This window comes from Acidiferrimicrobium sp. IK (assembly GCF_025499425.1).
In the GTDB taxonomy this organism is placed as follows: domain Bacteria; phylum Actinomycetota; class Acidimicrobiia; order Acidimicrobiales; family Palsa-688; genus Acidiferrimicrobium.
The window spans coordinates 283,575-339,531 of record NZ_JAIMCB010000005.1 but is presented as its reverse complement, the minus strand read 5'-3'; the positions used below and the strand labels follow the sequence as shown (position 1 = coordinate 339,531).

The following is a 55,957-nucleotide window of genomic DNA, read 5'->3' as shown; positions in this document are numbered from 1 at the left end:
GATCGACCACGAAGTCAGCGACGGGCGGCGAGTAGTTGTAGGTGTCGCCCTCGTCCCCGTCGTCGACCAAGCGACCGAGACCAGCCAGGCCGTTGACCGAGAACGTCCCGTCCGACGGGCTGACCGCTACCCGGATCAGGCCGTTGTCGAGCCAGTTGTCTCGGCCCTCCACGGGGTCGACCGCGAGCGGTGCGGGCTCCCACGCGGCCCACCCGAAGCCCGGCACCGGACCGACCCGGACCGCGACGCGTTGCGACGCCCGGCGGGTGACCCGCACCCGCAGGGGACGGTCCCGGTTGGCGCCGGCCTGGGCGTAGGCCTCCGCCATGACCGAGGCGTTGTCGGCAATGCCCGGAGGGCGGGGGCCGATCGGGGTGCCGGGACCGTCGATGTTCCCCCGGCTGCGGCTCCTGGCGGTCGACGCGTCCGACACCAGATCCAGATCGACGCCGTCGCCGGTCCAGGTGACTGTCGCCGCGGACGCCCGGCCGTCGTGGAGCCATCCCTCGGTGGTCAGCTCGGCCAGCAGACGCCCGAGGTCCCGGCCGGTCCCGGTCTTCTCGGTGGTGCCGGCCTCGATGGCCTCCAGGACCTGGGCGCCGGCGGGCAGCTCGGAGCCGGGCACCACCAGCTCTACGACACCGGAGCGGGGACGGGCCGACGGGTTGAGCGCCACCGCGCCGGGGCCGACCTGGGCCGCCGCCGCCGCTTGGGCCTCCGCCGCCAGCGCGTCGCCCACGGCGCGGGCCTCGGCGTAGCGATGCAAGACGGCGACGCCGACCTCGTCGGCCGAGCAGGCGCACACCGAGTCGTGCGCGGCGTTGTGGACCATCTCCCGCCACGCGGCGGCGAGCAGCTGTCCCGGCCACTCGTCGGCGGGACGCCACAGCGCGCTGAGCGGCTCGGCTCGCCGCTCGAGGGTCAGCTCGGCGCGGGCGGCCGCCACCCGCACGTCGACCCGGTTGGAGACCACCCCCATGAGCAGGTTGGCGCGGGCCCCGGAGCGCAGCTCGCCGGTCCACGCCGGCAGCGCGTCGGTCGGCGCCGAGGCCAGGTACTCGGGTAGCGACACCAGCTCGAACTCGAAGTCCTTCTGCTCGTCGTTGGCCGCGGCCAACAGCGCGGCCAGCCCAGGTTGGGGGGTCTGGTGGTCGGTCCCGTTCATGAGCAGGATCGGATCGCCGGGCGAGCGGAGGAACCCGCCCAACTCGACCTCCTCTGCCCGCATGCGCCGAACGAGCGCGGCGGGCTCCGAGGGCAGGTGAGCCCCGATGCCGTAGCCGACGGGCAGGTACTCGGCGCGAACCGTCGACCCGTCAGGGGAACGCCACCAAAACGCGGTGCGGTCCACCGCGGAGGGGACGCCCCGCCAGACCACGGCGTGTTCGATGCCGGCCTGGCGGAGGATCTGCGGCATCTGGGCGACGTGGCCGAACATGTCGGGCAGGTAGCCGACGGGGGAGCCGCCCCCGAAGCGGGCCGCGGCGGCCAGGCCCATCTGCAGGTCCCGGACGATGGTCTCCGCCGACACCAAGAACTCGTCCATCAACACGTACCACGGCCCGATCGTCAGCCGCCCGGCCGAGGTCAAGCGGGCGATGGCGTCGGCGGCCTGGGGGCGAACCTCGAGGTAGTCGTCGATCACCGCCAGCTGACCGTCGAGGAGGAACGGTCCGGCCCCCGGGTCGGACTCCAGGCGGGGGAGCAGCTCGTCGAGCACCTCCACCAACGTCGCGCGGAAGGACTGGAACGGGACGTACCACTCGCGGTCCCAGTGGGTGTGGGCGACGACCGCGACCTTTCGGACCATGCCCCAAGGGTAGGCGGACGCCGACTGGCTGCGCTCCGGGCAGCCGCCAAGGACGAACCCCGGTGCCGGCAGCGGCTCGGAGCGGCCCTGGCAGCGGCCCGGCACCGGCCTCTACCAGGTCGAACGCGTTCTACTTGCGGCCGTCGCACCACGTGCTCGCAGCCGTCGCGCAAGGTGGTACCTTCTCGATCTGGAGGGCGCAGGTGCATACCGGCAGTTCCCTCCCGGCATTGCGCCGGAGGCCACCGGACACGAGTGAGTGAGGTCCGGCCTGGCCAGGAAAGGAGGGATTGCTCATGGCGACGGGAACCGTGAAGTGGTTCAACTCGGAGAAGGGCTACGGCTTCATCTCCCAGGAGGGCGGCCCTGATGTGTTCGTGCACTTCAGCGCCATCCAGGGGAACGGCTATCGCAACCTGGAGGAGAACGAGAAGGTCGAGTTCGAGGTCAACCAGGGGCCCAAGGGCCTGCAGGCCGCGAACGTGAAGCGCCTCGCTTGAGGCCAGCGCGGAGCTAGCCAGCACCGGGCCAGCCACCGCCGAGACGGGCAGCACCTCGGGCGTCGGGCGATCCGCCGCGCCGGGCGGCCGGAGCCTCGCCGGGCGGCCGGCGGCCCGCGCCCCCGGCCCACCTCCGGCCCACGCCCGGGGGCGCCGGCCGCTCCGACAGCAACGTCGGCGGCGCCCGCCCACCGTCGGGTGACTGGTGGCGACGCCGGCTGATGGACGGACTGCGCCCTGCGCCTACCATGCGCCCATGGACCTGACCTATCCGCCCGAGGCCGAGACGTTCCGAGCTGAGATCCGGACCTGGCTGGAGGAGCACCTGCCGCCCGGGTGGGGCACGCCGGGCTTCGAGATGACCCCCGACGAGCGGGCCTCGTGGAGCGACGAGTGGAACAAGACCCTCTACGAAGGCGGCTGGATCTGCGCCTCCTGGCCCAAGGAGTACGGCGGCAAGGGCCTGTCGACGATGGAGTCGGTGGTGCTCAACGAGGAGTTCGCTCGGGTCGGCGCGCCGCTGCGGGCCGACTTCTTCGGCGACACGCTGGTCGGGCCGACGATCTTGCAGTGGGGCACCGAGGAGCAAAAGAAGGAGTTCCTGCCCCAGATCATGCGCGGCCAGATCGCCTGGTGCCAAGGGTTCTCCGAGCCCGACGCCGGCTCGGACCTCGCGTCGCTCAAGACCAGCGCGGTGCTCGACGGCGACGAGTGGCGGATCAACGGGCAGAAGATCTGGACCACCCAGGCCCAGTACGCCGACTACATCTTCTTGCTGGCCCGCACAGACCCTGAGGCCCCCAAGCACGCCGGGATCTCCTACTTGCTGGTGCCGATGCGCCAGCCCGGCATCGAGGTCCGCCCGATCACCCAGATCAGCGGTTCGGCGGAGTTCAACGAGGTGTTCTTCACCGACGCGCGCGCCCCGAAGGCCAACGTGGTCGGCGGGGTCAACAACGGTTGGAAGGTGGCGATGACCACCCTCGGCTTCGAGCGGGGGACCAGCGCCACCACCGGGTACCGCCGGTTCCAGAAGGAGCTGGAGATGATCATCGACCTGGCCCGGCGCAACGGGAAGATCAAGGACGCGGTCGTCCGTCAGGAGCTGGCCAAGGCCTGGTCGACAGTGAAGATCATGCAGGTCAACGGGTACCGGACGCTGACCGGGGTGCTCACCAACAGCAAGGACACCGGGCTGGCCGCGCTCGGGGCGACCAACAAGATGTTCTGGTCGGAGTACCACCAGCGCGTCACCGACCTGGCCATCGACATCCTCGGCCCGGCCGGCCAGGTGCTGACCGGTTCGGGCGAGGAGGACTTCGTGCCCGGTGTGGGCCGTAGCACCGCCCGGGAGGGCTACGCGCCGAGCGTTTTGCAGTCGACGTTCTTCTTCGCCCGCTCCGAGAGCATCTGGGGCGGCGCGGCGCAGATCCAGCGCAACATCGTCGGCGAGCGGGTCCTCGGGCTGCCGAAAGAGCCCAAAGCCAAGTAGGTGGACAAAGCGGGCGTCGGTGGCGGTGCGGGGTGCCGCCGCCGGCGCTCAGTGGCTGAAGGCGATCCGCTCGGGGTGGCTGTAGATGTTGAACTTGCCGCCCCGGACGAACCCGGCGACGGTCACTCCTAGCCGGGTGGCGGCGTGCACCGCGAGGCTCGAGGGCGCCGACACCGCGACCAGCAGCCCCAGCCCGGCCATGGCCGCCTTCTGGACGATCTCGAAGCTGACCCGCCCGGAGACCACCAGCGCCTGCTCGCCCCGGACGTCGCGGGGATGCAGGACCAGGTCCCCCACGACCTTGTCGACCGCGTTGTGGCGGCCGACGTCCTCGTGGGCCACCACCACCTCGCCGGACGGGTCGAACAGCCCGGCCGCGTGCAGGCCGCCGGTGCGGTCGAACACCCGTTGGTGGTCCCGCAGCCGGTCGGGCAGGGACGCCACGATCGCCGAGTCGAACACGCCGGTGGGCTCAAGCGCGGCGCACGACAGCTCGACCTGCTCGATGCTGGACTTGCCGCACACGCCGCACGACGACGTCGTCAAGAAGCTGCGGGCCGGCGGCGGGGTCCACGGCTTGCGCAGTGACACCGTGACGGTGTTCCACCGTTGCTCGGGGTCGGCGGTAGTGCAGTAGCCGACCGCAGCGATGCCCCCCGCTTCGGCGAGGGCCTCGGTGACGAGGAACCCGGCCGCCAGCTCGAAGTCGTGGCCCGGGGTGCGCATGGTCACCGCCACCGCCGCCGGCTCCTGCCCGGGCCCCGCGGCGCGGATCTCCAGGGGCTCCTCGGTGGCCAGCTGCTCGGGAAGCTCGAGGTGCCGGTCGGGGCGCACCGCGATGGCCCGCACCGGCGTGACCGCCGGCTGCGGCCGGCTCATCGAGCCCGCGCCGCGGGCGGCGCTCCCGGCCCTGCAGCGCTGAGCGCAGCAAGCTCCTCGGGGGTGTCGGCGTCGCGCAGCGCCCAGGCGTCACCCGCGGCGCCGACCCACTCGTCGGGCCCGGCGTCGTGCACGTCGAGCCCCGCCAGCCACTCCTTGAGCGAGGTGGCGCCGCTCGCGACGACCGCCGGCGTGGCCCGCAGAGCCGCGACCGGGTAGCGGGCGCACAGCGGCTGGCGCCGGCCCTCGTCGACGGGCACCACCGCCCCGGCCGCGGGGTGGGCGACCAGCCACGCGACCAGCGACGGGGTGAGGCGGGGCAGGTCGGTGGCAACGACCAGCACGTCGCTGTCGTCGGGCAGGGTCTCCCACACGGACGCGGCGCCGGCCAAGGCGACCAGCGGCCCGCGGCCCGGGTCGGGGTGGTGGGGGAGCCCCGACGTGCCGGGCCCGAGCTCCACGCACGGAGCCGTGTGCGCGAGGAGCATCCGAGCCGTGCGCTGCGACAAAGTGCCGCCCGGGCCGTCTACCGGCAGCGCCGACTTGTCCCTGCCCATACGACGGCTCGCGCCTCCGGTGAGGACCACGCCGGCGCATGACATGCCAGCATTGTGGCCCGTGACGGCCGGGTATGGGTGCAGCAGGCCGTTCGGGACGGATCCGCCCCATCTGGGTAGGAACACCGGGTGACGGCTCTCACCGGCGACGACCGCACCCTCGCTGGCCGGTACCGGCTCGGCGGTCGGCTCGGCCAGGGCGCCATGGCGGAGGTGTACGACGGGCTCGACACCCGCCTCGAGCGGTCGGTCGCCGTCAAGGTCCTGCGGGCCGATTCGGTCCTCGGCCCGGAGGGCCGGGCCCGCTTCGCCAGGGAGGCCAAGGCGGCGGCCCGGCTCTCGCATCCGCACTCGGTGGCCATCTACGACACCGGGACCGACGGCGACGTGGCCTACATCGTCATGGAGCGCCTCCCTGGCACGACGATGGCCGACTACATGCGCGCCGGCCCCCTGCCCCTCGACTGGGTGGCGACGATCGCCGCCGACGTGCTCGACGCGCTGGGCGCGGCGCACGCCGCCGGCCTCACGCATCGCGACATCAAGCCCGGCAACATCTTGATCACCCCCGACGACCGGGCGAAGGTCGCCGACTTCGGCATCGCGAAGCTGGCGGACGGTGAAGGGGACCTAACTGCCACCGGTTTGGTCATCGGGACCGCCGCCTACCTCCCCCCCGAGCGCATCGACGGGCACGAAGCGTCCCCCCAAGGGGACCTCTACGCCCTCGGAGTCGTCCTCTACGAGGCGCTCGCCGGGCGCAAGCCGTTCACTGGGGAGTCGCCGCTCGCGGTCGCCTACGCGGCGCGCCACGGGCAGCCGCCGGACCTGGGGCGTCTCCGGCCGGACCTGCCGCCGGCGATGATCGACGCGGTCGCCACCGCGATGGCGCCCGACCCCGCCGACCGCTTCGCGACCGCCGGCGACATGGCCGCGGCGATACGGTCCGCGGCGTCGACGCCCCCCGCCGAGCAGTACCAGCCCACCGCGATCCTCGGTGGTGTGGCGGCTGGTGGCTTCGCCCGCCCGGGACCGGAGGCCACCGCGGTGCTCCCCGACACGCCGCGACGGGTCCAGCCCCCTCCCGACCTGCGGCGGCGCCGGGTGACGGCAGCCGCAGTGGCCGCCGCGGTGGTGCTGGCCGCGCTGGTAGCGGTGCTGGCGACCCGGCACTCGCCCCAGTCCGCTCGAGCCTCGACGACCACCCGCCCCAAAGCGGCGGTGGCAGCGGCGGCACCGACCACGGCTCCCGCCACGACGGTGCCCTCGACGACGGCAACCGCGCCGCAGCAGACCACCGCGGTCACCGCCCCCGCCGCCTCGGACCCGCAGGCCGCGGCCCTCCAGGCGGCCGCCAGCGCGCTGGCCAACAGCGGCGGTGATGGAGCCCAGGCGGCGCAGATCCTCGACCAGGTGGCGTCCCTGCCAGCCGACCAGCGAGCCGCGGCGGCGGCGGTCGCGGAAACCCTCCTGCGGGGGCTCTACGCCAGCGGCGGGCTCACCCAGCAGCAGTATCAGCAGGCCCTGGCCCCGCTGGTGGCGATCACCGGTACGCCCACCGGTACGGCCACCGCCCCGACCCACCACGGTAAAGGGGACCACGGTGGGGGGTGAGGGCGCTGGAGGCTGACAACAGCACGGTCGCGGCGGCCTTTGAGCGCATCGCCTACCTGCTCGAACGCAGCCGGGAGCCGACGTACCGGGTCAGGGCGTTTCGCACCGCGGCGGCCGCGGTGCGCACGGCGGGCCCGGAGAGGGTCGCCGACCTCGTCGCCCGAGGCCGCCTGACCGACCTGGCCGGTATCGGTCCGAGCACGGCCAAGGTCGCTGCAGAGGTGTTGGGCGGGGCGGTTCCGGCCTACCTCCAGCGGCTGGAGGACAGCGCCGAGCCGGAAGGGCCGCAAGACCGGGCCACCGCCGAGCTGGTCGGAGCGCTGCGAGGCGATCTGCACGCCCACTCCGACTGGTCCGACGGCGGCAGCCCGATCGAGGAGATGGCCCGCGCCGCGGCCGACCTCGGGCACGCCTATCTGGCCATGACCGACCACTCCCCGCGCCTCACGGTGGCCCACGGACTCGACGCCGGGCGTCTCGAGCGCCAGCTCGACGTGATAGCGCAGCTCAACGCCGCCGGCGCGGGGGTGTGCGTCCTCACCGGCATCGAGGTGGACATCCTCGAGGACGGGTCCCTCGACCAGACCGACGAGCTTCTCGATCGTCTCGACGTGGTCGTGGCGTCGGTGCACTCGAAGCTGCGGATGGACCACGACGCCATGACCGAGCGGATGGTCGTCGCCGCGACCAATCCGAGGGTGGACGTCCTCGGGCACTGCACCGGCCGGATCGTGGTCGGCAAGGGTCGCCCGCCGTCGAGCTTCGACCCCGACGCCGTCTTCGAGGCCTGCGCCCGCAACCGCACCGCGGTGGAGATCAACTCCCGGCCGGAGCGCCTCGACCCGCCCGACGAGCTGCTGCGAGTCGCGAACGGCGCCGGGTGCGTGTTCAGCATCGACACCGACGCCCACGCGCCGGGCCAGCTCGAATGGCAGCGCTACGGGGCGGCCAAGGCCGTCGCCGCCGGTATCCCCGCGGCCCGGATCCTCAACACCGGGCCCCTTGAAGACATCCGCGAATGGGGCGAGATGTGACCGCTGAAATCGCTCAAGGCATCCCATCTGGGTGCCGATACGGACATTGTGCGTCCTGCACCGTGGGTAGCCCGTCGACCGGCCCCCGGCGGAGCAGGCAGAGCTACTTCCGGTTTGAGGCGAAGGTCCCTTCAGGGGTTTTTCGGGCTCGCTGCGGCGTTTGTGCTGCTCATCGTGGCCCATCCGGTGGTGGCCGTCCCGACCGCCGACGCTGCTTTCGTGTTCCCCGACGCATGCCCGTCGGGGATGGTGAAGATGGACGCCACGAGGCCGACCGGGCACGCCGACCACGCCAGACGGTACCGGGATCCCGCGATCGCCGGCGCCCAGCACGAAGCCGCGGTCCCCGCAGCGAGGTGGGGCCACGCCAGTACGACGGCGTGCCAGATGAACGTCTACCGGGGGCGCCCGACGACCACCAGGCCCGAGCGCGCCACGACCACCGCGCCGCGGCCGACCGCCACCGCCACGCGGCCGCCGGCTACCACCGTCCCCCGGCCGAGCACCACCGCCCCCCGATCGGCCGCTCCCACCGCGCCGCGATCGACCGTCACCACCGTCGCGCACCCCACCCCGACGACCGACGCTCCCGCACCGATCACGGTCTCCGGTCCCCAGCCGCCCGCCCCGGCGTCTCCTCAGCCGCCGGCGCAGGTCGCGCCGCTGATCGTCCCCGCGGCCGCCAGGGTGCCTGCAGCGACCGCCACCACGACCGCGACAGCGGCGACGGTCGGGTCTGTGCCGCGAGGAGCCCTGTCGCCGGCGGCCCCCGCCGGGGACCACACGGCGTCGGGCCCGGCCCCGCACCAGGCGGTCCCGGACTACCGCCGGACGATCATCCTGGCGTCGGGCGCCGGGCCCGGGCCTTCCCTCTCCGCGGCCACCGACCTCGGAGTGCCGATCGTGTTCGGGGCCCTGGTCTCGCTTTTCCTTCTGGTGCAGTACGTCCTCGGCCGGCGCGACCCGCGGCTGGCCGAGGCGCCGGCTAGAGGCGACGAGGACAGCGTCCCGTTCGAGTGAAGGACCTGGCTCGCAACCTCCGCCGGCCGTCGGGCCGAGCCGACCTACCCAGCCTGGAAGAGCGACTCGGGCTGCTACTCCTCGTGCGGCTGGGGCTGGTGCTCGCCGTGCTCCTGGCCACCGGGCTGGCGTCGAAGCAGACCGGCCTGACCTTCCTGCAAGCGGCGGTGCCGAGCGGGGTGTTCATGGCGGTGACCGTCGCAGCGGAGCTCATCGGCCGGGTGGGGCGGCGCGCCGCGCTCGCCGCGCACCGCACCATGCTCCCGCTCGACGCCATCTACCTGGTGATAATGACCGTCCCCGCCGGCGGCCCGCGCAGCCAGCTGATGGTGCTGTTCTACCTGCACCTGGTGGCCGTCACGCTCCTCGGCAGCGCCCGCAGCGCGCTGCGGATCGCCTTGTGGGACTCGTTCCTCTTCACGTTGGTGCCGATCCTCGGTCTGGCGTCGCGCGTCGGCCAGCTCCTCGGAGTAGCCGACGTCCAATCCCCGCTCGCGGCCGACACCGCGCTGGCGATCATGGGCTTTTGGGCGATCGCCTTTTGCACCGCTGGGTTCTCGATGGTGAGCGAGCGGGAGCTGCGCCGCAACCGCAACGAGCTCGAGGCGCTCGCGGTGATGACCGCCGCGCTGGAGGCGGCGTCGGACGCGGACACCGCCAGGCGCCTCCTGCTCGCCCACACCGTCGGGGCTCTCGGCTTCAAACGGGGTGTGCTCATCGTGCCGGGCGGATCGTCGCTGGTCGCCGCCCAGGCCGCGCCGGGTGAACCGGCCGCCATCTCCGAGGCGCCCGACGTGCGCTTCCCGCCGAGCGCCGACTCGACGGTCCAGCGGGCGCAGGGCGAGCACGGGGTGCTGGCGTTGAGCCACCTGGACCGTCAGGGCGACCCGTTCACCTCGGCGCTGCTCCCCGATGCCCGCAACGTGGTGGTCACCGCTGTCGGCGCCGGGCCGGAGGCGCCGGTCCTCATCGTCGAGCACGGCGGGCGGCTCGTCGGGGAGCGCCTGGCCCGGCGCACCATGCTCATGGTCGGACAGTTCGCGTCGCATGGCATGCTGACCCTGGCCGGCATCCAGGCGCTGGCCGACCAGGAGCGCCTAGCGGCGGTGGACGGGCTGACCGCGCTGGCCAACCGGCGTCAGTTCGACGCCACCCTCACCCGGGAGGTGGCTGTCGCCAGGCGGCGCAACGAGCCCCTCACGCTGGTCCTGATCGACATCGACCACTTCAAGGCGGTCAACGACACCGCCGGCCACCTCGCCGGCGACGAGGTCTTGAGGAACCTGGCCCGGGCGCTGCGAGGCGTCTGCCGGGAGATGGACCTCGTCGCGAGGTACGGAGGCGAGGAGTTCGCGCTGGTCCTGCCGTCGTGCGACGCCGAGGCCGCGCTCAGCGTCCTGGCCCGAGCCGACCGGGCCATCCGGGCCGAGCCGGCGCTGCAGGGGATCACGATCAGCTCCGGCGTGGCGACCCTCGTCGAGCACGCGGAGGACGACGCCGGGCTCATCGCCGCCGCCGACCGGGCGCTCTACGCGTCCAAACGGGCCGGCCGCGACCGGGCGACGGTCGCCGCGCCGGTCATCTCCACCCGGGGCCGCAGCAGCCGCTGACGCTAACCCGCGGCGTGCGGAGGGAAGCCGGAGAGGATCTTGGCCAGCGCGACCGGGGCGTCGCCCTGCACGCTGTGGCCGGCCTCTTCGACCCGCACGACGCTGGCATGCCGGGCCCGCCGAAGCAGCTCCGCCTCGTCGTCGTCGTCGACCACCGACTGGGGTCGCATGCCCCGCACCAGCAGGACCGGCACATCCAGCTGGCCCACCTGCTCCCACAACCGGCCGTAGTCGGCCGGCGCCGCGGTCGCGCCGAGAGGCGACGCGAACCGGCGGTAGCGCCACACCCAGGTGCCGTCTGGCTGTTGCTGCGCGTTGTGCAGGATCCCCCGACGCAGCGACGACACGGTGCGGGTCGGGTTGAACTCGACGGTTCGAGCCAGCAGCTCGTCGAAGCTGTCGAAGGACTCGGGCCCCTGCACGAACGCGCTGATGGCCGCGGCCTTCTCCCGGTTGACGCCCGGAGTGATGTCCACCAGCACCATTGCTCTCACCAGGTCCGGGTGAGCGGCCGCCAAGGCGATGGTGGTCAAGCCGCCGAGGGACATGCCGACCACCGCCCGGGCGCGAGGCGCCAGCCGGCGGATGACCGCCGCTACGTCCGATGCGTTTCCTTCCACCGCCAGCGCGCCTTCGGGGCGGGCGCCGGGGCCGTCGGAGTGGCCGTGGCCGGGAAGGTCGACGGCGAGCAGCGGCTGGCGCAGCGCCAGCGCGACGGTGTCCCAGGTGTGCGCGTTCTGGGCGCCGCCGTGCAGCAAGACCAGCTCCGGCTCGCCGTCGCCCCACTTGAGGGCGCTTAGGGAACGGCCGGGAGCGACCTCCACCGCGACGCGCTCCACTACCGGCGGGCCGTCCCAGGCGAGCCCGGCCTCGGTGGCGTTGTCGCGGAAGTAGGCGAACTCGTCGTAGGCGACCAGGTCGGGCATGGCCCGATCTTGCCAGCCCGGTCCCGGGTCGCGCCTCAACCCGACTCGATGGCCTGGACTGCCAGGCGGGGACCGAACCGGGGGGCGGTGACCCCCGCCGATTCGATCAGCCGGGTCACCCGTCCCCGCTGACCGCGGTAGGGCTCCAACAGTTCGAGCATCACGTCGTCGTCGCCGCGGGGGATCCCGGCCAGCGCCCACGCCACGTGGTCGGGGAGGTGATAGTCGCCGACGCTCACCGCGTCGGGGTCGCCGAGAGCGACCCGGCTGACCTCGGCGACGGTCCAGGGGCCGACCCCGCGCAACGCGGCCAGCCGGCGCTGCACCCCGCCGCGGTCGCCTCCGGCCAGCTCGTCGATCCACCCGGCGCGGGCGCACGCGCCCCTGATCGTCTCCTCCCGCCGTCGCTCCACCCCGGCGCGGTGAAACGTCCACGTCGGCGTGGCGGCCAGCACGTCAGGTGCTGGTGGGAGACGCAGGCCGGGCGGCCCGGGGGCCGGGGCGCCCAACTGGTCGGCCAGGCGCTGGTAGCTGCGCCTGGCCTGCACGCCGGTGACCTTCTGCTCGAGGACGGCCGGGACCAGCGCCTCGGTCACCGCCAGCGTCGCCGGCAGCCGCAACCCGGCCAGCCTGCGCTGCAAGTCCCGCAAGCGGGCCCGGCCCGGGCCGCCTCCGGGCCGGGCCAGCATCGCGGCGAGCGGCGACGGGTCGTCGTCCGCGCCGGTGAGGTCGCGTACGTGCTCCAACGCCCACCCCGCGCCGGGGCCCCACGCCCGAGCCTCGAGCCGGGACCGTCGGTCGTCGACCCAGAGGCGCACCGACGCCGGGCCCTCAGGGGTGCGCGTCGCCCGCCACGCCACCGGCCCCTCGAAGATCGTGCAGCGGTCCCTCGGCCCCCGCCGCAGCGGGCCGAGCGTCCGGCGCAGATCGAGGGGCCCGGCCAGCGGCTCGCTTCGCGCCGCGGGAGCGAGGGCAGCAGCGGGCATCACCGCCACCGTAGAGCGGTGGGCAGGCTAACTGGGAGACGCCAATGACCCGGTGTGGCAAGGTGTCCGGCCGTGACATCGCTGATCGACGACCTGCGCTGGCGGGGTCTGGTCCACCAGATGACCGACGACCGCCTCCTGCCCGAGCTGCTGGCCGGCGGGCAGGTCACCGGCTACATCGGCTTCGACCCGACCGCCGACTCCCTCCACGTCGGCCACCTCCAGCAGATCCTGCTCCTCCGCCGGCTGCAAGACGCCGGGCACCGGCCGGTCGCCCTGGTCGGTGGCGGCACCGGCATGATCGGCGACCCGGGCGGCCGAAGCGAGGAACGCAACCTGCTCGACGAGGCCACCCTGACCGCCAACCGGGAGGGGATCCGCGCCCAGCTCGAGCGGTTCATGGAGTTCGGTGCCACCGGCGCCATCCTCGAGGACAACGTGGCCTGGCTCGGGACCGTCGGGCTGCTCGAGTTCCTCCGTGACGTCGGCAAGCTCTTCACCGTCAACGAGATGGTCCGCAAGGACTCGGTCCGCACCCGCATCGAGGGCCGCGACCAGGGCCTGTCTTTCACCGAGTTCAGCTACATGCTCCTCCAGGCGTGGGACTACCTGCAGCTGTTCGACCGCCACGGCTGCCGGTTGCAGCTCGGGGGAAGCGACCAGTGGGGCAACATCACCGAGGGCGTGGATCTGGTCCGCAAGCGCCGCTCGGCGCAGGTGTTCGGGTTGACCTCACCGCTGGTGCTCAAGGCTGACGGCACCAAGTTCGGCAAGTCGGAGACCGGCACGGTGTGGTTGGACCCGGCCCGGACGTCGCCCTACGCCTACTTCCAGTTCTGGCTGCGTACCGACGACGCCGAGGTCGGCTCCTACCTCCGACGGATGACCCTCCTGCCCCGGGACGCGATCGCCGCCCTCGACGAGGCCGCGGCCGCGCACCCGGAGCGCAGGGAGGCGCAGCGGGCCTTGGCCCGCGAGGTGACCACCTTGACCCACGGCGCCGCGGAGACCGCCCGCGCCGAGCAGGCCGCCGCGGTGTTGTACTCGGAGGACATCGCCGCCCTCGACGAGGCGACGCTGGCCGCCGCCCTCGAGGACGCCCCCACTGCGTCGATCACCCCCGCCGAGCTCGACGGGGGACTGACGGTCATCGACGCGTTGGTCCGCAGCGCACTGGTCCGCTCCACCAGCGAAGCCCGCGCGATGCTGGCCCAAGGGGCGGTCTACGTCGCCAACCGGCCCGTGGCCGACAACCGCGGGCTGGAGCCGGCCGACGCCCTCCACGGCCGCTTCGTGGTCCTGCGCCGGGGGAAGCGGGCCATGGCGGTCCTGGTGGTCGCCCGCTAGGCCAGGTAGCGCTTGAAGCCGGCGTGGCTGGCTTCGAAGCCGTGGCGCAGGTAGAAGCGGTGGGCGTCGGGCCGGGCGACGTTGCTCGTCAGCTGCACCCGGTAGCAGCCGGCGGCCGCCGCTCGGGCCACCGCCGCCTCGAGGAGCACCGACCCGATCCCTTCGGAGCGGCGCCCGGCTGTCACGTGCATCGACTCGATCTCGGCGCACAAGCCGCCCCGGTGCTGCAAGTGTCGCAGGATCATCAGCTGGCACATCCCGACCACCCGGCCGTCGAGCAGCGCGACGAGGACGGTGGCCGTCGGGTCGGCGGTGATCGCCTCGAGGGCCCGGGCGTAGGGGGCCAGGTCAGACGGGTCTTCCTTGACCGTCAGGGACCCCCCGACGAGCAGGTCGACGAGGGCTGCGACATCGCCGGCGTGAGCGTCGCGGATGGTGACGGTCACGACTGCGGGGCCAGCGACGCGGCGATGGCCGCCGCGATCTTGGCCGCCTCCTCCGGGGTCTCGTAGCGGCCTCGGGGCCAGAAGAACCCCCGCAGGCCGTCCTTCCGGCGCCTGGGCACCACGTGGAGATGCACGTGGGCCACGCTCTGGCTGACCTCGTCGTTGAGGGCCAGGAAGGCGCCGTCGGCCCCGACGGCGGGTCGCAGCGCGGCTGCTACCCGCCGGCCGACGTCCCACACCGCGGACGCGGTCGCCTCGTCGAGCTCGGCCAGCGTCGCGACGTGACGGCGGGGCACCACCAGCGTGTGCCCCGGGAACAGCGGTCTGGCGTCGAGGAAGGCGATCACGTCGGCCTCGTCGACCACGAGGTGTCCGGGTGCGTCGCCGTCGCGGATGCGGTCGAAGATGCATTGGGCCATGTCCGGCCCAGCGTCGCGCGACGATGCTTGGATGGCCAACGAGTCGACACCCGTAGCGCTTCACGGCGGTCTCCCCGAGACGGTCCTCCCGCCGGCACCCCCGGAGGCGGCGGCCGCGCTGGCGGCCGCGTTGAGCGCGCCAGAGGGTGAACGGCGCGCCGCGGTGAGCGCGGTGGTCGCCTCTGACCCCAAATACCTGGAGGCGTGGGCCGCGCTGGCGGAGCTGGCCGCGGCCGCCGGCGAGACCGTCGAGTCCTACGCGTACGCCCGGGTCGGGTACCACCGGGGCCTCGACGCGCTCCGTGCCGCGGGCTGGCGGGGATCGGGGTACGTCCGCTGGGACAAGCGCGACAACCGCGGCTTCCTGCGGGCCCTCGACGCTCTGCGGGCCGCGGCCGGCGCGATCGGCGAGGACGAAGAGGAGGCCCGCTGCGCGTTGTTCTTGGTCCAGCTCGACCCGGACTGGTCGCGCCGCGAAAGAGCGTGACCAGCTCTGAGCGGCGCTGCGGGGAGGGCACCGCAGCCCTCGACGAGCACGTGGACCGCGTCGACGGCGGCCCCGCCGCCCACCGCTGGACGCCCCGGCCTGCCCACACCCGCCGAGGGGACCCTCCCCTCGAGGAGGTCACCGCCCACCGCGTCGGCGACCCCGATCACTGGCACCTGGTCACCTACGGCCTGAGCGAGCTGCACCGGCCGGATCCCGCCGACGTGGTGGCGCAGGCGCCCCCCGGAGACCCCGACGCCGCACTGTCGGGCTGGGGTTTCGAGCTCACTTTGCGCCTGGCCGGCTCCGACGAGGAGCCGCTGTGGGCCGTCGATCTGCTCACCAACCTGGCGGCCTACGTATGGGCGGGGGGTCATCCGTTCGCGGCCGGCCACCACCTCGACCTGCGCGGCCCGATCCGGCTCGACAGCGAGTCGGCGCTCACCGCGGCAGTGGTGGTCACCGACCCCACCCTCGGGGTGATGGACGGCCCGTTGGGGACCGTCGAGCTGCTCCAAGTCGTCGGCTTGACCGCCGACGAGCTGGAACTTTGCCGATCCTGGAGCACCGACGCGGTCGTCGACCTGCTGGCCCGGGACAACCCGCTGCTCGTCACCGACATCGCCCGCCGATCGGTCCTCGCCGACCCCGGCATCGCCGGCGAGGTGGCGGCCCGGGCCAGGGCGGACGGCAGCGAGCTCACCGAGCTGCGGGTCGCGACCTTGGCGTGGCACCGCGCCCGCTTCGGCCGGAGGGCGGTGGTGGAGATGGGCTCGGGCACCGCCGCCGCGTTAGGCCCGGCGCTGCGCCGGGAGCTGGTGGCGCCAGGAGCCGCGTTCTCGGTGGTCGGCGACGAGATGACGGTCCGGTTCGTCGTCGCCGACACCCCCGGATGGCACGGCGAGGGGCCGCTGCTCGTCGTCGACGTGCCCCCCGAGGAGGTCGACGGCGTGGCCGGGCTGTTCGACGGACGGGCGGGCTGGGGCAGCCGGCCCGCCCTCCCTGGGCTGCGGGTGCACGTGAAGGCGTGACATGACTGCTTCGATGGCGGCCGGTGTGGCTACTGTCGTCTGGTGCCCACCGCTGCAGAGGGACCGGTAGGTCCGTTCCCCCCGGGCGTCGACCCCGCCGAATACGACCGGCTGCGGCGCCGGGTCCTCTGGAGGATGCCGACCGGGCTCTACCTTCTCGGCAGCCGCAGCGGCGACGCCCGCAACCTGATGACCCTCAACTGGGCCACCCAGGTCTCCACCGACCCCAAGCTGGTGGCGGTCAGCGTCGAGAAGCCGGCGCTCACCCACCGCCTCGTCGCCGAGGGCGGGGTTTTCGCGCTGTCGATCCTGGCCCGGGCCGAGCGGGCCGTGGTCCGGGCGTTCGTCAAGCCGGCCCAGTGGGACGAGGACTCTTCCGCGCTCAACGGGCACCGGGTCCGCGAGGCGCTGACCGGCGCCCCGATCCTTTCCTCCGCTGCGGCCTGGGTCGACTGCGAAGTCCGCCACACCCTCGACTGCGGCAGCCACAGCCTCTTCGTCGGGGAGGTGGCGGCCGCAGGCGAGGCCGGCGACGCCGACGTCGAGATCCTCCGGATGGAGGACACCCGGATGAGCTACGGCGGATGACCGAGCGGCGACCCACCGCGGCGGCCGGCCGGGCCGGCCATCGCCGGTATGCTCCCGCTGAAGGAGGTCCGATGGTTGCGCCGGCACCCCCGAACGCAGGACGGGAGCACATCCGACGGGCGATCGCCGACTACTCCTCCACCCGCGACCCGAGGGCCCGCGACACCGTCGTCGCCGCGTACCAGGGTCTGGCGTACTCGCTGGCGGCTCGCTTCGCCCAGCGCGGCGAGGAGCTCGACGACCTCAACCAAGTGGCGCTGATCGGGCTGCTCAAGGCCGTGGACCGCTTCGACCCCGACCGCGGCGCGGAGCTGACCACGTTCGCCACCGCGACCATCCTCGGCGAGCTGAAGCGCCACCTGCGGGACCGGGGATGGTCGGTGCGCCTGCCCCGCCGCATCCACGACCTGCACCTGCGAGCCCAGCAGAGCATCGACGAGCTGACCCAGGAGCTGGGCCGGAGCCCGACCCTGGCGGAGATCGCGGCGCGCATCGAGTGCCCCGTCGAGGACGTCGTCGAGGCCCTCGACGCCGGCGGGTTCCGCCACAACGCGTCGCTCGAGGCGCCGTTGTCGCCGGGGGAGGACACGTCCCTCACCAGCCGTCTAGGCACCGGCGACCAGAACCTCGCCGAGGTCGACGGGCGGGTCACGTTGAGCCCGCTCCTGGCCCGCCTCCCAGAACGCCAGCGCCAGATCCTCAACCTGCGTTTCGTGGTCGGCTGCAGCCAGACCGAGATCGCCAGCATGGTCGGAGTCAGCCAGATGCAAGTGTCCAGGCTGCTGTCGCGCAGCCTCACCCAGCTGCGGGCGTGGGCGGTCGAGCCGGCGTGACCACCGCCGCCTCCCTCCTGCTCGCGGTGCCAGCACCGCGGCTTGTGTCACCGCTCGGCGTTCGGGCGTGGTGAGCACCGCGGCGACGCCGGTACCCGAGCCGATCACCGACGCCTCCGCCCTGACCGACTTGATCAGCATGCTGCTCGGCGTCGAGCGCTACGGCCTCGACACCGAGTTCCACCGGGAGCGCACCTACTGGCCGCGGGTCGCGCTGGTGCAGATCGCCTGGCCCGCCCACGGCGGGATCCCGGCGGGCACTGCTTTGGTGGACCCCCTCGCCGTCGACCTGGCCCCTCTCGCCGAGGTCCTCGCCGGTCCGGGCACCATGGTCGCCCACGCCGCCGAGCAGGACCTGGAGGTGTTGGAGCTGGCGTGCGGGCGTGGCCCGTCCCGGCTGTGGGACACGCAGGTGGCGGCCGGCTTCCTCGGGCACGGATCGGCGTCGCTGTCGGCGCTGTCGTCGCGCTACCTCGGCATCGAGGTGGCGAAGGGCGACCGCCTCACCGACTGGAGCCGCCGCCCGCTCAGCGCCTCCCAGCTGTCCTACGCGGCTTCCGACGTCGACCGCCTCCTCGACCTGGCTGACGCCATCGAGGCCGACCTGGCCCGTCGAGGCCGCTCCGAGTGGGCCGCCGAGGAGTGCGAGACGGTTCGGGTCCGTTCGCACGGTCCGGGCGACCCGACCAAGGCCTGGTGGAAGCTGCGCGACGCCCGCCAGCTCCGCGCCGCCAGCCGGGGGGTGGCGCAGGAAGTGGCGGCGTGGCGGGAGATGCGGGCCCGTACCGTAGACATCCCGATCCGCCAGGTCCTTCCCGACCTCGCAGTGCAGGCCATCGCCCACAACCCGCCCCGCAACGCCGAAGCCCTCGGCCGCATCCGCGGCCTGGACCCCCGCCACATCCGGGGCAGCGCGGCCGAGGGGATCCTGGCCGCGGTGGAGCGAGGCCGGCACCTGACCGCGGAGCAGATCGCCGTGCCGCCCACCGACGAGGTGCCCCGCGAGCTGCGCCCGGCGGTGGCCCTGGCCGCGGCGTGGCTGGCTCAGGTGGCACGAAACGAGGAGGTCGACGCGGCCTTGTTGGCGACCCGCAGCGACCTCGCCGCGTACCTGCGGGGAGATCCCACCGTCCGCCTGGCCCGAGGCTGGCGGGCAGCGATGGCCGGCACCCATCTGCGATCTCTCGTCGAGGGCGGCGCCGCCTTGGCCTTCGACGGCCGCGGCGGGCTGCTCCTAGAGGAGCGGTCCGGGCGCCCGCTGCGGGCCGAACCGGCCTCGCTCGAGCCCGACCAGGTCGGCGCCGGCGAAGACTGAGCCGTGTCGGCGCCGCACGCTGACCGTGCCGGCGCCGCAGGCTGACCGTGCCGGCGCCGCAGCGGCCTCAGCGTGCCGCCATCGCTTCGACGTCGGACCAGCTCGACGCCGGGCCTTCGGTTAGAACCATCCCATCGCTCACCATGGCCACCCAGGGAGCCGGGCCCGCCCGGTACGCCTGCCATGCCTCGGTGCTCATCACCACGTCGATCGTCGAGCCGGCCAGCGCCGCGACCTGCCGGCGGGACTCGAGCGCCGGGTCGGGGGTCACCACCAAAACGGCAGGCCGCCCCGGCAGCGATCTCGGCGCACCCGCGTTGAGAGCCGCCCACACCTCCCGGCAGGCCAGGCAGCTGGAGGTCATGAACAGCACCAGCCCGTCGGCCTGCCCCGGCCGGTACAAGTCCCCCGACGGCGACAGCCCGGAGATCGGCGGGGCCGGCGTCCCGGCGAGAGGGACCCGGACGTGTCCGGTCGGCGCCGGGGCGGCCAACCGCCGGCGCAGCCGTCTTCGCAGCCCCGGCAGGCGTGTCACGACTCGACCGTACCCGTCGCCGGGTCGACCGTAGCGCTCGTTGCGTGCCAGTCTGCTCTAGTGCGCATCGGAGTGATTGGAGGGACGGGACCGGCCGGGCAGGCCGTCGCCGTCCAGTTTGCAGGGATCGGGATCGAGGCAGTCGTCGGCAGCCGGTCGGAGGAGCGCGCCGCGGAGATCGTCGGCGAGTTGACCTCCCGCTGGAGCGGCCGGGAGCTTCCCCTTACCCCCGGTGACAACGCCGCCGCGGCTGGCGCGGACCTCGTCGTCGTGGCCACCCCCTGGGAGGGTGTGTTGAGCACCGTCACCGACCTGGCCGAGCCCCTCGCCGGCAAGATCGTCGTGTCGATGGCCAACGCCCTCACCCGGTGGGGCAAGGGCATGGTGCCGCTCCTACCGCCGACCGGGTCGGTGACCGCGGCGGTGGCCCTGGCGCTTCCCGGATCCCGGGTCGTGGGCGCCTTCCACCACCTGCCCGCCGGCCCGTGGGGTGACTTGGACCATCCCCTCGACGCCGACGTGATGGTCTGCTCCGACGTGCGCGCCGCGGCTCGCGAGGTCGTCGGACTGATCGACACGCTCCCCGGGCTTCGCGGCGTCGACGCCGGCGGTCTCGGCAGTGCGCTGGCCATCGAAGCCCTCACACCGGCGTTGCTCGAGGTCAACCGCCGGTACAAGACCCACGCCGCCATCAAGCTCACGGGGCTCCCGTGACCGACGGGATGCGGGCCATGCAGCTCTACGACACCGCCCGCGAGGCGGTGGTGCCCTTCGAGCCGGGCCCGACGGTGAAGATGTACACCTGCGGCATCACGCCCTACGACTCGGCGCACATCGGGCACGCCGCCACCTACCTCACCTACGACGTCTTGCAGCGCCGGCTGCGGGACCGAGGCCACGACACCCAGTGCGTCCGCAACGTGACCGACGTCGACGACGACATCCTGCGCAAGGCCCGCGAGCTCGGCGTCCACTACCTGGACCTGGCCGCGGAGGAGGTCAGCCGGTTCGACGCCGACATGAAGGCGATCGGCCTCCTGCCCGCGTTCTCCGAGCCGAGGGCCACCTCGGCGATCCCCGACATCCTCGGGTTCATCGGCATGGTCCTCGACTCCGGCCACGCCTACCAGGCCGGCGGCGCGGTGTACTTCGACGCGTCGTCGTTCGAGGGCTTCGGCCAGGTCAGTCACCTCGACCGGGCCACGATGCTCGAGCTGGCGGCCGAGCGGGGCGGCAACCCGGACGATCCCAACAAGCGCGATCCGCTCGACTTCGTGCTGTGGCAGCCGTCCGCGCCTGACGAGCCGCGCTGGGAATCGCTGTGGGGGCCCGGCCGGCCCGGGTGGCACATCGAGTGCTCCGCCCTGGCGATGCGGGAGCTGGGCGACACCATCGACATCCACGGCGGCGGGTCGGACCTGATCTTCCCCCACCACGAGTGCGAGGCGGCCCAGTCCGAAGCTGCCACCGGAGCGACCTTCGTACGGCACTGGATGCACGTCGGGATGGTCCGCCTCGGCGGGACCAAGATGTCCAAGTCGCTCGGCAACTTGGTCTTCGTCCACGACCTGCTGAAGGACTGGGAGCCGCCGGCCATCCGCCTGGCGGTCATCGCCCAGCACTACCGCGACAGCTGGGACTGGACCGACGAGCTGATGCCCGCCGCCACCGCCCGACTGGCCCGCTGGCGGGCCGCCGGCCCGGGCGACGCCGCGCTGGCGGAGGTCCGCTCCGCCCTCGACCGGGACCTGGACACCCCCGCCGCGGTGGCCGCAATCGACGCGGCCGTCGACGCCGGCCAGGGCGTGTCGCAGGCCGCTGCCCTCCTGGGCGTCGCGTAGCCGCTGGGTCAGCGGTCGGTGATCGCCCGGCCGGCCGGTGCCCAGGGCAGGTCCACCGAGACCTCGCCGTGGCGTACGAAGTCGGCGCACATCTCACCGGCCTTCGGGCCCTTGTCCCACAACGCGATGCTCACGGTGCCGGCCGTCTCGGTGGCCGTCGCCTGCAAGGCCGGCCCCGCGCACCCGCCGTACTGGTAGCCGAGGGTCACCGTCGTCCCGGCGACCGCGACCACCTGCTGCCAGTGCAGCTGCTGCAGGCCGGCCGCAGGCGCGCCGACCACCGGGACAGCCACAGGAGTGGTCGACGACGGGCCGGTCACCACCGTCGGGCTGGGGCTAGCCGGCGCGGTGGTCGCCGGCTCGGTGGTCGCCGGCACGGTCGACTTCGGCACGGTGGCGCCCGGCACGGTCGTCGTGGTCCCGGCCGACAGCGACGTGGACGAGCCGCAGGCCCCAGCGACCACCGCCATCGCGGCGAGGCCGGCTCGCGCCACGACCCCGCCGGGCGCGCTCGCCAGGCTCAGCCGGGGCCGCACCCGCAACCCCCGCCACAACACCCGCCGCCGCCTCCGCCGCCCAAGGCCGGCGAGGCCGCGCTGGTGCGACCGCCCGCCGCGAAGACCGACAGCAGCCGCCGGCTGTCGGCGTGACCCGAAGGGCAAGGCGCCGGTCGGTCGGCCTCCGCCACCGCGCGACGCAGGTCGAAGCGGGTGTCGCAGGTCTGGCAGCGGTACTCGTACACAGGCATAGTGTGTGTCCTCCCTGCCGCGAGCCTACGCACCCAGGGCTCGGCGATGACCGCGCCGCGCGGATACCAGTGGGCCGAGGCTGTTCCCCGTCCCGTAACCTCCACTCCCATGGCAGCCAGCATCACCGTGTCCCTCCCCGACGGATCCCAGCGCGAGTTGGACACGGGCGCGACCGGCGCCGACCTGGCGGCGTCCATCGGTCCCCGCCTGGCCAAGGCGGCGGTCGCGGTCACCGTCGACGGCGCCGAGACCGACCTCTCCGCGCCGCTGCCGGACGGGGCGACGGTCTCGGTCGTCACCGCGGACACGCCCGCCGGCCGCCACGTCCTGCGCCACTCGACGGCGCACGTGATGGCGCAAGCCGTGACCAGGTTGTGGCCGGGGGCGCGCTACGCCATCGGTCCGGCCATCGACGACGGCTTCTACTACGACTTCGACCTGCCGGGCGGCGCCCATTTCTCCGAGGACGACCTGGGCCGGATCGAGGACACCATGAGGGCGATCGTCGCCGAGGACCAGCCTTTCGTCCGGGAGGAGCACAGCGTCGCCGAAGGGCTGGAGCTCTTCGCCGATCAGCCGTACAAGACCGAGATCATCGAAGGCGTCGATAGCTCGGAGGGGGCCGGCGAAGGGGTGGTCAGCGCCTACCGCAACAGCGCCGAGTTCGTCGACCTGTGCCGGGGCCCCCACGTGCCGACGACCAGCCGCCTCGGGCACTTCAAGCTGCAGAAGGTCGCGGCCGCCTACTGGCGAGGCGACGAGCACCGGCCCCAGCTGCAGCGCATCTACGGCACGGCCTGGGAGTCCAAGGCCGCGCTCGAGGAGCACCTCAAGCGGTTGGAGGAAGCCGAAAAGCGCGACCACCGCAAGCTCGGCGCGGAGCTGGACCTGTTCCACTTCCCGCCGGAGATCGGCGGCGGCCTGCCCGTGTTCCACCCCAAAGGCGGGCTCATCCGCAAGCTGATGGAGGACCACAGCCGGCGGGAGCACGAGCAGGCCGGCTACGAGTTCGTCTACACGCCGCACCTGGCGAAGTCGACGCTGTTCGAGATCTCCGGGCACCTCGCTTGGTACAAGGACGGCATGTACCCGCCCATGGAGATGGAAGGGGCGACCTACTACCCCAAGCCGATGAACTGCCCGATGCACATCTTGATCTTCCGGGACCGGCTGCACTCCTACCGGGAGCTGCCGATACGGCTCTTCGAGTTCGGGACCGTGTACCGCTTCGAGCGGTCCGGCGTCCTCAACGGTCTCATGCGGGCCAGGGGCTTCACCCAGGACGACTCCCACATCTTCTGCACCCGCGAGCAGATGGCCGACGAGCTGGCCAGCCTCCTGGCGTTCGTCCTGCACCTGCTGCGGACCTTCGGGCTGACCGAGTTCGAGGCCGAGCTGGCCACCCGGCCCGACAAGTTCGTCGGCGAGCCCGAGGAGTGGGAGTTCGCCGAGGGCGCCCTCAAATCCGCCCTCGAGAAGGCCGGGCTGCCCTACGTCGTGGCGGAAGGGGAGGGGGCGTTCTACGCCCCGAAGATCGACGTCCACGTCCGCGACGCCATCGGCCGGCGGTGGCAGATGTCCACCCTCCAAGTCGACCTTCAGCTCCCGCAGCGCTTCGACCTGTCTTACGTCGGCGCCGACAACGAGCGGCACCGGCCGGCGATGATCCACCGGGCCCTGTTCGGGTCGATCGAGCGGTTCTTCGGGATCCTGGTCGAGCACTACGCCGGAGCGTTCCCGACCTGGCTGGCCCCGGTGCAGGTTCAGGTGCTGCCCGTCCGCGACGGCCACATGGCCTACGCCGACCGCATCGCCGACCGCCTGCGCGGCGACGGGTTCCGCGTCGAGGTGGTGGCGGCCGACGAGGGCGTCGGCGCCCGGGTCCGCAAGGGCCGGATGGAGCGGGTGCCCTACCTGCTGGTCGTCGGCGACGACGACGTCGAAGCCGGGACCGTCGGCGTCAACTCCCGAGGCGCCGAGCGACCCGAGAAGGGCGTGCCGATCGCCGACTTCTCGGCCCGTCTGGCCGCCGAGGTCGTCGCCCACCTGTCGCCGGTGACCGCCCCGCCGGCGTCGGCCGCGTCGCCGGCGTGACTGGGGCTGCGTCGGGGCTCTCGGGGGCTGCGTCGGGCGTGACTGGGCTGGACCGGCTCTGGGCCGGCTGGCGCACCTCCTACATCCAGGATGCCACGGCGAGCGGGCCGCGCCGCACCGATCAGGAGGGCTGCGTGTTCTGCCGGATCCTCTCCTCGGGCCTCCCCGACACCGACACCCACGTGGTCTGGCGGCACCCCGGTGGGCGGGCGGTGGCGCTGCTCAACGCGTTCCCCTACGGCAGCGGGCACCTCATGGTCATGCCCACCCGCCACACCGCCGACATGGAGGACCTCCACGCATCGCCTGACGATCCGGAGGCCTCAGACGTCTGGGACGGCGTCCGCCAGGCCGTCGCCGCCGTGAAGGCGGCGTACCGGCCCGACGGCGTCAACGTCGGCGCCAACCTCGGGAAGGCATCAGGTGCCGGCGTCCCCGGCCATCTGCACATCCACGTCCTGCCGCGGTGGAACGGCGACACCAACTTCATGACCGCCGTGGCCGAGACTCGGGTCCTTCCCGAACCGCTCTCCGCGACCGACGCCAAACTGCGGGAGGCCTGGGCGGCCCTGGCCTAGAGAGTGGCCCCGGCTATCCGCTGCGCTCTGCTTGCGTCGCTCGACGCGTCCCAGGCGCGGTTTGGTGCTGTATATGACCCAAACCGCGCCAGGCGCGATTTGGGAGGCGCCGATCCCGGCAGGCGCGCCGATCCCGGCAGGGCCGGCGGACCCGCCGGCTAGGCGCTCACCTTGACCCGCTCCCAGAGGTGCGCCGGCAGCCGGTCGTAGTGGTCGTGACTGGCGGTGAACGACGCCCTCCCCCCGCTGAGCGACCGCAGGTCCACGGCGTAGCGGGTGAGCTCCGCGGCGGGGACGGTGGCGGTCACGACGGTCTGGCCGTCGGACCCGGGAACCGAGCCCTGCACCCGGCCCCGCCTGGTGTTGAGGTCGCCCATGACCTCACCGAGGAGGGCGTCGGGCACGGTGACCTCGACCATCGACACCGGCTCGAGCACCACCGCGCCCGCTTTCTCCAACGCCTCCCGGAAGGCCATCGCCCCGGCCATCTTGAAGCTCATCTCCGACGAGTCGACCGGGTGGTACTTGCCGTCGAGGCACGTGACGCGCACGTCGACGACGGGATGGCCGTGGACGCCGCCCGACGCCATGGCCTCCTCCACGCCTTTCTGCACCGCCGGTATGAACTGCTTCGGGATGGCCCCGCCGACGATGCGGTCCACGAACTCGAACCCGCCGCCGGGCTCCAGGGGCTCGACGAGCAGGGTCGCCACGCCGTACTGGCCGTGGCCGCCGGTCTGCTTTTTGTACTTGCCCTCCGCCTGCGCGGAGCCGCCGATCGTCTCCCGGTAGGGCACGACGACGTCGTCGAACTCGATCTCGACGCCGAACTTCCGGGCCAGCTTCTCGGCGGCCACCGCCAGGTGGGTCTCGCCCATCCCGACCAGCAGCGTCTGGTGGGTGTCGTCGTCGCGGCGGACCTCGACGGTCGGGTCCTCCTCGGCCAGGCGGTGCAGCGCGGTCATCAGCTTGTCGTCGTCGCCCGCGGTCTTCGGTCGGATGCCGACGGCCAGCACCGGGCGGGGCGGCTCGGGCGCCACCAGCGAGACGGGCATGTTCCGGGGGGCGAGCGTGTCACCGGTGGCGACGTCGGTCAGCTTGGCCAGCGCCGCCAGGTCGCCGCAGGCCAGCTCGGAGACCGGCAGCTGCTCGTGACCTCGGAGGGAGAAAGGGGCGTGGACGCGGACGTCGCTGTGCGTGCGGGTGTCGACCAGCGTGGCGTCGGCGGCGATCGTCCCCGACAGCACCTTGCAAAGCGAGATCCGCCCGACGTGGCGATCGGCGACGGTCTTCCAGACCTGCATCAGCGGCGGGCCGTCGGGGTCGGGGGCGACCTCGACGGCCTGGTCGCCTCCGGTCACCGTGACGCCGGGGCGGTCGAGCGGCGACGGGCCGATCTCGCAGATCAAGGTGGCCAGGCGGTCCACGCCCACCGGGACCGTCGCCGACCCGCACAGCACCGGGAACACCTGCCCGGAGGCGACACCGTGGGCCAAGGTCTTCTCCAGCTGCTCGACGCTTGGCACGTCGCCCTCGAGGTAGCGCTCCATCAGCTCGTCGTCGGCGACGACGATGCCCTCCACCAGCGCGTCGTGCACCGCGTGCTCGCTGACGGCCATGTCGTCGGGGACCGGGCCGGTCACGCCCGTCGGCGTGCCGTCGTAGGTGACCGCAGTGTCGGAGAGCAGGTCGATGACGCCCCGGAAGGCGCTCTCCTCGCCGATGGGAAGCTCGAGGGGGGCGACGCCGGCGCCGAAGGTGGAGCGGATGGCCTCCAGCGTCCGGTCGAACGACGCCCGGTCACGGTCCAGCTTGTTGACGTAGATCATCCGCGGCAGGCCGGCGTCGGCGGCCATGCGCCACAACGCCTCGGTCTGGACCTCGACGCCTTCCACCGCGCTCACCACGAACACCGCCAGGTCGGCGACGCCCATCGCCGCGGCGGTCTCACCGATGAAGTCGGCGGTCCCCGGCGTGTCGAGGATGTTGAGCTTGTGGTCCTGCCACTCGACGGGCACCAGCGCGGTGGACAACGACATGCCCCGGCGTTGCTCCTCCGGTTCGAAGTCGCTGACCGTGGTCCCGTCCTCGACCCGCCCCGGCCGGCTCTTGGTACCTGACAGATGCAAAAGGGCCTCACAGAGCGTGGTCTTACCGGAGCCGTTGTGTCCGACAAGGACCACGTTGCGCAGCGCGGTCGACGGGTACCCGAGCATTGGGACCACCTCTATTCGGTCGGTTCGACACATTCCGGGCCCCCGGCCCGGGCCCTCACCAGGGGACCGTCGCGGAGCGTACCCGCTACCGGTGGTACCCTGCGAGTGTCTCGGAACCGTGGCGAATGCCCCGGTTCCCACTGTGTGAGGAGCGTTGCTGCTTTGTTCGACGGACGGTTCCGCTCGGGCGTCGACGTCGCCGTCAAGCCGTTGGGGCAGGCGCTGCGACGGACTGGCCTGTCGCCGGACCACCTGACGGCCCTTGGGCTGCTGCTGGCCGTGCCCACCGCGTGGGCGATCGCGACCGGGCGCCTGGGTCTCGGCCTCGGCCTGCTGATCGGCTCGGCGCTTCCCGACCTTCTCGACGGGGCGCTGGCCAAGGCGTCGGGACGGACCACCGTGCGGGGAGCGTTCTTCGACTCCGTGTCCGACCGGGTCACCGACGCGCTGGTCCTCGGCGGGATCGCCTGGTACCTGCAGGACCACCACCACGGGCACGCCTTCATGCTCCCGTTCGCGGTGCTCGGCGTCTCGCTGCTGATCTCCTACGAGCGGGCCAAGGCCGAGTCGCTCAAGTTCGACGCCAAGGGCGGCCTGATGGAGCGGGCCGAGCGGATCGTGGTCCTCTGCGCCGGCCTGGCCTTCAGTTTCCTGCTCGTCCCGCTGCTGTGGGTCATGCTGGCGCTCACCGCGGTGACCGCGGTGCAGCGCTTCGTGAAGGTGTGGCGCCAGGCCAGCGTGGACGTGCCGCCGCCCCCGCCCCGGGTCACGAGGGCCAGCAGCGGCGCCCGCCACCCCGGCGAGGCCGCGATGGCGATGCGGTGGCGGGCCTGGCGGGAAGCCAACGGGTGGACGCCCCGCGAAGGGCGGTACGCGCAGGGCAGCGCCCGCAGCGGGGCCAACCAGCGCTGGGCCGAGCGTCGCCAGGCCCGGGCCGCGGCGCGCGCCGCGGACGGGGTGCCCCGCCGGCGCCGTTCCGGCTCCCGCCGGCCCTGAGGCCGGCCGGCGTCTTTGGCTGACAGAGCCCGGCCGCTGCGGCGGCCAGAGGGGTTGGTGCGCGCCGCGATCGGGTCCCCGCAACTGGCGGTATTCAAGGCCGGGAGCGCGGTGGCCGCGGTCCTCCCCGGCGCGGTCGGACGCGGCATCGCCGAGGCGGCCGGCGTGGCCGCTGCCCGCCTGCCCGGAGTGGCGTCGAGGCTGCACGCCCTTAACCGGGTCCCGGCCACCTCCGGGCTGCGCCAGCGGCGCCGGCAGATGGCCCGCCACCTGCGGCGGGTGGAGGGCCCGGACCTGGCCGGCCCGGCCCTGGCCAAGCAGCTCGACGCGGCGTTCGCTTCCTACGCCCGGTACTGGGCTGAGAGCCTCCGCCTCCCCAGCCTGACCCCCGCGGAGGTCGACGCGGGGATGTCGTACCGGGGCATGCAGCACCTCTACGACGCCCTGGCGCTCGGCCGGGGGGCGATCCTGGCGCTGCCGCACCTCGGCGGCTGGGAGTGGGGCGGCATGTGGCTCGCTCACACCGGCACGCCGGTCAGCGTGGTCGTCGAGGCGATCGACCCGCCCGAGCTGTTCGAGTGGTTCACCGAATTCCGCCGCCGCCTCGGCATGGACGTCATCGCCAACGGCCCCCACGCCGCCGCGGCCTGCCTGCGGGCGTTGAAGGAAGGCCGGACGCTGTGCCTGCTGTCGGACCGGGTGGTGGGTGACACCCTCGGCGTCGAGGTCGAGTTCTTCGGGGAGAGGACCCGGATGCCGGCGGGGCCGGTCACCCTCGGGCTGCGCACCGGCGCGCCGGTCCTGCCCGCCGCGGTGTACTTCACCGACGCCGGATCCGGGCACCTAGCGGTCGTCCGCCCCCCGCTGCCGTTGGCCCGCACCGCCGGGCGCCTCCGCGACGACATCACCGCCGGGACCCAGCTGCTGGCCCGGGAGCTGGAGGTGCTCGTCCGGCGCGACCCCACCCAGTGGCATCTGATGCACCCCAACTGGCCGAGCGACCTGGCGTGAGGGTATCGGTCCTGGTCACAGCGTTGTGGACGGTCGGCATGACACAGCCATGACACATCTCGTTGAGGCTACGGCTGGCCCATGGGCCGCGTGCACGTAGAGTCAGGCCATGCCGAGCTTCCGGCGAGTCGCCGCTCCTGTGGCCGGGGCATCCGTGGGTCTCGGACTCATTGCAGCCGGCGGCCCAGCCGATCTCGCCACCATGCTCGCGTCGACTATGGGCGATATCGTTGCTGGCGTCATGCCGCTCGGCCGCTCACAGGCCGAGGTCGCCAAAGACGAGGCGAACCGAGAGCGGCGAGCGGTGAGTTACGAGGCCTTCGGGGCGGCAGTCGCCTCGGCCTGGCAGGCCGCGGGACTGCTCATGACATTCCGACCCGGATTTCTCGGGTACGTGCCTGGCATGGTGGCGCTCTTCCGAGCCCAGCGCAGATTCGAGGAGCAGGTCGTCGCCATGACGGAGGCGATGACGTGTGTGTTCCTCTACGGGAGCGGAGAGACACAGACGGCCGGAGTTGCAGTCGTGGAGGCACTCCATAAGGCATTGCAGGAACTCTGCCGATGCAAGCAGGGCTCGGCAGAGGCAGCTGCCGCTTTCACCCGGCTGAGCCCTCAACTCGGGACGCCGGTCGCGGCCTGGAGGCGGTCAGCGCAGGCGGATCTCGGCGTGGCCAGGTGAGGTGACTCCGAAGGCATCGTCGATCGGGCTCGGATCGGTCCTCGTTGGAGTGTCACAGGTGGGGATCGTGGCCAGGCGTACGGCAGGGGGGTGGCCGAGCTGCCGCGCGACTGCCACGGCCGACAGCCCACGCGCGATGAGCAGGCTCGGTGCGGTGTGGCGCCGCTGGTGGAACACCACACCCCTCAAGGGTCGCAGGGCTGAGAGCACCAGCACGGTGCTGGGCCCACGACTGCACCTCACCGGGGCTGATGGCACGCAAGCTGGTACCCCGACGGAGGGCAGCACGCTCTTGCCGAGCTACACCCAGCAGGGCGGTAGTCGCTGGTCGATGAACCCGGAAAGCCAGCCAGACCCCCGCGTGCGCTACGTCCCGTTGCCCAACGGACGCATTGAGGGCCGGCGCGCTGCCACGAGTAAATCTGTGTACCCTCCACCGATGCCGGTCGGAACCCGCTACATCGTGCGTGGCGGGATCATGGACAACCTTGAGCGAGTGATCCGTCGTGCGCAGGACGATTACGACGAGTTCTACGGTCGCGAATATGACCTCGGTCTGGCGCTGTCGGTCCATTGCGATGTCTGGCGCGCCGAGGAGACCTGGAGTGGGTTTCTCTGCCGAATGGCTACCGACGGCGAGGTTCGGAACGCCAAGCTTCGCGTCGCCGACCTCGATGAGGTCGAGCGCCTGGGCTTCCGAGTTGTCAACACTCCGCCCCCGCCATCGCACCACGACGTGGATCTAGGTACGATCAACCCCGCCGGTGAGCTAGACAAGCTCATGTCAGCGTTTCGACCTGCCGAGGAGAACCCATGCCGATTCATGAACTGATGCCGGTTGGCATAGTGGCCGGCGCACTCCTTGCCGGGACTCGACAACCTGCGACCCAGGACGTCGTCCGCGAGATCGCTGTCGACTTCAACTGGCGGCGCGGAGAATATCTCCGCGCCTACCTCGATGAGGTCGTGGGCGGAGGCGACGTGGGAGTGGGTGAGATTCTCGATGCCTTCGATGAAGACGGCACGCGCCGATTCGTCCGGGTGGCTGGGATAGGCAAGCATTTGTATCTCGAGGTCCTTCCCGAAACAGCGCACGTCACCGTATCGCTACGACCGCCGGTTATCGATACTGCCATCACCGTGATTGGGAATGTACTGGACGGTACGGCAGATAGCCCAGCCTTCGGCGCCGTCCCCGTGGCCTCTCTAGCGTGAAGTTATCGATCTGCACCATATGCGAAGCGGCGACCCTCCACGATGGTCTCCTCAATCTTCTGGGCGCGGGCATCACTCGGGTCGGTCGGACGGGGTTCCCAAGCCCGCTGGGCTTGCAGGTGGCAGCAATGGCGACGGTTGTCCCAGCGGATGTACCGCAGCTCCAGTCATTCTCTCTGGACGTGACTTGCCTCCTCGATGGCGAGTCCATTGGCAACTTCCGTCTGCGCGGTGAACCCGAGCCGCCGTCGGATGGTTGGGACGGGCAAACCGCCGTAATGCTTCCCTTGGTGGTACCGCTTCCCTTCATTCTGCAAAGGGCCGGATCCTATGAACTCAAGGTTACTTTCGCCACGCAGACTGATGTTGCGGAAGAGGACGTGATGGTCATTCCGCTGAGCGTGGTCCTCGCTCCCACGTCGGCAGCCCCTGCCTCCGGCTGACTCCGGCGCCTGTCTCTGGAGCGTTCAACTACACCCCGAATCGGACACCAAGGCCGCCGAAACCATCGAGCAGGCGCGCCATGTTCGAGTCGGTACGCCTGACGTAAGCAGCGAGTGGGAGTTGGTCTCTCGGTTTCGACGCGGCGAGACACGGCCCTCGGCGCAGCGCTCTGAACGTAGCTGCCGATGACACAACCGTGACAGGCGGGAGCGTGGATCAGGAGGGACTGAGAGTGACCCAGAGAGGTTCGCCGGAGTGTGAAAGTGCAGCTCAGACGGCATGCAACTTGAGGAGCAGGTCGGGGACCTGCCCTTTGCAGCTGCACCCCAACTGGCCGAGCGACCTGGCGTGAGCCTGCCGCTAGGTCCGGCGGCGGGCGCCGGTGCGGGACGGGGGCGCTGATGCGCGTAGGGCTGGTCTGCCCCTACAGCCTGTCGCTGCCCGGCGGGGTGCAGGGCCAGGTCCTCGGTCTCGGCCACGCCCTTCGAGCCCGCGGCGTCGAGGCCCGGGTCCTCGGGCCCTGCGACGGTCCGCCCCCCGACGCCAACATCACCCCGCTCGGCAACTCCATCCCGCTGGCCGCCAACGGGTCGGTGGCGCCGCTCGCCCCGGACCTGCCCGCCACGCTGCGGGTCATCCGGGCCCTTCGCGACGAGGCCTTCGACGTCGTGCACATCCACGAGCCGCTGGTCCCCGGCCCGACCCTGAGCGCGACCATCTTCTGCGACTCCCCGATGGTCGGCACGTTCCACCGGTCAGGCAAGAGCGCCGGCTACCGGATCACCGCGCCGCTGTCTCGCATCGCGGTCGGGCGCCTGGCGATTCGCACCGCGGTCTCCGACCAGGCCCGCCTGACCGCCATGGACGTCGTGGGGGGGGACTACGAGGTGCTGTGGAACGGCATCGACACCGACCGTTTCGCGGCGGCGTCGCCGTGGCCCGACGGCCGGCGCGACGGCGTGCGGACCGTGCTGTTCATCGGCCGGCACGAGCAGCGCAAGGGTCTGGCGGTCCTCGTCGACGCCATGGCCCGCCTCGGACCGGAGATCCGCCTCTGCATCGCCGGTGAGGGCCCCGACACCGCCCGGCTGCGCCGGCTGACCGAGGGCGACGACCGGATCGAGTGGCTGGGCACCATCAACGACGTCGAGAAGGTAGGGCGCCTGCGCGCCGCCGACGTGTTCTGCGCTCCGTCGCTGGAGGGGGAGAGCTTCGGGGTGGTGCTGCTAGAGGGGATGGCGGCGGGCGCCGCGGTCGTCGCGTCGGACCTGGTCGGTTACGCCACGGTCGCCCGGCCGGGCGTCGACGCGTTGATGGTCCCGCCGGGCGACGCCGCTGCTTTGGCCGACGCCATCGGCCGCGCCGCGGCAGGCGGCCCGGCCATCGAGGCGATGATCAGCTCGGCGCGGGAACGGGCGGACGGGTTCTCGATGCGGCGCCTGGCCGCCCGCTACCTCGAGCTGTACGAGTCCATCGTCGTGCCGCGGCGGTCGCCGCCGCCAGCGCGGCTCCTGATGCGAAGGAAAGCTCGCCGATCCCTACCGCGTGCGGCGAAGCCAGGATGACCGCGAAGAAGTACGGGTAGCCGGCGAGGACCACCCACGCCCAGCTCGGACGGCCGGCGGCCGCCGCCAGGGCCAGAAGGGTGATGCCGTACCACGGCTGCACCGGGGTGGCGCACAGCAGCAGGACCCCCATGAGCGCGGCGGCCCCGACCGCCGGTTCGGGCCGCCAGCGCAAGATCCACCCGGCCGCCGCCAACACCAGCACCGCGATGAGCGCTTCGGTGGCGCCCGGCCCGAGGTGCAACCGGTCGAGGAGCAGGTAGCGGGTGGCCATCCCGGTGTAGTGCTCCTCCTTCAGATATCCGGGGAGGTAGCCGAGGACCTTGACGCCGACGGCCGCGACATGCGGCGCGTAGCCGATCACCGCGACCGCAACCATGGCAGCGAACGCCCGGACCCGGTCCCGCCTGGAGAGGCCGGCGGCGGCCACGACCGGCACGATCATCACCGCCGGGTACAGCTTGACCAGCGCCGCCCCGCCCACCAGGGCACCGGCCGCCCACGCCTGCCATTGCGGGCGGGGCGCGCCGGGCGCGCCGGGCGGCCGGGCCAGCACCAGCACCGCTCCGAGCAGCAAAGCGATGCCCAGCCCGTCGACGTGCCCGTTGTTGACCAGCTCCACCGCCGGCAGCGGGCACATGGCGTAAAGGGCCACCCACCGGGGGTCGCGTCCGGTGCGGGAGAGGACCATCACGAGCAGCGCCATGACGGCCATCTCGGTCAGCAAACCCCCGCCCTGCCACACCTTGTGCTTCGAGCCCATCCCGCCGGCGACGGCGTACAGCCCGCTGAACCACGCCTCGGCGACCGGCGGGTAGATGGTCCGCACCGCGGGACGGTTGATCCTCGTGCAGCCGGCCGGGCGGTGCAAAGCAGCGCACCCCGCGGCGTCCGGCCACAGCCACGGACCCCGCAGACTCTGCATCTCGACGGAGTCGGGGGCGTAGCGGTACGGGTCGATGCCGTGCAGCTGGGCTTGGGCGTCCCAGCTGTAGCGGTACAGATCGTCGGAGAGGGTGGGCGGCCCGGCCATCGACGCGACGCGGATCGCGATCCCGGCCAGCAAGATGGCGGCTACGACAGGCCGCCCCCGGGGCAGGCGGGCGACGCAGACCAGGCCGAGCAACCACACCGCGGCCCACACCGCCAGCAAGACGAGCAGCTCCCAGCGGCGGGCCAGGATCGGGCCGCCGGTGGCCTGCAAGGCGGCCAGGGCGGTGCCGGCCGCGGCGGTGACGGCCAGGCCGAACCCCCACGCGGCGGCAGGTCTGCGGGTCAACGCCCGGATCGCCGGCACCTCAGCCGGCTTCGGTCTGCTCGGCGGCCAGCTCGCGGATGCCGTCCTCGAAGCTGATCGCGGCCCGGAACCCGAGGTGGCGGGCGGCCCGCTCGGGCGACGCGACGATGTGGCGGACGTCCCCGAGGCGCCACTCGCCGGTGACCAGCGGAGCCAGGTCCGGCTCGATGGCGCCGGCCAGGGTCCAGGCCAGGTCGCCGACGGTGCGGGGCGTGCCGGACGCGATGTTGTAGGCGCCCGGCGGCGGCGACTCGGCGCGCAGCGCGGCGACGTTGGCCCGGGCGACGTCGCGGACGTGCACGAAGTCGCGGGTCTGGCCGCCGTCCTCGAACACCCTCGGCGCCCGCCCGGCGACCAGCGCCGAGCGGAACAACGCGGCCACCCCCGCGTAGGGCGTGTCGCGAGGGAGGCGAGGCCCGTACACGTTGTGGTAGCGAAGCGAGACGACCGTGGCCGTCGCCTCGCGGCCCCACAGCAGGCACAGGTGTTCTTGGTGCAGCTTGGTGGCGGCATACACGTTGCGGGGGTCGGGGGCGGCGCTCTCTTCCACCGCGGCCCACCGCAGCCGCTCCCCGCACCCCGCGCGGGGGCAGCGGGGATCGAACAGCCCGGCGGCCAGGTCGGCGGCCAGGCGCGGCCCGGCCGGCACCGGACCGTGGACGGCGCAGTCGTAGCGCCCTTCGCCGTAGACGACCATCGAGCCGGCCAGGACGAACCGGCCACCAAAGCCGCGGCGCCACAAGGCGTCGAGCAGCGAGGCGGTGGCGCCGTCGTTGTCCGCGACGTAGCCGCCCGCATCACCGAAGTCCACTCCCAGGCCGACGCGGGCCGCTTGGTGGCACACGGCGCTGACACCGTCGACCGCGGCCGCGGCGACCGCCGGGTCGTTGAGGTCGCCGACGATGGTCTCCACGCCGGCGGGCGCCGACCCCGGTCCCGGCCACGTCGGGCTGCGATCGACGACTCTGACCGCAGTCCCGCCCGCCGCGAGGGCCTCGACGATGTGCGACCCGATGAACCCGTTGCCGCCGGTCACCAGCACCGGCCCGGACCCGGGGGCATCGGGGCGCGGCGAGGCGAGGTCGGGACTGGAGGAGGGCACCGGACCATGATCCCCGCTGCGGAGCCGTCCCATGTGTCGAAAACGCCTTCGGTCGCCCGGTCCGCTGCGGTTTAAGGCTTCCGTAACGATCTGAATGTTCGACCTCGGGTACAACCCTTTGGTGCCCGACGTGATCCTTCCGGTGCTGGACGAAGCGGGGGCCCTCCCGGGCCTCCTCGCCGCCCTGCCGCCCGGCTACCGGCCGGTCGTAGTCGACAACGGCTCGACTGACGGCTCGGCCGCGGTCGCGGCCGGGTTGGGCGCCGAGGTGGTCAGCGAACCGACGCGTGGTTTCGGGGCGGCGTGCTGGAGCGGGCTGCTCGCCTCCCGGCCGGCGGACGGGGTGGTCTGCTTCATGGACGCCGACGGCAGCTTCGATCCCGGCGAACTGCCCCTGGTCGCCGGCCCGGTGCTCGCCGGGCACGCGGACCTGGTGCTCGGACGACGCGTCGGCGGGCGCGACGCGTGGCCCCCCCACGTGCGCTTCGCCAACCGGGCGGTGGTGGCGATGCTGCGGGCCCGCACCGGGCTGCGCCTCGGCGACCTCGGCCCGATGCGAGCCGCCCGACGCGACGCGCTGATCGGGCTCGGACTCCGCGATCGCCGCTCCGGGTGGCCCCTCGAAATGGCCGCGCTGGCCGCCGGCGCCGGCTGGAGGATCGCCGAGACACCCGTCTCATACCGGCCCCGGGTCGGCCGGTCGAAGGTCACCGGAACCGTCCGGGGTACCGCCGGGGCGGTCCTCGACATGGGCCGCCTCCTGCTCGACGCCGACATCACCGCCCGCGGCTCGCTCGGTTCGGCCTCCTAGCTTGCACGTCCTCGTCATGGCCAAGGAACCCGCGCCCGGGCGGGTCAAGACCCGTCTGTGCCCGCCGCTGACCCCCAACGAGGCGGCCGCGGTCGCCGAGGCGGCCCTGGCCGACACCCTCGACGCGGTGGCAGCGTCGGGTGCCGACCGGAGGGTGCTGGCCCTCGACGGCCGCCCGGGACCGTGGCTGCCCGAGGGGTTCGAAGTGATCCCCCAATCCGGGTCAGGGTTCGCGGCCCGCCTGGCCGCGGCCTGGGAGCACGCGGGCGGCGCCGGGGTGCAGATCGGGATGGACACCCCGCAGGTGACCGCCGGCGTGCTCGACGCGGCCATGGCGGACGTCGACGCGGCGGCCGGCGGCCCCGGCATCGGCCGGGGACCGGCACGCTCCGCCGACGCGGAGGCCGCCGGCCGACCGAAGGCGCTGCTAGGGCCCGCTCTCGACGGTGGCTGGTGGGCGATCGGCTTGCCTCACCCGGTGCCGGGGGCGTTCGCCGGTGTCCCGATGAGCACCCCCCGCACCGGGTGGCTGCAGGCCCGGCGGCTGGAGGCCCTCGGCTGGGAGGTCGCCACGCTCGGCGCGCTGCGCGACATCGACACCGCCGAGGACCTCGTCGCGGTCGCCGCCGACCTGCCCGGCAGCCGCTTGGCGTCGGTCGTCGCCGGCCTTTCCGCGGACGGCGCCCTGCTGTCTGCGGCCGGGGCGAGCGGACGGTGACCGACGTCGCGGTGCAAAGCGGGACCACGACGGGGATCGGCCCGTCGCCGTCGGCGCCCGAGGCCGTCCCGGGGATCTTCGCCGCGAGCGGGCTTTTGGCCGACGGCGCCCGCCGGCTCGGGGAGGCCCGGCTACGTACCCGCGGGGGGCACGACCTGCCCTTCAGCGCCGCCCGGTGGCACGCCCCCGCGGCCCGGGAGGAGGTCGAGGTGCTCGCCGGCGTGCGCGGCCCGGTACTGGACTTGGCCTGCGGCCCCGGCCGGTTGGTCGGTCACCTGGTGAAGCGGGGGGTTGTCGCGGTGGGCGTCGACGCGGCGCCCGACGCGGTGGCCGCCGCGCACCGTCGTGGCGCGCCGGCGCTGCTCGGCGACGTGTGGCACACCCTCCCGCTCGAAGGGTCGTGGCAGACGGTCCTGCTCTTCGACGGCAACATCGGCATCGGGGCCCGCCCCTCCGACCTCCTCGGTCGATGCGCCCAGCTGCTGGCCCCCGGAGGTTCGGTGCTGGCGGAGGTGGGCAGACCCGGGACCGCCAGCGTCAGCACCGACGCCCGGATCGAGTGGTGCGGCTGGCGCAGCCCGTGGTTCCCGTGGGCGACGGTCGCCGCCGAGGACATCGGCGCGGTGGCCCGAGCAGCCGGCTTCGGGGTGCTGCGAGTGCAAGAGGCGGGGGGCCGCAGCTTCGCTCACCTGACGCCGGTCGCCGAGCTCGACGTCCTGGAACCGGACGTGGCGGAGTCGCCGAAGGAGCGACGGGAGATGCTGGCGTCGGACGTCGCCGCCGCGTGAGGTGCCGGCAGGCCCGGTCTTCTACCATGGCTGACCCGATGTCCGCCGCGCCCTTTGCTCCCAGTCCGATCTCGTGAACGCAGGCAGACGCGCCCTGTTGGTGGTCGCCGCCGTGGCCCTCCCGCCGGCGCTGGTCCTCGGCCTCATCCTCCTGCTGGTCAACCCGATCGTCGGGATCGTCGTGTTCGTGGTCGTGGCCGTGGCCCTGGCTGGCTGGGTGTGGACCGGCGCGCAGCGCCGGGTGCTCAAAGCGATGGGCGGCCGGCCCGCCGACGCGAAGGCCGACGCTCGGGCTCTGAACCTCATCGAGGGTCTCAGCTTCACCGCGGGGCTGCGCCAGCCTCCGCTGCTCGTCGTCGAAAGCGACAGCCTCAACGTGGCGGTGGCCGGCCGGGACCCGGCGTCGGCCGTGATCGTCGCGACCAGGGGGCTGCTCACCCAGCTGAGCCGCATCGAGCTGGAAGGGATCCTGGCCGCCGCGCTGGTTGAGATCCGCAACGGTGAGCTCGGCCCGGCGACCGTGGTCGCCAGCCTCCCCGGGCTCGGCCGGCGGCTGGTGAGCAGCGCGTCCGGGCGCGACGCTGCGACTGACCTGGCCGCGGTCAACCTGACCCGCTTCCCGCCGGGGCTGGCGGCGGCGCTGGACAAGATGGACGCCAAGGGCACCTCCGTCGAGGGGGTGCGGGCCGACCAGGCCCACCTGTGGCTGGCCGACCCCCTCCCGCCCGGCGCCGCCCCCGCCGGGCGCACCAGCCTCCGCGACCGAGCCGCGGCGCTGCACGAGCTTTGAGGGCGCCGGCGCCGCGTTCTGTGAGCGCCAGCGCCGGCAGTCCAGAATGAAGGCCTGGTCGAAGCCGTAGAATGGCGGCCATGGCTCCTTCCGACACCCCCCGACGCACTGGCACCGACCTGGTCAAGCGGGGTCTGGCTGAGATGCTGCGCGGCGGCGTGATCATGGACGTGGTCAACGCCGACGAGGCCAAGGTCGCGGAGGACGCAGGCGCGGTCGCGGTGATGGCGCTCGAGCGGGTGCCCGCCGACATCCGCCGTGACGGCGGAGTGGCCCGGATGAGCGACCCGGCTCTCATCGAGGGGATCAAGGCGGCGGTGACCATCCCGGTTATGGCCAAAGCCCGCATCGGTCACTTCGCCGAGGCGCAGGTCCTGCAGTCGCTCGGGGTGGACTACATCGACGAGAGCGAGGTGCTGACCCCCGCCGACGAGGTCAACCACATCGACAAGTGGAGCTTCGCTGCTCCCTTCGTGTGCGGCGCCACCAACTTGGGCGAGGCCCTCCGCCGGATCTCCGAAGGGGCCGCGATGATCCGCTCCAAGGGCGAGGCCGGCACCGGGGACATCAAAGAGGCCGTCCGCCACCTGCGGGCCATCCTCGGCGACATCCGCCGGATCACCCAGGCGGACTCCGCGGAGCTCTACGGCTGGGCCAAGCAGCTGCAGGCCCCCGTCACCCTGGTCGCGGAGCTGGCCGAGACCGGCCAGCTGCCGGTGCCGCTGTTCTGCGCCGGCGGGATCGCCACCCCCTCCGACGCTGCGCTGGTGATGCAGCTCGGCGCCGAGGCCTGCTTCGTCGGGTCGGGGATCTTCAAAAGCTCCGACCCGGCCCGCTTCGCCCGGGCCATCGTCGAGGCCACGACGCACTACCGCGACGCCGAGATCGTGGCCAAGGTCAGCCGGGGCCTGGGCGAGGCGATGCGAGGCCAGGAGTCCGGCTCGGTGGAGACCAAGCTGTCACAGCGGGGCTGGTAGCCCCCAAGGCGCCCCTCGCCGCGTCGTCGCGTCGGGGGTGGCTCCCAGCAGGGAACGGTGGCCGGCTCCACAGTAGAGTGGTCTGCCGTGACGTCGAGGATCCCCCCAGGTGAACGCCCCCACGATCGGAGTCCTGGCTCTCCAAGGTGACGTCCGCGAGCACATCCGGGTCATCGGGGACCTGGGTGCCCGGGCGCTTGAGGTGCGCCGCGCCGCCGACTTGGCGCAAGTTGACGGGCTGATCATCCCCGGCGGGGAGTCCACGGCGATCTCGGTGCTGCTCGGCTCCTCCGACGTCCTCGAGCCGCTGCGCCGCCGCCTGGCGGAAGGCATGCCCACCCTGGGTACCTGCGCCGGGATGATCCTCCTGGCGGCAGAGGTGATCGACGGCCGCCCCGACCAGGAGCGCCTCGCCGCGTTGGACATCACCGTGCGTCGCAACGCGTTCGGCCGCCAGGTCGACTCGTTCGAGACCGACCTTGACATCGCCGGGCTCGACGGCCCGCCGCTGCACGCCGTGTTCATCCGGGCGCCGCTCGTGGAGCGGGTCGGGCCCGGCGTCGAGGTGCTGGCGCGCGTCGCGGGACGCGACGGCGCGGCCCGGCCCGTCGTGTGCCGCCAGGGGCCGGTGCTCGTCGCCGCTTTCCACCCGGAGCTGGCCGGCGACACCCGCCTGCACCAGCTCTTCCTCGACGTCGTAGCGCAGGCCGGAGACGCCGAGACCGGGCCCGTCAGCGCCGCAAGCGCACCACATCAGCAGTAGAGCAGAGAGGAACCGCCATGTCGGGACATTCAAAATGGGCGACGATCAAGCACAAGAAGGGCGCGGCGGACAAGGCCCGGGGCAAGCTGTTCGCCAAGCTGATCCGCCAGGTCGAGGTGGCGGCCAGGGAAGGCGGCGGTGACCCCGACACCAACCCCACGCTGCGCACCATGTTCCAAAAGGCCAGGGAGAGCTCGGTGCCCCTCGACACCATCGAGCGGGCCATCAAGCGAGGCACCGGCGAGCTCGAAGGCGTCACCTACGAGCAGGTGGTGTACGAGGGCTACGCCCCCGCCGGCGTGGCGATCATCGTCGAGTGCCTGACCGACAACCGCAACCGCACCGGCCCCGAGCTGCGCGCCACCTTCTCCAAAAACGGCGGGTCGATGGCCGAGCCGGGCGCGGTGGCGTGGCAGTTCGAGCGCAAGGGTGTCGTGCTGGTCCCGGCGGCCGCCGCCACCGAGGACGACTTGATGCTGACCGCCCTGGATGCCGGCGCCGAGGACATCGTGCTCGCCGGTGACAGCTGGCAGATCACCACGCCCCCCCAGGATCTCCCGGCCGTGCGCGCCGCACTGGAGGAAGCCAAGATCACCGTCGAGTCCGCCGAGGTGACGATGCTGGCCAACCAGACCGTCCCCCTCGACAACGAGACCGACGCCAAGAAGGTCCTCCGGCTGGTCGACCTGCTCGAGGACAACGACGACGTGCAGAACGTGTACTCCAACTTCGACATCCCCGACGCGATCCTCGAGCTCGTGGAGGCCTGATGGCGCCGACCTCGGGTGGCACCACCGCGGCCGAGGCCGACCAGGAGCCCGCCGGACGGCGACCCGGCGCCGGCGACCCGGCGCCCGACTTCACCCTCGAAGGCACCGGCGGGCGGACCTACACCCTGAGCGAGGCTCGGGGCGCTCCGGTCGTCCTCGTGTTCTACCCGGCGGACAACTCGCCGGTGTGCACGCAGCAGCTCCGCTCCTACAGCGAGGACCTGGGGGCGTTCAAGGAGGTCGGCGCCACCGTCTGGTGCCTGAGCCCCCAAGACGTCGGCACCCACGAGCTGTTCGCCGCCGAGCAGGACCTCAGGTTGCCGTTGCTGGCCGACACCGGGTCGCGTGTCGGCAAGGCGTACGACATCTTGGGGCCGCTCGGGTTCTACCGCCGATCGGTGTTCGTGATCGACGGGGCCGGCACGGTGCGCTGGGCTCGCCGGTCCCTGTCCAGCCTGACCTACCTCCCCGCCGGCCGCCTGGTCGAGGCGGTGCAATCCACCCTCGCCTGAGCCGAGCCTGCTACGTTCGAACGCGTGTTCGCACTCGGGATCGATCCGGGCCTGTCCCGCTGCGGCTACGGGGCCGTCGAGCAGCGAGGCGGCTCCCTGCACGCGGTGGCCGTCGGGCATCTGAGCACCCCACCCGATCGGCCGCTGAGCGAACGGCTCGGCACCCTGCTCGGTGACCTCGAGGACCTCATGGACGAGGTCCGCCCCGACGTGGTCGTCGTCGAGCGGGTCCTGTTCCAGGTCAACGCCCGCACCGCGATGTCGGTCGGGCAGGCCAGCGGCCTGGCCCTCGCGGTGGCCGCCCGCCGGGGGTGCCCGGTGGTGCAGTACAGCCCCAACGAGGTCAAGCAGGCGGTGACCGGCTACGGCTCGGCCACCAAAGCGCAGGTGCAACGCATGGTCCAGGTCCTCCTCGACCTGGCCGAGCCGCCCAAGCCGGCCGACCGGGCCGACGCGTTGGCGCTCGCGGTGTGCCACTTGAGCGGCGCCCGCCTGCACGCCGCGGCCGTTGCGGCCGGGAGCCGATCGTGATCGGGTCCTTGCGCGGTGTCATCCTCGACCGTTCGGCGCGCACCGAGCACGCCGGGGAGATCCTCTTGGAGGTCGGCGGAGTCGGGTACCGGCTCCTGGTGCCGGCCGGGGCGATGGGCCGCATCGGGGCGCTCGGCGCCCCCGCGTTCCTCCACGTCCACACCCACGTACGGGAGGACGCCCTCATCCTCTACGGCTTCCCCACCCGGGAGGAGCGGGCCTGCTTCGAGGCGCTCATCGGCGCCCACGGCGTCGGCCCGGCGGTGGCGCTGGCCCTGCTGTCGGTGCACAGCCCCACCGCCCTCCGGCGGGCGGTGGCCAGTGACGACCTGGACGCGCTGATGCTGGTCCCCGGGATCGGCAAGAAGATCGCCGCCCGGCTGCTCATCGAGCTCAAGTCCCGCCTCGACGTCAGCGACGACGACCCCGAGCTGCGGGTGGTCGGCGCGGGTGACGGCGGCGGCCCCGACGTGCGATCGGAGGTGCGGGCCGCCCTGGCCGGGCTCGGGTACGGGCCCGACGAGGTCCGTCACATCGTCGCCGACCTCCCGGAGGAGGGACGGGTCGAGGACCTCCTGCGGCGAGCCCTGAGAGACCTGGCCGCCAGCCGGTGAGGGAGGAAGGCCTGGAGCGGGTCGTGGCCGGGTCGGCCGACCCGGTCGAGTCAGCCGAGGAGGTCACCCTCCGACCCCGGCGCCTGGAGGACTTCGTCGGCCAGCGCCAGCTCAAAGAGCACCTGGAGATCGTGCTGGAGGCGGCCCGCCGGCGGGGTCAGCCCGCGGACCACGTGCTCCTGGCCGGACCGCCCGGCCTGGGTAAGACCTCGATGGCCGGGATCGTGGCCAACGAGATGGGCGCCAGCCTTCGCATCACGTCCGGACCCGCGCTGGTACGCGCCGGGGACCTGGCCGCCATCCTCACCAACCTGGTCGAAGGCGACGTGCTCTTCGTCGACGAGATTCACCGCCTGGGCCGGGCCGTGGAGGAGATCCTGTACCCGGCGATGGAGGACTTCCAGCTCGACATCGTGCTCGGCAAGGGCCCCTCGGCCCGCTCGATCCGCCTCGACCTGCCCCGCTTCACGCTGGTCGGGGCGACGACCAGGACCGGGCTGATCACCGGCCCGCTGCGGGATCGCTTCGGTTTCGTGGCCCGCCTCGACTTTTACGACCCGGTCGACCTGGACGCCATCGTCCGCCGCTCCGCCACCATCCTCGGCGTCGAGATCGACCAGGCCGGCTCCGCGGAGGTGGCCCGCCGGTCGCGGGGCACGCCGAGGATCGCCAACCGGCTCCTCAAGCGGGTTCGGGACTTCGCCGAGGTCCGAAGCGACGGACGTATCTCCGCGGACGTGGCGAGGGCCGGCCTGGCCCTCTTCGGCGTCGACGAGCTCGGCCTCGACAAGGTGGACCGGGCCATCCTGAGCGCGGTGTGTTCCCGCTTCGGGGGAGGACCGGTCGGCTTGTCGACGCTGGCGGTCAGCGTGGGGGAGGAGACCGACACCGTGGAGGACGTCTACGAGCCGTTCCTGCTGCAGCTGGGGCTGCTGATGCGAACCCCCAGGGGTCGGGTGGCCACCCCCGCGGCGTGGCGGCACCTGGGCTTGGAGGCCGCCGCCGGCGCCCCGCCCCCACTCGCTCGGGAGACGCTCTTCAGCGAGGAGTAGCTCGGCGAGGAGCCGCTGACAGCGGGCAGTACCGGCGAGGAGCAGCGCCGGTCATTCGGGATCCACTTCACCACCGCGTGCCGTGGACAACTGGACGTCGGGGCCGGCGATCAGGCCACGGGACGATTTGACTACTCGCCGTGACGCTTTCGGACGATGGTGGAGCCCCCGACGCGGATCGTGCGGGCCAGCTCCTCCTGGAGCCGGCGTTCTTGGCGCTCCTTGCGCCGGCGCCACAGCAGCGGGCCGCCGGCGACGATCAGGAGGACCACCAGGGAGCCCGCGGCCCACACGATGGTGGCCGTCGTCGGGTTCCTCGTCACCGACAAGGTGAATCCGGGCTCGACGGACCGCAGGTGGGCGGCCTCGGCCTGGGTCGCGGTCGTGGCATCGGCCTGCGGCGAGCCGGCGGTCAGCGCCACCTCGACCAAGGTGACCACCCGACCCTGTTGGGCAACCACCAGCGCGGCCTGCCCGGCGGGGGTCCCGCCTTTGCCCGGTGAGAACACTGAGCCTGCGGCGTTGGCGACTCCCGGCGGCGTGAACTGGGCGCTGCGGGTGAACCCGGAGCTGGACAGCGCCCCGGCCGAGAGCTGCGAGGCGACCAGTTGCGTCCGGGCTTTGGTGGCGGTGGCCACGTCGGGCAGCAGGAACGTGACGATGGCGAGACCGTCCCCGGTAGAGCCGCTCTTGGTCCACTGCGCCACGTACAGGCCGGTCTGGCCGGGGTGGGCCTTGGCGGCCGCCTCGAGGGGCGCCAGCCCGCCGGTGGTGGCGGCTTCCTCGGCAGCGTGGGACGCCGGACCGGGGAAGGTCTTGGTCCCGTTGGTGGTGACGACCAGGCGGGCCAGGCGGCTGCGCACCGTCGAGGTGGTGGGGATCACGAGCTGGTAGCCGATGCCGGCGACAACTAGCACGACCACCGCACGGGCGACGACACCAGGCCAGGCCCTGCGGCCCCCGGGCTGGTCTGGGCGCCGGCCGTCCCACCGTCCGCCAGGGGAGACTCCGGGCTGAGCTCGCCGTCGCCGTCGACGGCCCCGTCGCCTTCGTCGACGGAACCGTCGGTGGTGTCTGTGTCCTCGTCGGGTGGGTCCTCAGTGTGTCCCGGCGTGGTGCCCGAGCTCATGGTTGACCGCCTTGGTCGGCACCGGGGCTAGCAGGGGCGGGGGAGTCGGCGTCGGTGCTGGGATTCGTGTCGGTGATGGGCATCCGCCGCTCGGTTTCTTGGGGGTGGGGGGGTGGTGGCGCCCATCCGGCCTGCCCAGGCGCCGGCGGGGGCCACGATGCGGGCGGGCCGTAGCCGGGACGCGGCTGCTGGCCCCACCCGCTCTGGCCGTGAGACTGCGGCGTTCCCTGCGGCTGGTGCGTCCCCTGAGGCTGCGGGGGGGTCTGAGCTGTCCCAGGCGCTTGACCCGGCGCCCCAGCCTGGAACGGCGGAGGGGCGTGGGCCGGCGGGGGTCCCCACCCGGGTCCGTTGCCCTGGCCGGCGACCTCGCCTTGAGGTGAACCGGTGCCGGGGCCCTGCACTGGTGCGGCGCCGGGCGTCGAGGGCCCGCTGTGAGCGGGGGCCGGCGGTGGCCACGCCCCCGGCTGCGGGGGAGCGCCGGGGGTCCCGGGCTGGCCCGGTTGGGCGGAGGGAACCCACGGCGGCGCCGGCGGAGGCGGCGGGCTGGCCGCCCGGCTGTAGGGGTTGGCGACGGCGTAGGGGTTGGACGCCCCGCAGGGATCAGCGGCGGCGCGAGGGTCGGCTGGCTGATAGGAGTTGGCCAGCGCGTGGGAATCACCATGGGTCGCCGAGCCGGGACCGACCGCGCCGGGGACGGGCGAGCCGGGGGCGGCCTGCGGCGCCGCCCACGGGCCCGGCGGACCCCACTGGCCCTGCGGCGCCCATTGGCCCTGGGGACCCCATTGGCCCTGGGGACCCCACTGGCCCTGCGGCGCCGACCCGCCCGGCGGGCCCCACCCATACGGGCTGGCGGCGACAGCCAGCCCGCTGCCAGGCGCCGACGCGGTGCGCTGGGCGCCCCGGACGCTCCAGAGCGCGCAGAGGAGAGCGACGACGAGGAGCGCCCCGAACTCGGCGTCGAACCACCCGGTCATCTGCAGCGACACCGTCGGGTTGAACTGCAACAAGTTCGGGACCAGGCGGCTCGGGTCCTGGGTCTCGAGGGTCTGCATCACCGCGGACAGCACCTGTGACAGCGCCACGACCAAGACGCCGGCGATCACCGACGCCCCGAGACGCCGGGGCCGCAACGCCAGGGCGGCGATGGGGATCAGGCCGAACGAGACCCCGGCCCACACGTTGCCGGCGATGACCAGCCCGGGGTTCTTGAACGCGTCGCCCAGCGTGAAACTGGCCGACAGCGACGGGTCGAGCGAGCTGGTGACCACGTAGCGGTCCCAGGACGGGAAGAACGCCACCGCCAGCACGACCGCCGCCGCAGCGATGAGGGCGAGGATGGCCCGATCGCTGCTGGCCGACGCGTCGCCGCCCCACGTCTGCGGCCGCCCGACGTCGCCGCGCCCGAACACCGCAAACAGCGCCACCGCGGCGCCGATCGCGCCGGCGGCCCACGCCCCGGTGAGCAGCCACAAGCCGGCGCCGCCGCCGGTACCGCTCTGCGAGATCTGGGCCAGGTCCGCGGCCCGCAACCCCAGATAGGACACCGCCACCCCTCCGGCGCCGAACGCCCCTGCTTGGACCAGCACCGGCCGGCGGGACGCCACGAACCCGGCGCAGAGCAGCCACGCAGCCGCGACCAGGCAGGTGGGAACGATCTGGTCCGAGGAGTCCGACAGCGACGTGGTGCCGGCCGTCCCGACGTAGTACGCCGGGAACAAAGCGACGATGCTCAGCACCCCCGCCGCCAGCAGGAGCCCGGCGCCGAGCACCGGCAGGGACTCCCGCCCGGCGCGCCGAGACCCGGGATCCCCGCCGGCGGGGCTCTGGCCCTCCGGGAGGGCCGGCTGGTCCGGCTGGGGGTATCGGGGTCCGGTGTCGAGCATTCCCACCTTCCTAGGGTCCCACATCACCTCGGGGGCAGAGGCCGGCGCAGGGTCGGCTCCGACGCCAGGGAGCATGCTCGCAGCTTCGCGGTCGCGATGGCACGCGCCAGGCCCGTCGCGGCGTTCGACTAGACCGTCATCCCCGTGGACGTGCCCGACTACGACCTCCCCTCGGAGGCCATTGCGCAGGAGCCGAGCGCCCAGCGAGACGCGGCCCGGCTCCTCGTGTCGATGGCCGAAGGCGACATCGACCATCGACACGTCCGGGACCTGCCCGACCTGCTCGAGCCCGGCGATGTGCTGGTGGTCAACACCACCCGGGTGCTACCGGCCCGACTCCGCCTGGAGAAGGCGACCGGCGGCGCCGCGGAGGTCCTCCTCCTCGAGCCGGTTCCCGGCACGCCGGGCTGCTGGGAAGCGCTGGTCCGCCCCGGCCGCCGGCTTCCGGCGGGGACCGTGCTGTCCGCTCCCGACGGGGGCCGGGCGCTAGTCGAGGTCGGCGAGGAGCTGGGCGAGGGCCGCCGGCAGGTCCGCCTCCTGGCCGAGCCGCACGACGTGTTCGCCGCGGGCGTCATGCCGGTCCCGCCCTACATCGAGGCGGTCCCCGCGGACCCCGAGCGCTACCAGACGGTGTACGCCGAGCAGCCGGGCAGCGTCGCCGCGCCCACCGCCGGGTTGCACCTGACCCACCAGGTCCTCGACGAGTGTCGGGCCCGGGGCGTCGAGGTGGCCGCGGTGGACCTGGCGGTAGGGCTAGGGACGTTCCTCCCGGTGACCGCCACCCGGGCGGAGGACCACGTCATGCACGCCGAGCGATACCACGTGCCCGAAGCGACGATGGCGGCCTGCGAAGCGGCCCGGCGGGTGGTCGCGGTGGGCACCACCACCGTCCGGGCCCTCGAGTCGGCCGCGGCCACCGGCGAGCGCAGCGGGCGCAGCACCCTCTACATCCGGGGGGACTACCCGTGGCGGGTGGTGGACGTGCTGATGACCAACTTCCACCAGCCTCGCTCCACTCTGCTGCTGCTCCTCGAATCCTTCGTCGGTCCTCGCTGGCGGGACCTATACGCGGAGGCGCTGCGCAGCGGCTACCGGTTCTTGTCCTTCGGTGACGCCATGCTCGTCGGCCGCGCCAGAGGTGGAGAAAGGATGCCGGTGTGAGCATCGCCAGCTTCACCCTCGAAGCCCTCGACGGGCGAGCCCGGCGCGGGCGGGTGAGCACCCACCGGGGAACTTTTCCCACCCCCTGCTTCATGCCGGTCGGGACGCGCGGCGCGGTGCGGCTGCTCGACAGCACAGACCTCGACGCGCTCGGGCCGGCGGTCGTGCTGGCCAACACCTATCACCTGATGCTGCGCCCCGGCGCCGAGACGGTCGCGGCCCTCGGCGGTCTGCACCGCTTCACCGGCCGCGACGGCCACATCCTCACCGACTCCGGCGGCTACCAGGTGTTCTCGCTCGGCCCGAAAGTCGACGCCGGCGGGGTGACCTTTCGCTCCACCTACGACGGGTCGCTGCACCGGCTGACCCCGGAGGACGCGGTGCGCACCCAGGAACTGCTCGGCGCTGACATCCAGATGGCCCTCGACATCTGCCCCGGCCTGCCCGCGCCCGACGCGACGGTCCGCGCCGCCATGGACCGCACCCTCGAGTGGGCGGCGCGGGCCCGTCCCGTGCACCGCCGCGACGACCAGTGTCTGTTCGGGATCGTGCAGGGCGGCATCAACCCGGAATGGCGGGAGGAGTCGGCGCTGGCCACCGCCGCCTTGGACTTCGACGGCTACGGCATCGGCGGCCTTTCGGTAGGCGAGCCGCTGGAGCAGATGCTGCCGGCGCTCGACGCCGCGCTCGGGGGACTGCCCCACGACCGGCCCCGCTACCTGATGGGTGTCGGCGACCCGCACTCGATGGTCGAGGCGGTGGCCCTGGGGGTGGACATGTTCGACTGCGTGCTGCCGACCAGGCTGGCCCGCCACGGCACCGCGCTGAGCGGCGCCGGGCGCTTCCAGCTCAAAGCGGCCCGCTTCGCCGTCGACGACGGGCCCCTCGATCCCGACTGCCCCTGCCCGGTGTGCGCCCGCTGGAGCCGCGGCTACCTGCGCCACCTGTTCTCCGTCGGTGAGCCGACCGCCGGGCGGCTGCTCACCATCCACAACCTGTCGTGGCTGCTCGGGCTGGTCGAGCGGATGCGCGCCGCGATCAGCGCCGGCACCTTCGACGAGCTGCGCGCCGAGGTGGCAGCGGTCTGGGACCGGGGGTCGCCCGGAGTCACCGGGATCCCTGCGCTACAGTCTCCGAGCCGCGCCAGCGGAGCGCGTCACCCCACTCCATGACCTTCCACCTCCTCCTCGCCGCAACCAGCCCGACCACGACGGCATCGTCGAAGTCCAGCGGGAGCTCCTACGGGTTCCTGATCATCATCCTGGTCCTGGTTGCCTTCTACTTCCTGATCATCCGGCCCCGCTCGCAGCGCCAGCGCCAGGCCCGGACCCAGGCCGCGACCCTCGACGTGGGTGATGCCGTCATGTCGGTCGGTGGCATCAAGGGCGTCGTGGTCGGCATCGACGACGACGGCGACGTGCGCGTCGAAGTGTCACCGGGGGTGATCCTCACCTTCGTGCGTCGAGCCATCAACGCGCAGCCGGCGCCGGCCAACCCCCCCGCCGACGACGCCCCGCCCGGGGTGTTCCACGACGAGGACGACTCGGAGCATCACCGCACCGACGAGGGCGACGGGCCCGATGACCGGCCCGGGACCGGCACCGAGAGCTACTGATGAAGCGCAGCCTCATCTACTCGCTGGTGGGGATCATCGGCTTGGCGATCGTCGCGCTCGGCGCGTGCCTGGCGACCGGTGACAGCCCGCTGCTCGGCTTGGACCTGCGCGGGGGCGTGTCGGTCGTGCTGCAGCCGCAGGGCACCGCCAACAGCGCCCAGCTGGCGGAGTCGGTGTCGATCATCGACCGGAGAGTCAACGGCCTCGGCGTCGCCAACTCGCAGGTGCAGCGCCAGGGCAAGGACGTGGTCATCAACCTGCCGGGCATCAAGGACTCCCAGCGGGCCCTGACCGAGTTGGGCACGACCGCCACCTTGTACTTCCGGCCGGTCGTGTGCGAGCTGCCCGCGTTCGTGGCCTCCAGCGCCTCCTCGGCGTCACCGTCGACGACGGTCCCCTCCACGACCGTCCCGTCATCGAGCGCCACCACCACTCCCAAGGCGCTCGGCGCGCCGGTGCAGGCCCGCCTGACCTCGGCGGTGCTGCCGGCGGTCACCCCGACCACCGCCGGTTCTACTCCCGCCACCACCGCTCCGGCGACTCCCGCTACCACGGTCCCGGCGACCACCGCGACGACCGCGCCGGCCGCGCCGGCCGCGTCGACAGCCACGCCGGTGTCACCCAACACGCCCATCACCGCGGCCACCGCCCCCCAGATCTGCTCCGCCAGCAACGGGAGCCAGATCCCCTCCACCACCCCGGCCGGTGACCTCGAGAAGTCCTACGTGCTGGTCCCCGCGTCCAGCGGTTCGGGTTTGGGCACCAACCGGTTCCTCCTCGGCCCGGCCGACCTCACCGGGCGGGCCGTGAAGAACGCTTACGTGTCGGTGAGCTCCACCGGCGCCTACACCGTGGAACTGCAGTTCACCGGGGAGGGCAGCAAGCAGTTCGACGCCATGGCGGCGATCCGCAACAAGTACTACTCGGCGTCCTCGCAGACCGTCGACCCCCGCTCGCAGGAAGCCATCGACCTCGACGGCCAGGTCGAGTCGGCGCCGACCATCCAGTCCGCGCAGTTCAACGGGCAGGCCTCGATCTCCGGTTCGTTCACCTCCAGCCAGGCCAGCGCCTTGGCCCTGGTGCTCAAGTACGGCTCGCTGCCGGTCCGCTTCACCCCGCAGTCCGTGCAGACCGTGTCGGCCACGATCGGCAAGGACTCGCTCCACGCCGGCCTGCTCGCCGGCGCCGGCGGCATCATCGTCGTGCTCCTCTACATGATCCTGTACTACCGGGCGCTGGGACTGGTCGTGGTCCTCGGCCTCGCGGTCGGCGGCGCGCTGCTGTATTCGATGCTGACCCTGCTGTCGCAGACCAGCAGCTTGACCCTGACGCTCTCCAGCATCACCGGGATCATCGTGTCGGTAGGCATAACCGTCGACTCGTACGTGGTGTACTTCGAGCGGCTCAAAGACGAGGTGCGCGGCGGGCGTACCATCCGCCAGTCGACCGAGCGGAGCTTCTCGCGGGCGTTTCGGACCGTGCTCACCGCGGACTTCGTGTCGTTCCTGGCTGCGCTGATCCTCTACCTGCTCACCGTCGGCGACGTTCGAGGGTTCGCGTTCACCCTCGGGCTGTCAACGCTGCTCGACGTGGCCACGGCCTACTTCTTCATCCGGCCGATGGTTATCGTTGTCGGGCGCCGCCGGACCTTCACCGAGAACCGCATACTCGGCGTGGCCCGGGGTCTCGGCGCGGCAGGGGGGACCGGCTGATGCCCGAACATCACAACGCCTTCCAGCGCCTCTTCCGGGGCGAGACCTCCTACGACTTCGCGACCCGGTGGCGGCGGTGGTTCGCGATCTCCGGGCTGATCATCCTGGTCGGGTTGGTGTCGCTCGGCGTGCGGGGCCTCAACTTCTCCATCGACTTCAAGGGCGGCACGGTGTGGGAGGTGCCGACCCACGCGTCGGTGTCGGAGGTCCGCTCCGCTCTCAACGGGGTCTCGGGCACCCTCGGCCAGGCGACCATCCAGACCCTGACCAACGCCCAGACCCACCAGCAGACCATCAAGGTGCAGGCGGCGGCCAAGACCACCGGCGACAGCACCCTCGTGTCCAAGGTGACCAACGCGCTGGCCAACGTCGCCCACGTCAGTCCCAACGACGTCCAGCTGAACGACATCGGCCCGTCGTGGGGGTCCGACATAACCCACAAGGCCATCGAGGGCGTCATCGTCTTCCTGATCGTGGTGACGGCATACATCTGGTTCCGCTTCGAGGCCAAGATGGCCATCGCCGCGCTCACCGCGCTGCTCCACGACATCCTGGTGACCGTCGGCATCTACTCGCTGTCGGGGTTCACGGTGAGCCCCGACACCGTCATCGCCTTCCTCACCATCCTCGGCTACTCGCTCTACGACACCATCGTCGTGTTCGACAAGGTGCAGGAAAACACCAAGGGCCTGGCGTCGAGCGGCAAGGCCACCTACACCGACACCGTCAACCTGTCCATGAACCAGGTGCTGGCCCGCTCCATCAACACCTCCTTCGTGGCGATCATCCCGATCATGTCGATCCTGGTGATCGGCGCGTGGATCCTCGGAGCCACCGCCCTCGAGGACTTCGGCTTGGCGTTGTTCATCGGGTTGACGACCGGCGCCTACTCGTCGATCTTCGTCGCCTCCCCGCTCCTCGCCCTGCTCAAAGAACGCGAGCCCCGCTACGCGCAGATCCGTGAGCGCCTCTCGAACCGTCCCGCGCCCCGCATGACGCCGGCCAGCGCAGCCGCCAGCGGCTTCGCGGCGTCGGGCCCGACGCCCGCCGGCGGCCCGCCGGTACCCAAGCGGCGGGCCGGTGCCACCAGCCAGGCCGTCGCCGACGCGCCGGAAGTGGCGTCGGGCGAGGCTCTCGGCGCCGGGCCGGTTGAGGGTGCAACGCCCGACGCCGGCACCGCCGACGCCGGCGCGGCGGAGAGCGCGCTGCCCGCCCGGACCCCCACGCCGCCCCGCCCCGGCAACCGGCCGCCGCCCCGCCCCCGCAAGAAGACCCGCCGGCGCTAGCAGGGCCGAGCAGCTTGGACGGGTGTTGAGGCCCGCAGCGAGTACCTTGGAGTGATGGAGCCAGCACCCAGCGCCCTGGACACTGCGGGGGCCGCGGTCGGCGGGTCCGAGTGGATCAAGGACCACATCCGAGACATTCCCGACTTCCCCAAGCCGGGCGTGGTCTACAAGGACATCACCCCCCTGCTCAGCGACCCTCGGGCCTTCGCCGGGACCGTAGACGCGCTGGCTGCGGGCGTCCCCGGCGGGCGGATCGACAAGGTCGTCGGCATCGAGGCTCGAGGTTTCATCCTCGCCGCGCCCGTCGCTCTGCGCCTCGGCGCCGGCTTCGTCCCGGTGCGAAAGACCGGCAAGCTGCCCGGCGCAGTGACCAGCCAGTCCTACGAGCTGGAGTACCGCAGCGACGTCCTCGAGATCCACACCGACGCGTTGGAGATCGGCGAGCGGGTCCTCATCGTCGACGACGTGCTGGCCACCGGTGGCACCGCGGTGGCGACCGCAGCGTTGATCCGCTCGCTGGGCGCCGAGGTCGTCGGCGTGGCGTGTGTGATCGAGCTGGCCTTTCTCGGCGGACGTGGGAAGCTCGGGGACCTGGACGCGGTTGCACTGATCAGCTACTGATGAGGATCACACGAAAGACAGCCTGAGAGAGACGAGGAGCCGAGGGTGAGCCGGGTCGAGGGGGTCAGCCGGGGGAGGGCCGTGGCCACCGTCGAGCGGGTGCTGCCCTGGCGGCGCCAGGTGCAGACCGCCGACGCGCTCACCCCGCTGCTCAACTCATACCGGGCCCGCCACCCGCGGGGGGACACCAGCCTTTTCGTCCGGGCGTTCGAAGCGGCCAATGCCGCCCACGACGGCCAGCTGCGGATGTCGGGTGAGGCCTACATCACCCATCCGCTGGCGGTCGCCACGATCCTGGCCGGGCTCGGTCTCGACGACGTGACCATCGCCGCCGCGCTCCTCCACGACGCGGTCGAGGACACCGGGCTGACGGTGACGCAGATCGAGGCGGAGTTCGGTCCGGTCGTCGCGGCCATCGTCGACGGCGTCACCAAGCTGGACCGGGTCAGCTTCGACTCCAAGCAGGCCCAGCAAGCCGCCACCATGCGCAAGATGCTGGTGGCGATGGCCAAGGACCCCCGGGTCCTGCTCATCAAGCTCGCCGACCGTCTCCACAACATGCGGACCATCGCCGCCATGCCGGAGTGGAAGCAGAAGCGCACCGCCCAGGAGACCCTGGACATCTACGCCCCGCTGGCCCACCGTTTCGGCATCCAGGACCTCAAGTGGCAGCTCGAGGACCTGGCCTTCGCCGCGCTCCACCCCCGCCGCTACGCGGAGATCGAGCAGATGGTCGCCACCCGCGCCCCGGAACGGGAGATCTACCTGGCCCAGGTGATCGACCAGGTCAACGAGCGGCTGGCCGCGGCCCGCATCGAGGGGCAGGTCACCGGCCGGCCCAAGCACCTCTACTCGATCTACGAGAAGATGGTCGTCAAGGGCAAGGAGTTCGACGAGATCTACGACCTGGTCGGGGTCCGGGTGCTCGTCGAGTCGGTCAAGGACTGCTGGGCGGCCCTCGGCGCGGTCCACGGCGCTTGGGCGCCGGTCCCCGGCCGGTTCAAGGACTACGTCAACACCCCGAAGTTCAACCTCTACCAGTCGCTGCACACGACTGTCGTCGGCCCGCAGGGCAAGCCCCTCGAAGCCCAGATCCGCACCGTGGAGATGCACAACCGGGCCGAGCGGGGCATCGCCGCGCACTGGGGGTACAAAGAGCAGGCGTCGGCGGCGGACATCGCGTGGCTGCAGCGGATCGTCGACTGGTCGGCGGAGAGCAGCGACCCCGTCGAGTTCCTCGAGACCCTCAAGCTCGACCTAGACACCGACGAGGTCTTCGTGTTCACCCCCAAAGGCGACGTGATCACCCTCCCGGTGCACGCCACGCCGGTCGACTTCGCGTACGCCATCCACACCGACGTCGGGCACCGCTGCATCGGCGCCCGGGTCAACGGAAGGCTGGTCCCGCTCGACTCGACCCTGTCGTCTGGCGACAGCGTGGACATCTTCACGTCCAAGGTGCCGTCCGCGGGACCCAGCCGGGACTGGCTGAAGATCGTCCAGACGCCGCGGGCGCGCAGCAAGATCCGGCAGTGGTTCAGCCGGGAACGGCGCGAGGACGCCATCGAGACCGGCCGCGAAGAGCTGGTCAAAGCCATCCGCAAGGAAGGCCTCCCCGTCCAGAAGCTGGCCAACTCGCCGGCGCTGGCCGGGATCGTCGAAAGCCTCAACTACACCGACCTCGACTCCCTCCACGCGGCGATCGGCGAAGGGCACGTCTCGGCTCGCTCGGTCGCGCAGCGCCTGGCCAAGGAGCTGCGCGGCGGCGACTACGAAGTCCAGCTGCCGACCACCGCCCGCCAACCTCGCCGCACCACCCGCCGTCAGGGTGTCGGCGTCCACGTCGAAGGCCTCGACGATGTCATGGTGCGCCTGTCGCGCTGCTGCACTCCGGTGCCCGGCGACGAGATCATCGGCTTCGTCACGAGGGGCCGCGGGGTGAGCGTCCACCGCTCGGACTGCTCCAATGCGGCGTCCCTGTCGGTGACCGAGGTCGGCCGGCTGATCGAGGTCGAATGGGACCGCGAGAGCGCCGGCAGCTTCACCGCGGCGATCGAGATCAAGGCCCTGGACCGGACCCGTCTCGGGGTGGACATCTGGAAGGTGGTCTCCGACCATCACCTCAACATCCTGCGCTCGGAGACCCTGACCAGCTCCGACCGGGTGTCTCGTATGCGCTTCGAGTTCGAGCTGGCCGACCCCGCCCACCTCGACTCGCTGCTCGGCGCGGTCAAGCGCATCGACAGCGTGTACGACGCCTACCGGGTGCTGCCCGGCAAAGGCGGCTGAAGCGGTCCCTGGCTGGCCTCCCCTCGGCAGCGTGGCATGACGGCGGTCACACCCGCCGCTATGGTGGCCCCGAATGAGCACATGGGGGGATCCAGTGGTCGTCTGGTCGGAGGCTGTGGTCGAGCTGGTGCGCTGGCGCCAGCAGCGGCGGAAGGTGGCGCGCGCCGCCGCTGACGTCGTGAGCGGCGCGGAGGCGTTCCTCGCCGCCGCGGCGCGCAGCGAACCGCCGCCGGAGGCGTACCGCAACTGAGGGTGGGCGCCGGGGCCCGGTACCCTGAGCGGCCGTGTCCGAGCTGCGCCACCCCATCGGGACCTTCGACGTCCTCGCCCCCGACTCCCGACGCTGGGAGGCGCTGCTGGCGGTGTTCGCCCGGGTGGTGGAGGGCGCCGGCTACGGGCTGGTGATCACCCCGACCTTCGAGGACCTGCAGGTCTTCCAGCGGGTCGGCGCGTCGACCGACATCGTCCGCAAGGAGATGTACGACTTCGAGGACAAGGGCGGCCGGCGGGTCGCGCTGCGCCCGGAGGTGACCGCGTCGGTGGTGCGGGCGTTCATCCAGCACCGCCCGACCACCCCGTGGAAGGCGTGGTACGCCGGGTCCAACTTTCGCTACGAGAGCCCGCAGGCCGGCCGTTACCGTGAGTTCCACCAGGTCGGCATCGAGGTCTTCGGGGCCGCCGACGCGGACCTCGACGTCGAGGTCATGGCGCTCGGCTGG

Annotated in this window: 58 protein-coding genes and 1 pseudogene (2 of these 59 only partly in view); 43 read left to right on the top strand and 16 right to left on the bottom strand. The window is 72.6% G+C overall.

All coding sequences use genetic code 11. The features are described from left to right. On the bottom strand, nt 1–1,810 hold the 5' portion of the coding sequence (locus K6U06_RS11030; protein WP_262321977.1) for a glycoside hydrolase family 38 C-terminal domain-containing protein. Its footprint begins 869 nt before the window's first position; only the first 1,810 of its 2,679 coding nucleotides appear in the window; it begins with the start codon at nt 1,808–1,810; its stop codon lies off the left edge, out of view. Nucleotides 1,811–2,106: 296 nt separating this feature from the next. On the opposite strand from K6U06_RS11030, the gene K6U06_RS11025 reads away from it, so the two are divergent. Together K6U06_RS11025 and K6U06_RS11020 are read left to right on the top strand one after the other, a co-directional pair. Next, complete coding sequence (locus tag K6U06_RS11025; protein ID WP_262321976.1) at nt 2,107–2,310, top strand: cold-shock protein; 204 nt, start codon at nt 2,107–2,109, stop codon at nt 2,308–2,310. Between the two features lie 256 nt (nt 2,311–2,566). Next, nucleotides 2,567–3,802: an acyl-CoA dehydrogenase family protein gene (locus tag K6U06_RS11020; protein WP_262321975.1), complete on the top strand. Its 1,236-nt coding sequence runs from the start codon at nt 2,567–2,569 to the stop codon at nt 3,800–3,802. Nucleotides 3,803–3,850: 48 nt separating this feature from the next. Here K6U06_RS11020 and fdhD read toward each other — a convergent pair whose 3' ends face one another. Continuing rightward, on the bottom strand, nt 3,851–4,681 hold the full coding sequence (gene fdhD, locus K6U06_RS11015) for a formate dehydrogenase accessory sulfurtransferase FdhD (protein WP_262321974.1): 831 nt from the start codon (nt 4,679–4,681) through the stop codon (nt 3,851–3,853). Then, the gene (locus tag K6U06_RS11010; RefSeq protein WP_262321973.1) at nt 4,678–5,283 is read right to left on the bottom strand and encodes a molybdenum cofactor guanylyltransferase; all 606 of its coding nucleotides are present in this window, start codon (nt 5,281–5,283) and stop codon (nt 4,678–4,680) included. The genes fdhD and K6U06_RS11010 overlap by 4 nt, the downstream gene beginning before the upstream one ends. An 84-nt stretch (nt 5,284–5,367) precedes the next feature. Between K6U06_RS11010 and K6U06_RS11005 the strand changes: the two genes are divergently transcribed. From K6U06_RS11005 to K6U06_RS10990, 4 genes are all read left to right on the top strand, one after another. Beyond that, complete coding sequence (locus tag K6U06_RS11005; protein ID WP_262321972.1) at nt 5,368–6,852, top strand: protein kinase domain-containing protein; 1,485 nt, start codon at nt 5,368–5,370, stop codon at nt 6,850–6,852. Next, nucleotides 6,849–7,886 carry a PHP domain-containing protein gene (locus K6U06_RS11000; RefSeq protein ID WP_262321971.1) on the top strand — a complete coding sequence of 346 codons (1,038 nt, stop codon included), beginning with the start codon at nt 6,849–6,851 and terminating at the stop codon, nt 7,884–7,886. Before K6U06_RS11005 ends, K6U06_RS11000 begins: the two co-directional genes overlap by 4 nt. A 174-nt stretch (nt 7,887–8,060) precedes the next feature. After that, entirely contained in the window at nt 8,061–8,906 is an 846-nt protein-coding gene (locus K6U06_RS10995; protein WP_262321970.1) for a hypothetical protein, read from the top strand. Next, nucleotides 8,903–10,516: a sensor domain-containing diguanylate cyclase gene (locus tag K6U06_RS10990; protein WP_262321969.1), complete on the top strand. Its 1,614-nt coding sequence runs from the start codon at nt 8,903–8,905 to the stop codon at nt 10,514–10,516. Before K6U06_RS10995 ends, K6U06_RS10990 begins: the two co-directional genes overlap by 4 nt. 2 nt (nt 10,517–10,518) lie before the next feature. Here the strand turns inward: K6U06_RS10990 and K6U06_RS10985 are convergent, their stop codons facing one another. After that, nucleotides 10,519–11,442: an alpha/beta fold hydrolase gene (locus tag K6U06_RS10985; protein ID WP_262321968.1), complete on the bottom strand. Its 924-nt coding sequence runs from the start codon at nt 11,440–11,442 to the stop codon at nt 10,519–10,521. Nucleotides 11,443–11,477: 35 nt separating this feature from the next. Then, complete coding sequence (locus tag K6U06_RS10980; RefSeq protein ID WP_262321967.1) at nt 11,478–12,428, bottom strand: DNA-3-methyladenine glycosylase family protein; 951 nt, start codon at nt 12,426–12,428, stop codon at nt 11,478–11,480. Between the two features lie 72 nt (nt 12,429–12,500). On the opposite strand from K6U06_RS10980, the gene tyrS reads away from it, so the two are divergent. Continuing rightward, the gene (gene tyrS / locus K6U06_RS10975) at nt 12,501–13,775 is read left to right on the top strand and encodes a tyrosine--tRNA ligase (protein ID WP_262321966.1); all 1,275 of its coding nucleotides are present in this window, start codon (nt 12,501–12,503) and stop codon (nt 13,773–13,775) included. Here tyrS and K6U06_RS10970 read toward each other — a convergent pair. Then, nucleotides 13,772–14,221 carry a GNAT family N-acetyltransferase gene (locus K6U06_RS10970; RefSeq protein ID WP_262321965.1) on the bottom strand — a complete coding sequence of 150 codons (450 nt, stop codon included), beginning with the start codon at nt 14,219–14,221 and terminating at the stop codon, nt 13,772–13,774. The genes tyrS and K6U06_RS10970 overlap by 4 nt on opposite strands. Next, nucleotides 14,218–14,640: an HIT family protein gene (locus tag K6U06_RS10965; RefSeq protein ID WP_262321964.1), complete on the bottom strand. Its 423-nt coding sequence runs from the start codon at nt 14,638–14,640 to the stop codon at nt 14,218–14,220. The genes K6U06_RS10970 and K6U06_RS10965 overlap by 4 nt, the downstream gene beginning before the upstream one ends. A gap of 31 nt (nt 14,641–14,671) precedes the next feature. Between K6U06_RS10965 and K6U06_RS10960 the strand changes: the two genes are divergently transcribed. From K6U06_RS10960 to K6U06_RS10940, 5 genes are all read left to right on the top strand, one after another. Continuing rightward, nucleotides 14,672–15,127 (top strand): DUF3151 domain-containing protein, encoded by a 456-nt coding sequence (locus K6U06_RS10960; RefSeq protein WP_262321963.1) that lies wholly within the window; start codon nt 14,672–14,674, stop codon nt 15,125–15,127. Continuing rightward, nucleotides 15,124–16,158: a suppressor of fused domain protein gene (locus tag K6U06_RS10955; protein WP_262321962.1), complete on the top strand. Its 1,035-nt coding sequence runs from the start codon at nt 15,124–15,126 to the stop codon at nt 16,156–16,158. The genes K6U06_RS10960 and K6U06_RS10955 overlap by 4 nt, the downstream gene beginning before the upstream one ends. A gap of 42 nt (nt 16,159–16,200) precedes the next feature. Beyond that, nucleotides 16,201–16,746: a flavin reductase family protein gene (locus K6U06_RS10950; protein WP_262321961.1), complete on the top strand. Its 546-nt coding sequence runs from the start codon at nt 16,201–16,203 to the stop codon at nt 16,744–16,746. 71 nt (nt 16,747–16,817) lie between these two features. Continuing rightward, nucleotides 16,818–17,579, top strand: a complete 762-nt coding sequence (locus K6U06_RS10945; protein WP_262321960.1) for a SigB/SigF/SigG family RNA polymerase sigma factor — start codon at nt 16,818–16,820, stop codon at nt 17,577–17,579. Between the two features lie 67 nt (nt 17,580–17,646). Next, nucleotides 17,647–18,894 carry a ribonuclease D gene (locus tag K6U06_RS10940; protein WP_262321959.1) on the top strand — a complete coding sequence of 416 codons (1,248 nt, stop codon included), beginning with the start codon at nt 17,647–17,649 and terminating at the stop codon, nt 18,892–18,894. Between the two features lie 67 nt (nt 18,895–18,961). Here the strand turns inward: K6U06_RS10940 and K6U06_RS10935 are convergent, their stop codons facing one another. Beyond that, complete coding sequence (locus tag K6U06_RS10935; RefSeq protein ID WP_262321958.1) at nt 18,962–19,429, bottom strand: hypothetical protein; 468 nt, start codon at nt 19,427–19,429, stop codon at nt 18,962–18,964. Between the two features lie 60 nt (nt 19,430–19,489). Here K6U06_RS10935 and npdG point away from each other — a divergent pair, with 60 nt between their 5' ends. Together npdG and cysS are read left to right on the top strand one after the other, a co-directional pair. Then, nucleotides 19,490–20,143 carry an NADPH-dependent F420 reductase gene (npdG, locus tag K6U06_RS10930; RefSeq protein ID WP_262321957.1) on the top strand — a complete coding sequence of 218 codons (654 nt, stop codon included), beginning with the start codon at nt 19,490–19,492 and terminating at the stop codon, nt 20,141–20,143. Then, on the top strand, nt 20,140–21,270 hold the full coding sequence (gene cysS / locus K6U06_RS10925) for a cysteine--tRNA ligase (RefSeq protein ID WP_262321956.1): 1,131 nt from the start codon (nt 20,140–20,142) through the stop codon (nt 21,268–21,270). Before npdG ends, cysS begins: the two co-directional genes overlap by 4 nt. Nucleotides 21,271–21,278: 8 nt before the next feature. On the opposite strand, the gene K6U06_RS10920 is transcribed toward cysS, so the two are convergent. After that, entirely contained in the window at nt 21,279–21,827 is a 549-nt protein-coding gene (locus tag K6U06_RS10920; protein WP_262321955.1) for a hypothetical protein, read from the bottom strand. Beyond that, nucleotides 21,791–22,018 carry an FmdB family zinc ribbon protein gene (locus tag K6U06_RS24685; RefSeq protein ID WP_410051017.1) on the bottom strand — a complete coding sequence of 76 codons (228 nt, stop codon included), beginning with the start codon at nt 22,016–22,018 and terminating at the stop codon, nt 21,791–21,793. The genes K6U06_RS10920 and K6U06_RS24685 overlap by 37 nt, the downstream gene beginning before the upstream one ends. 109 nt (nt 22,019–22,127) lie before the next feature. Between K6U06_RS24685 and thrS the strand changes: the two genes are divergently transcribed. Both thrS and K6U06_RS10910 read left to right on the top strand, forming a co-directional pair. Continuing rightward, nucleotides 22,128–24,113, top strand: coding sequence for a threonine--tRNA ligase (gene thrS / locus K6U06_RS10915; RefSeq protein ID WP_262321954.1), 1,986 nt, complete (start codon nt 22,128–22,130; stop codon nt 24,111–24,113). Next, nucleotides 24,110–24,691 (top strand): HIT family protein, encoded by a 582-nt coding sequence (locus tag K6U06_RS10910; protein ID WP_262321953.1) that lies wholly within the window; start codon nt 24,110–24,112, stop codon nt 24,689–24,691. The genes thrS and K6U06_RS10910 overlap by 4 nt, the downstream gene beginning before the upstream one ends. Nucleotides 24,692–24,849: 158 nt before the next feature. Here the strand turns inward: K6U06_RS10910 and fusA are convergent, their stop codons facing one another. Next, nucleotides 24,850–26,907 carry an elongation factor G gene (gene fusA, locus K6U06_RS10905; protein ID WP_262321952.1) on the bottom strand — a complete coding sequence of 686 codons (2,058 nt, stop codon included), beginning with the start codon at nt 26,905–26,907 and terminating at the stop codon, nt 24,850–24,852. A 162-nt stretch (nt 26,908–27,069) separates the two neighbouring features. Here fusA and K6U06_RS10900 point away from each other — a divergent pair, with 162 nt between their 5' ends. The 7 genes from K6U06_RS10900 to K6U06_RS10870 all read left to right on the top strand — a co-directional run bounded on the left by K6U06_RS10900 (nt 27,070) and on the right by K6U06_RS10870 (nt 32,817). After that, a complete protein-coding gene (locus K6U06_RS10900) occupies nt 27,070–27,903 on the top strand; it encodes a CDP-alcohol phosphatidyltransferase family protein (protein ID WP_262321951.1) in 834 nt (277 codons plus the stop codon). Nucleotides 27,904–27,960: 57 nt separating this feature from the next. Continuing rightward, complete coding sequence (locus K6U06_RS10895; protein ID WP_262321950.1) at nt 27,961–28,914, top strand: phosphatidylinositol mannoside acyltransferase; 954 nt, start codon at nt 27,961–27,963, stop codon at nt 28,912–28,914. A 109-nt stretch (nt 28,915–29,023) separates the two neighbouring features. Next, nucleotides 29,024–29,593 (top strand): hypothetical protein, encoded by a 570-nt coding sequence (locus K6U06_RS10890; protein WP_262321949.1) that lies wholly within the window; start codon nt 29,024–29,026, stop codon nt 29,591–29,593. Nucleotides 29,594–30,032: 439 nt separating this feature from the next. Beyond that, complete coding sequence (locus K6U06_RS10885; protein WP_262321948.1) at nt 30,033–30,425, top strand: hypothetical protein; 393 nt, start codon at nt 30,033–30,035, stop codon at nt 30,423–30,425. Beyond that, nucleotides 30,407–30,808 (top strand): hypothetical protein, encoded by a 402-nt coding sequence (locus K6U06_RS10880; RefSeq protein ID WP_262321947.1) that lies wholly within the window; start codon nt 30,407–30,409, stop codon nt 30,806–30,808. The genes K6U06_RS10885 and K6U06_RS10880 overlap by 19 nt, the downstream gene beginning before the upstream one ends. After that, the gene (locus tag K6U06_RS10875; RefSeq protein ID WP_262321946.1) at nt 30,805–31,251 is read left to right on the top strand and encodes a hypothetical protein; all 447 of its coding nucleotides are present in this window, start codon (nt 30,805–30,807) and stop codon (nt 31,249–31,251) included. Before K6U06_RS10880 ends, K6U06_RS10875 begins: the two co-directional genes overlap by 4 nt. 402 nt (nt 31,252–31,653) lie before the next feature. Further along, nucleotides 31,654–32,817 carry a glycosyltransferase family 4 protein gene (locus K6U06_RS10870; protein WP_262321945.1) on the top strand — a complete coding sequence of 388 codons (1,164 nt, stop codon included), beginning with the start codon at nt 31,654–31,656 and terminating at the stop codon, nt 32,815–32,817. Nucleotides 32,818–32,941: 124 nt separating this feature from the next. On the opposite strand, the pseudogene K6U06_RS10865 reads toward K6U06_RS10870, so the two are convergent. Together K6U06_RS10865 and K6U06_RS10860 are read right to left on the bottom strand one after the other, a co-directional pair. Continuing rightward, nucleotides 32,942–33,742, bottom strand: a pseudogene (locus K6U06_RS10865) (glycosyltransferase 87 family protein); the annotation flags it as partial. A gap of 373 nt (nt 33,743–34,115) precedes the next feature. Next, entirely contained in the window at nt 34,116–35,216 is a 1,101-nt protein-coding gene (locus K6U06_RS10860; RefSeq protein ID WP_262321944.1) for an NAD-dependent epimerase/dehydratase family protein, read from the bottom strand. Between the two features lie 94 nt (nt 35,217–35,310). Here K6U06_RS10860 and K6U06_RS10855 point away from each other — a divergent pair, with 94 nt between their 5' ends. The 11 genes from K6U06_RS10855 to ruvB all read left to right on the top strand — a co-directional run bounded on the left by K6U06_RS10855 (nt 35,311) and on the right by ruvB (nt 43,542). Continuing rightward, on the top strand, nt 35,311–36,027 hold the full coding sequence (locus K6U06_RS10855; protein ID WP_262321943.1) for a glycosyltransferase family 2 protein: 717 nt from the start codon (nt 35,311–35,313) through the stop codon (nt 36,025–36,027). Nucleotides 36,028–36,043: 16 nt separating this feature from the next. Further along, nucleotides 36,044–36,745 (top strand): DUF2064 domain-containing protein, encoded by a 702-nt coding sequence (locus K6U06_RS10850; protein WP_262321942.1) that lies wholly within the window; start codon nt 36,044–36,046, stop codon nt 36,743–36,745. Then, nucleotides 36,742–37,533 carry a methyltransferase domain-containing protein gene (locus K6U06_RS10845; protein ID WP_262321941.1) on the top strand — a complete coding sequence of 264 codons (792 nt, stop codon included), beginning with the start codon at nt 36,742–36,744 and terminating at the stop codon, nt 37,531–37,533. Before K6U06_RS10850 ends, K6U06_RS10845 begins: the two co-directional genes overlap by 4 nt. 73 nt (nt 37,534–37,606) lie before the next feature. Continuing rightward, nucleotides 37,607–38,323, top strand: a complete 717-nt coding sequence (locus K6U06_RS10840) for a hypothetical protein (protein WP_262321940.1) — start codon at nt 37,607–37,609, stop codon at nt 38,321–38,323. A gap of 80 nt (nt 38,324–38,403) precedes the next feature. Further along, nucleotides 38,404–39,300 (top strand): pyridoxal 5'-phosphate synthase lyase subunit PdxS, encoded by an 897-nt coding sequence (pdxS, locus tag K6U06_RS10835; RefSeq protein ID WP_262321939.1) that lies wholly within the window; start codon nt 38,404–38,406, stop codon nt 39,298–39,300. Nucleotides 39,301–39,409: 109 nt separating this feature from the next. After that, nucleotides 39,410–40,063, top strand: a complete 654-nt coding sequence (pdxT, locus tag K6U06_RS10830) for a pyridoxal 5'-phosphate synthase glutaminase subunit PdxT (protein ID WP_262321938.1) — start codon at nt 39,410–39,412, stop codon at nt 40,061–40,063. A gap of 17 nt (nt 40,064–40,080) precedes the next feature. Then, entirely contained in the window at nt 40,081–40,833 is a 753-nt protein-coding gene (locus K6U06_RS10825) for a YebC/PmpR family DNA-binding transcriptional regulator (protein ID WP_262321937.1), read from the top strand. After that, nucleotides 40,833–41,345: a peroxiredoxin gene (locus K6U06_RS10820; RefSeq protein ID WP_262321936.1), complete on the top strand. Its 513-nt coding sequence runs from the start codon at nt 40,833–40,835 to the stop codon at nt 41,343–41,345. Before K6U06_RS10825 ends, K6U06_RS10820 begins: the two co-directional genes overlap by 1 nt. A 24-nt stretch (nt 41,346–41,369) precedes the next feature. After that, the gene (ruvC, locus tag K6U06_RS10815) at nt 41,370–41,876 is read left to right on the top strand and encodes a crossover junction endodeoxyribonuclease RuvC (RefSeq protein ID WP_262321935.1); all 507 of its coding nucleotides are present in this window, start codon (nt 41,370–41,372) and stop codon (nt 41,874–41,876) included. After that, nucleotides 41,873–42,490, top strand: a complete 618-nt coding sequence (gene ruvA / locus K6U06_RS10810; RefSeq protein ID WP_262321934.1) for a Holliday junction branch migration protein RuvA — start codon at nt 41,873–41,875, stop codon at nt 42,488–42,490. The genes ruvC and ruvA overlap by 4 nt, the downstream gene beginning before the upstream one ends. Next, nucleotides 42,487–43,542 carry a Holliday junction branch migration DNA helicase RuvB gene (gene ruvB, locus K6U06_RS10805; protein WP_262321933.1) on the top strand — a complete coding sequence of 352 codons (1,056 nt, stop codon included), beginning with the start codon at nt 42,487–42,489 and terminating at the stop codon, nt 43,540–43,542. Before ruvA ends, ruvB begins: the two co-directional genes overlap by 4 nt. A 131-nt stretch (nt 43,543–43,673) precedes the next feature. Here the strand turns inward: ruvB and K6U06_RS10800 are convergent, their stop codons facing one another. From K6U06_RS10800 to K6U06_RS10790, 3 genes are read right to left on the bottom strand one after another with little or no spacing between them, the layout of a single operon-like run. Continuing rightward, entirely contained in the window at nt 43,674–44,465 is a 792-nt protein-coding gene (locus K6U06_RS10800) for a hypothetical protein (protein WP_262321932.1), read from the bottom strand. Continuing rightward, nucleotides 44,453–44,671: a hypothetical protein gene (locus tag K6U06_RS10795; protein WP_262321931.1), complete on the bottom strand. Its 219-nt coding sequence runs from the start codon at nt 44,669–44,671 to the stop codon at nt 44,453–44,455. Before K6U06_RS10795 ends, K6U06_RS10800 begins: the two co-directional genes overlap by 13 nt. After that, nucleotides 44,668–46,554, bottom strand: a complete 1,887-nt coding sequence (locus K6U06_RS10790) for a hypothetical protein (RefSeq protein WP_262321930.1) — start codon at nt 46,552–46,554, stop codon at nt 44,668–44,670. The genes K6U06_RS10795 and K6U06_RS10790 overlap by 4 nt, the downstream gene beginning before the upstream one ends. A 144-nt stretch (nt 46,555–46,698) precedes the next feature. Between K6U06_RS10790 and queA the strand changes: the two genes are divergently transcribed. The 9 genes from queA to hisS form a co-directional block, all read left to right on the top strand. Further along, nucleotides 46,699–47,715 (top strand): tRNA preQ1(34) S-adenosylmethionine ribosyltransferase-isomerase QueA, encoded by a 1,017-nt coding sequence (gene queA, locus K6U06_RS10785; protein ID WP_262321929.1) that lies wholly within the window; start codon nt 46,699–46,701, stop codon nt 47,713–47,715. Continuing rightward, nucleotides 47,712–48,887, top strand: a complete 1,176-nt coding sequence (gene tgt, locus K6U06_RS10780) for a tRNA guanosine(34) transglycosylase Tgt (protein ID WP_262321928.1) — start codon at nt 47,712–47,714, stop codon at nt 48,885–48,887. The genes queA and tgt overlap by 4 nt, the downstream gene beginning before the upstream one ends. After that, on the top strand, nt 48,884–49,330 hold the full coding sequence (yajC, locus tag K6U06_RS10775; RefSeq protein WP_262321927.1) for a preprotein translocase subunit YajC: 447 nt from the start codon (nt 48,884–48,886) through the stop codon (nt 49,328–49,330). Before tgt ends, yajC begins: the two co-directional genes overlap by 4 nt. Beyond that, the gene (gene secD / locus K6U06_RS10770) at nt 49,330–51,042 is read left to right on the top strand and encodes a protein translocase subunit SecD (RefSeq protein ID WP_262321926.1); all 1,713 of its coding nucleotides are present in this window, start codon (nt 49,330–49,332) and stop codon (nt 51,040–51,042) included. Before yajC ends, secD begins: the two co-directional genes overlap by 1 nt. Continuing rightward, nucleotides 51,042–52,328 carry a protein translocase subunit SecF gene (gene secF / locus K6U06_RS10765; RefSeq protein WP_262321925.1) on the top strand — a complete coding sequence of 429 codons (1,287 nt, stop codon included), beginning with the start codon at nt 51,042–51,044 and terminating at the stop codon, nt 52,326–52,328. The genes secD and secF overlap by 1 nt, the downstream gene beginning before the upstream one ends. Nucleotides 52,329–52,382: 54 nt before the next feature. After that, nucleotides 52,383–52,949, top strand: a complete 567-nt coding sequence (locus K6U06_RS10760; RefSeq protein ID WP_262321924.1) for an adenine phosphoribosyltransferase — start codon at nt 52,383–52,385, stop codon at nt 52,947–52,949. A gap of 45 nt (nt 52,950–52,994) precedes the next feature. Continuing rightward, nucleotides 52,995–55,238 carry a RelA/SpoT family protein gene (locus K6U06_RS10755; protein ID WP_262321923.1) on the top strand — a complete coding sequence of 748 codons (2,244 nt, stop codon included), beginning with the start codon at nt 52,995–52,997 and terminating at the stop codon, nt 55,236–55,238. Between the two features lie 73 nt (nt 55,239–55,311). Further along, a complete protein-coding gene (locus K6U06_RS10750) occupies nt 55,312–55,488 on the top strand; it encodes a hypothetical protein (protein ID WP_262321922.1) in 177 nt (58 codons plus the stop codon). Between the two features lie 34 nt (nt 55,489–55,522). Next, nucleotides 55,523–55,957, top strand: partial view of a histidine--tRNA ligase gene (hisS, locus tag K6U06_RS10745; protein ID WP_262321921.1) — the 5' end (the start) only. It continues 822 nt past the right edge of the window; only the first 435 of its 1,257 coding nucleotides appear in the window; it begins with the start codon at nt 55,523–55,525; its stop codon lies beyond the right edge, outside the window.

Coding starts and splice junctions, on each gene's coding strand:
- K6U06_RS10880 (WP_262321947.1), top strand. CDS start 30,407: ATGCCGATTCATGAACTGATGCCGGTTGGCATAGTGGCCGGCGCACTC.
- fusA (WP_262321952.1), bottom strand. CDS start 26,907: ATGCTCGGGTACCCGTCGACCGCGCTGCGCAACGTGGTCCTTGTCGGA.
- K6U06_RS10870 (WP_262321945.1), top strand. CDS start 31,654: ATGCGCGTAGGGCTGGTCTGCCCCTACAGCCTGTCGCTGCCCGGCGGG.
- K6U06_RS11010 (WP_262321973.1), bottom strand. CDS start 5,283: ATGTCATGCGCCGGCGTGGTCCTCACCGGAGGCGCGAGCCGTCGTATG.
- K6U06_RS10760 (WP_262321924.1), top strand. CDS start 52,383: ATGGAGCCAGCACCCAGCGCCCTGGACACTGCGGGGGCCGCGGTCGGC.
- K6U06_RS24685 (WP_410051017.1), bottom strand. CDS start 22,018: ATGCCTGTGTACGAGTACCGCTGCCAGACCTGCGACACCCGCTTCGAC.
- K6U06_RS10945 (WP_262321960.1), top strand. CDS start 16,818: ATGGTTGCGCCGGCACCCCCGAACGCAGGACGGGAGCACATCCGACGG.
- K6U06_RS10965 (WP_262321964.1), bottom strand. CDS start 14,640: ATGGCCCAATGCATCTTCGACCGCATCCGCGACGGCGACGCACCCGGA.
- K6U06_RS10980 (WP_262321967.1), bottom strand. CDS start 12,428: ATGCCCGCTGCTGCCCTCGCTCCCGCGGCGCGAAGCGAGCCGCTGGCC.
- K6U06_RS10960 (WP_262321963.1), top strand. CDS start 14,672: ATGGCCAACGAGTCGACACCCGTAGCGCTTCACGGCGGTCTCCCCGAG.
- secD (WP_262321926.1), top strand. CDS start 49,330: ATGAAGCGCAGCCTCATCTACTCGCTGGTGGGGATCATCGGCTTGGCG.
- K6U06_RS11020 (WP_262321975.1), top strand. CDS start 2,567: ATGGACCTGACCTATCCGCCCGAGGCCGAGACGTTCCGAGCTGAGATC.
- K6U06_RS10885 (WP_262321948.1), top strand. CDS start 30,033: ATGCCGGTCGGAACCCGCTACATCGTGCGTGGCGGGATCATGGACAAC.
- yajC (WP_262321927.1), top strand. CDS start 48,884: ATGACCTTCCACCTCCTCCTCGCCGCAACCAGCCCGACCACGACGGCA.
- K6U06_RS10825 (WP_262321937.1), top strand. CDS start 40,081: ATGTCGGGACATTCAAAATGGGCGACGATCAAGCACAAGAAGGGCGCG.
- K6U06_RS10750 (WP_262321922.1), top strand. CDS start 55,312: ATGAGCACATGGGGGGATCCAGTGGTCGTCTGGTCGGAGGCTGTGGTC.
- K6U06_RS10985 (WP_262321968.1), bottom strand. CDS start 11,442: ATGCCCGACCTGGTCGCCTACGACGAGTTCGCCTACTTCCGCGACAAC.
- thrS (WP_262321954.1), top strand. CDS start 22,128: ATGGCAGCCAGCATCACCGTGTCCCTCCCCGACGGATCCCAGCGCGAG.
- K6U06_RS10890 (WP_262321949.1), top strand. CDS start 29,024: ATGCCGAGCTTCCGGCGAGTCGCCGCTCCTGTGGCCGGGGCATCCGTG.
- K6U06_RS10850 (WP_262321942.1), top strand. CDS start 36,044: ATGGCCAAGGAACCCGCGCCCGGGCGGGTCAAGACCCGTCTGTGCCCG.
- K6U06_RS10820 (WP_262321936.1), top strand. CDS start 40,833: ATGGCGCCGACCTCGGGTGGCACCACCGCGGCCGAGGCCGACCAGGAG.
- secF (WP_262321925.1), top strand. CDS start 51,042: ATGCCCGAACATCACAACGCCTTCCAGCGCCTCTTCCGGGGCGAGACC.
- K6U06_RS10795 (WP_262321931.1), bottom strand. CDS start 44,671: ATGAGCTCGGGCACCACGCCGGGACACACTGAGGACCCACCCGACGAG.
- K6U06_RS10855 (WP_262321943.1), top strand. CDS start 35,311: ATGTTCGACCTCGGGTACAACCCTTTGGTGCCCGACGTGATCCTTCCG.
- K6U06_RS10790 (WP_262321930.1), bottom strand. CDS start 46,554: ATGCTCGACACCGGACCCCGATACCCCCAGCCGGACCAGCCGGCCCTC.
- K6U06_RS11025 (WP_262321976.1), top strand. CDS start 2,107: ATGGCGACGGGAACCGTGAAGTGGTTCAACTCGGAGAAGGGCTACGGC.
- fdhD (WP_262321974.1), bottom strand. CDS start 4,681: ATGAGCCGGCCGCAGCCGGCGGTCACGCCGGTGCGGGCCATCGCGGTG.
- pdxS (WP_262321939.1), top strand. CDS start 38,404: ATGGCTCCTTCCGACACCCCCCGACGCACTGGCACCGACCTGGTCAAG.